This window comes from Streptomyces sp. NPDC052016, assembly GCF_044548445.1.
GTDB lineage: Bacteria > Actinomycetota > Actinomycetes > Streptomycetales > Streptomycetaceae > Streptomyces.
On the sequence record NZ_JBIUBX010000019.1, the window covers coordinates 56600 to 113519 of the forward strand.

The 56920-nt window shown below is 72.8% G+C and carries 50 protein-coding genes (1 of these 50 only partly in view); 32 read left to right on the forward strand and 18 right to left on the reverse strand.

Going from position 1 to position 56920, the window contains the following annotated elements; translation table 11 throughout:
• Positions 1 to 713: 713 nt before the first annotated feature.
• Together ACIHAR_RS23725 and ACIHAR_RS23730 are read left to right on the forward strand one after the other, a co-directional pair.
• A complete protein-coding gene (locus ACIHAR_RS23725) occupies positions 714 to 1682 on the forward strand; it encodes a hypothetical protein (protein WP_400021614.1) in 969 nt (322 codons plus the stop codon).
• Between the two features lie 42 nt (positions 1683 to 1724).
• The gene (locus ACIHAR_RS23730; protein ID WP_400021616.1) at positions 1725 to 2351 is read left to right on the forward strand and encodes an HAD family hydrolase; all 627 of its coding nucleotides are present in this window, start codon (positions 1725 to 1727) and stop codon (positions 2349 to 2351) included.
• Between the two features lie 7 nt (positions 2352 to 2358).
• On the opposite strand, the gene ACIHAR_RS23735 is transcribed toward ACIHAR_RS23730, so the two are convergent.
• Positions 2359 to 2610, reverse strand: a complete 252-nt coding sequence (locus tag ACIHAR_RS23735) for a hypothetical protein (RefSeq protein ID WP_400021618.1) — start codon at positions 2608 to 2610, stop codon at positions 2359 to 2361.
• A 165-nt stretch (positions 2611 to 2775) separates the two neighbouring features.
• On the opposite strand from ACIHAR_RS23735, the gene ACIHAR_RS23740 reads away from it, so the two are divergent.
• On the forward strand, positions 2776 to 3159 hold the full coding sequence (locus ACIHAR_RS23740; protein ID WP_189942254.1) for a cold-shock protein: 384 nt from the start codon (positions 2776 to 2778) through the stop codon (positions 3157 to 3159).
• A 31-nt stretch (positions 3160 to 3190) separates the two neighbouring features.
• On the opposite strand, the gene ACIHAR_RS23745 is transcribed toward ACIHAR_RS23740, so the two are convergent.
• From ACIHAR_RS23745 to ACIHAR_RS23760, 4 genes are all read right to left on the reverse strand, one after another.
• Complete coding sequence (locus ACIHAR_RS23745; RefSeq protein ID WP_365459911.1) at positions 3191 to 4051, reverse strand: 1,4-dihydroxy-6-naphthoate synthase; 861 nt, start codon at positions 4049 to 4051, stop codon at positions 3191 to 3193.
• On the reverse strand, positions 4038 to 4760 hold the full coding sequence (locus tag ACIHAR_RS23750; RefSeq protein WP_400021757.1) for a futalosine hydrolase: 723 nt from the start codon (positions 4758 to 4760) through the stop codon (positions 4038 to 4040). The genes ACIHAR_RS23745 and ACIHAR_RS23750 overlap by 14 nt, the downstream gene beginning before the upstream one ends.
• A 29-nt stretch (positions 4761 to 4789) precedes the next feature.
• The gene (locus tag ACIHAR_RS23755) at positions 4790 to 5278 is read right to left on the reverse strand and encodes a DUF2771 domain-containing protein (RefSeq protein ID WP_365459905.1); all 489 of its coding nucleotides are present in this window, start codon (positions 5276 to 5278) and stop codon (positions 4790 to 4792) included.
• Positions 5279 to 5446: 168 nt separating this feature from the next.
• Positions 5447 to 6880: an MFS transporter gene (locus ACIHAR_RS23760; protein ID WP_365459902.1), complete on the reverse strand. Its 1434-nt coding sequence runs from the start codon at positions 6878 to 6880 to the stop codon at positions 5447 to 5449.
• Positions 6881 to 7202: 322 nt separating this feature from the next.
• Between ACIHAR_RS23760 and ACIHAR_RS23765 the strand changes: the two genes are divergently transcribed.
• From ACIHAR_RS23765 to ACIHAR_RS23775, 3 genes are all read left to right on the forward strand, one after another.
• On the forward strand, positions 7203 to 8129 hold the full coding sequence (locus ACIHAR_RS23765) for a DUF3027 domain-containing protein (protein WP_365459899.1): 927 nt from the start codon (positions 7203 to 7205) through the stop codon (positions 8127 to 8129).
• Between the two features lie 222 nt (positions 8130 to 8351).
• The gene (locus tag ACIHAR_RS23770; protein ID WP_400021622.1) at positions 8352 to 11504 is read left to right on the forward strand and encodes a sacsin N-terminal ATP-binding-like domain-containing protein; all 3153 of its coding nucleotides are present in this window, start codon (positions 8352 to 8354) and stop codon (positions 11502 to 11504) included.
• Positions 11505 to 11866: 362 nt separating this feature from the next.
• On the forward strand, positions 11867 to 12790 hold the full coding sequence (locus ACIHAR_RS23775; protein WP_365459893.1) for a hypothetical protein: 924 nt from the start codon (positions 11867 to 11869) through the stop codon (positions 12788 to 12790).
• A 66-nt stretch (positions 12791 to 12856) separates the two neighbouring features.
• Here the strand turns inward: ACIHAR_RS23775 and ACIHAR_RS23780 are convergent, their stop codons facing one another.
• Both ACIHAR_RS23780 and ACIHAR_RS23785 read right to left on the reverse strand, forming a co-directional pair.
• Entirely contained in the window at positions 12857 to 15229 is a 2373-nt protein-coding gene (locus ACIHAR_RS23780; RefSeq protein WP_365459890.1) for an HAD-IC family P-type ATPase, read from the reverse strand.
• Positions 15230 to 15388: 159 nt separating this feature from the next.
• A complete protein-coding gene (locus ACIHAR_RS23785) occupies positions 15389 to 15679 on the reverse strand; it encodes a DUF2530 domain-containing protein (RefSeq protein ID WP_365459887.1) in 291 nt (96 codons plus the stop codon).
• A gap of 170 nt (positions 15680 to 15849) precedes the next feature.
• Between ACIHAR_RS23785 and ACIHAR_RS23790 the strand changes: the two genes are divergently transcribed.
• Positions 15850 to 17301, forward strand: a complete 1452-nt coding sequence (locus tag ACIHAR_RS23790; RefSeq protein WP_365459884.1) for an NCS2 family permease — start codon at positions 15850 to 15852, stop codon at positions 17299 to 17301.
• Between the two features lie 14 nt (positions 17302 to 17315).
• On the opposite strand, the gene ACIHAR_RS23795 is transcribed toward ACIHAR_RS23790, so the two are convergent.
• Complete coding sequence (locus ACIHAR_RS23795) at positions 17316 to 17498, reverse strand: ribbon-helix-helix protein, CopG family (protein WP_365459881.1); 183 nt, start codon at positions 17496 to 17498, stop codon at positions 17316 to 17318.
• 163 nt (positions 17499 to 17661) lie between these two features.
• Between ACIHAR_RS23795 and ACIHAR_RS23800 the strand changes: the two genes are divergently transcribed.
• From ACIHAR_RS23800 to thpR, 3 genes are all read left to right on the forward strand, one after another.
• Positions 17662 to 18099, forward strand: coding sequence for a MarR family transcriptional regulator (locus ACIHAR_RS23800; RefSeq protein WP_365459878.1), 438 nt, complete (start codon positions 17662 to 17664; stop codon positions 18097 to 18099).
• Between the two features lie 25 nt (positions 18100 to 18124).
• Positions 18125 to 19495 (forward strand): MFS transporter, encoded by a 1371-nt coding sequence (locus ACIHAR_RS23805; protein ID WP_400021626.1) that lies wholly within the window; start codon positions 18125 to 18127, stop codon positions 19493 to 19495.
• 645 nt (positions 19496 to 20140) lie between these two features.
• A complete protein-coding gene (gene thpR / locus ACIHAR_RS23810) occupies positions 20141 to 20713 on the forward strand; it encodes an RNA 2',3'-cyclic phosphodiesterase (RefSeq protein ID WP_365460090.1) in 573 nt (190 codons plus the stop codon).
• 234 nt (positions 20714 to 20947) lie between these two features.
• Here the strand turns inward: thpR and ACIHAR_RS23815 are convergent, their stop codons facing one another.
• The 3 genes from ACIHAR_RS23815 to ACIHAR_RS23825 form a co-directional block, all read right to left on the reverse strand.
• On the reverse strand, positions 20948 to 21937 hold the full coding sequence (locus ACIHAR_RS23815) for an aldo/keto reductase (protein WP_365459872.1): 990 nt from the start codon (positions 21935 to 21937) through the stop codon (positions 20948 to 20950).
• Between the two features lie 48 nt (positions 21938 to 21985).
• The gene (locus tag ACIHAR_RS23820) at positions 21986 to 22573 is read right to left on the reverse strand and encodes a Uma2 family endonuclease (protein ID WP_365459869.1); all 588 of its coding nucleotides are present in this window, start codon (positions 22571 to 22573) and stop codon (positions 21986 to 21988) included.
• Positions 22574 to 22696: 123 nt separating this feature from the next.
• The gene (locus tag ACIHAR_RS23825) at positions 22697 to 23374 is read right to left on the reverse strand and encodes an SGNH/GDSL hydrolase family protein (RefSeq protein WP_365459866.1); all 678 of its coding nucleotides are present in this window, start codon (positions 23372 to 23374) and stop codon (positions 22697 to 22699) included.
• 99 nt (positions 23375 to 23473) lie between these two features.
• On the opposite strand from ACIHAR_RS23825, the gene ACIHAR_RS23830 reads away from it, so the two are divergent.
• On the forward strand, positions 23474 to 24457 hold the full coding sequence (locus ACIHAR_RS23830; protein ID WP_400021629.1) for a WD40 repeat domain-containing protein: 984 nt from the start codon (positions 23474 to 23476) through the stop codon (positions 24455 to 24457).
• Here the strand turns inward: ACIHAR_RS23830 and ACIHAR_RS23835 are convergent.
• On the reverse strand, positions 24444 to 25232 hold the full coding sequence (locus tag ACIHAR_RS23835) for a TetR/AcrR family transcriptional regulator (protein ID WP_365459860.1): 789 nt from the start codon (positions 25230 to 25232) through the stop codon (positions 24444 to 24446). The genes ACIHAR_RS23830 and ACIHAR_RS23835 overlap by 14 nt on opposite strands.
• Positions 25233 to 25326: 94 nt before the next feature.
• On the opposite strand from ACIHAR_RS23835, the gene ACIHAR_RS23840 reads away from it, so the two are divergent.
• The 3 genes from ACIHAR_RS23840 (at position 25327) to ACIHAR_RS23850 (ending at position 28817) form a co-directional block, all read left to right on the forward strand.
• Positions 25327 to 26289: an ATP-binding cassette domain-containing protein gene (locus ACIHAR_RS23840; protein WP_365459857.1), complete on the forward strand. Its 963-nt coding sequence runs from the start codon at positions 25327 to 25329 to the stop codon at positions 26287 to 26289.
• Complete coding sequence (locus ACIHAR_RS23845) at positions 26286 to 27104, forward strand: ABC transporter permease (protein ID WP_400021633.1); 819 nt, start codon at positions 26286 to 26288, stop codon at positions 27102 to 27104. Before ACIHAR_RS23840 ends, ACIHAR_RS23845 begins: the two co-directional genes overlap by 4 nt.
• 162 nt (positions 27105 to 27266) lie before the next feature.
• Positions 27267 to 28817, forward strand: coding sequence for a cellulase family glycosylhydrolase (locus ACIHAR_RS23850; RefSeq protein ID WP_365459851.1), 1551 nt, complete (start codon positions 27267 to 27269; stop codon positions 28815 to 28817).
• A gap of 50 nt (positions 28818 to 28867) precedes the next feature.
• Here ACIHAR_RS23850 and ACIHAR_RS23855 read toward each other — a convergent pair whose 3' ends face one another.
• The 3 genes from ACIHAR_RS23855 to serC all read right to left on the reverse strand — a co-directional run bounded on the left by ACIHAR_RS23855 (position 28868) and on the right by serC (position 31580).
• A complete protein-coding gene (locus ACIHAR_RS23855; RefSeq protein WP_365459848.1) occupies positions 28868 to 29530 on the reverse strand; it encodes a class I SAM-dependent methyltransferase in 663 nt (220 codons plus the stop codon).
• A gap of 63 nt (positions 29531 to 29593) precedes the next feature.
• Positions 29594 to 30253, reverse strand: coding sequence for a hypothetical protein (locus ACIHAR_RS23860; RefSeq protein ID WP_365459845.1), 660 nt, complete (start codon positions 30251 to 30253; stop codon positions 29594 to 29596).
• Positions 30254 to 30461: 208 nt separating this feature from the next.
• Positions 30462 to 31580, reverse strand: coding sequence for a phosphoserine transaminase (gene serC / locus ACIHAR_RS23865; RefSeq protein WP_365459842.1), 1119 nt, complete (start codon positions 31578 to 31580; stop codon positions 30462 to 30464).
• Positions 31581 to 31745: 165 nt separating this feature from the next.
• Between serC and ACIHAR_RS23870 the strand changes: the two genes are divergently transcribed.
• From ACIHAR_RS23870 to ACIHAR_RS23935, 14 genes are all read left to right on the forward strand, one after another.
• On the forward strand, positions 31746 to 34790 hold the full coding sequence (locus ACIHAR_RS23870) for an FAD-linked oxidase C-terminal domain-containing protein (protein WP_400021637.1): 3045 nt from the start codon (positions 31746 to 31748) through the stop codon (positions 34788 to 34790).
• A gap of 73 nt (positions 34791 to 34863) precedes the next feature.
• Positions 34864 to 36711 (forward strand): hypothetical protein, encoded by a 1848-nt coding sequence (locus tag ACIHAR_RS23875; protein ID WP_400021639.1) that lies wholly within the window; start codon positions 34864 to 34866, stop codon positions 36709 to 36711.
• Positions 36708 to 37883: a serine/threonine-protein kinase gene (locus ACIHAR_RS23880; protein WP_400021641.1), complete on the forward strand. Its 1176-nt coding sequence runs from the start codon at positions 36708 to 36710 to the stop codon at positions 37881 to 37883. The genes ACIHAR_RS23875 and ACIHAR_RS23880 overlap by 4 nt, the downstream gene beginning before the upstream one ends.
• 11 nt (positions 37884 to 37894) lie before the next feature.
• A complete protein-coding gene (locus tag ACIHAR_RS23885; protein WP_400021643.1) occupies positions 37895 to 38662 on the forward strand; it encodes a metallophosphoesterase family protein in 768 nt (255 codons plus the stop codon).
• Positions 38663 to 38879: 217 nt separating this feature from the next.
• The gene (locus tag ACIHAR_RS23890; RefSeq protein WP_400021645.1) at positions 38880 to 39815 is read left to right on the forward strand and encodes an EamA family transporter; all 936 of its coding nucleotides are present in this window, start codon (positions 38880 to 38882) and stop codon (positions 39813 to 39815) included.
• A gap of 194 nt (positions 39816 to 40009) precedes the next feature.
• Positions 40010 to 40804 carry a TIGR03084 family metal-binding protein gene (locus ACIHAR_RS23895; protein ID WP_400021647.1) on the forward strand — a complete coding sequence of 265 codons (795 nt, stop codon included), beginning with the start codon at positions 40010 to 40012 and terminating at the stop codon, positions 40802 to 40804.
• Entirely contained in the window at positions 40801 to 42516 is a 1716-nt protein-coding gene (locus ACIHAR_RS23900) for an acyclic terpene utilization AtuA family protein (protein WP_400021650.1), read from the forward strand. The genes ACIHAR_RS23895 and ACIHAR_RS23900 overlap by 4 nt, the downstream gene beginning before the upstream one ends.
• Complete coding sequence (locus ACIHAR_RS23905) at positions 42513 to 44111, forward strand: carboxyl transferase domain-containing protein (protein WP_365459818.1); 1599 nt, start codon at positions 42513 to 42515, stop codon at positions 44109 to 44111. The genes ACIHAR_RS23900 and ACIHAR_RS23905 overlap by 4 nt, the downstream gene beginning before the upstream one ends.
• Positions 44112 to 44119: 8 nt before the next feature.
• Positions 44120 to 45967: a biotin carboxylase N-terminal domain-containing protein gene (locus ACIHAR_RS23910; RefSeq protein WP_400021652.1), complete on the forward strand. Its 1848-nt coding sequence runs from the start codon at positions 44120 to 44122 to the stop codon at positions 45965 to 45967.
• A gap of 80 nt (positions 45968 to 46047) precedes the next feature.
• Positions 46048 to 47178: an acyl-CoA dehydrogenase family protein gene (locus ACIHAR_RS23915; protein ID WP_400021654.1), complete on the forward strand. Its 1131-nt coding sequence runs from the start codon at positions 46048 to 46050 to the stop codon at positions 47176 to 47178.
• Positions 47179 to 47215: 37 nt separating this feature from the next.
• Positions 47216 to 48784: a 4-coumarate--CoA ligase family protein gene (locus tag ACIHAR_RS23920; protein ID WP_400021656.1), complete on the forward strand. Its 1569-nt coding sequence runs from the start codon at positions 47216 to 47218 to the stop codon at positions 48782 to 48784.
• A complete protein-coding gene (locus ACIHAR_RS23925) occupies positions 48781 to 49515 on the forward strand; it encodes an enoyl-CoA hydratase family protein (protein ID WP_400021658.1) in 735 nt (244 codons plus the stop codon). The genes ACIHAR_RS23920 and ACIHAR_RS23925 overlap by 4 nt, the downstream gene beginning before the upstream one ends.
• Positions 49503 to 50120: a TetR/AcrR family transcriptional regulator gene (locus ACIHAR_RS23930; protein ID WP_365459803.1), complete on the forward strand. Its 618-nt coding sequence runs from the start codon at positions 49503 to 49505 to the stop codon at positions 50118 to 50120. The genes ACIHAR_RS23925 and ACIHAR_RS23930 overlap by 13 nt, the downstream gene beginning before the upstream one ends.
• A gap of 55 nt (positions 50121 to 50175) precedes the next feature.
• On the forward strand, positions 50176 to 50742 hold the full coding sequence (locus ACIHAR_RS23935) for a hypothetical protein (protein ID WP_400021660.1): 567 nt from the start codon (positions 50176 to 50178) through the stop codon (positions 50740 to 50742).
• 20 nt (positions 50743 to 50762) lie between these two features.
• Here the strand turns inward: ACIHAR_RS23935 and pdxH are convergent, their stop codons facing one another.
• A complete protein-coding gene (pdxH, locus tag ACIHAR_RS23940) occupies positions 50763 to 51392 on the reverse strand; it encodes a pyridoxamine 5'-phosphate oxidase (RefSeq protein WP_365460087.1) in 630 nt (209 codons plus the stop codon).
• Positions 51393 to 51706: 314 nt separating this feature from the next.
• Between pdxH and ACIHAR_RS23945 the strand changes: the two genes are divergently transcribed.
• On the forward strand, positions 51707 to 52807 hold the full coding sequence (locus tag ACIHAR_RS23945) for a citrate synthase 2 (RefSeq protein ID WP_365459797.1): 1101 nt from the start codon (positions 51707 to 51709) through the stop codon (positions 52805 to 52807).
• 16 nt (positions 52808 to 52823) lie between these two features.
• Here ACIHAR_RS23945 and ACIHAR_RS23950 read toward each other — a convergent pair whose 3' ends face one another.
• Together ACIHAR_RS23950 and ACIHAR_RS23955 are read right to left on the reverse strand one after the other, a co-directional pair.
• Positions 52824 to 53840 (reverse strand): isopenicillin N synthase family dioxygenase, encoded by a 1017-nt coding sequence (locus ACIHAR_RS23950; protein ID WP_400021662.1) that lies wholly within the window; start codon positions 53838 to 53840, stop codon positions 52824 to 52826.
• Between the two features lie 665 nt (positions 53841 to 54505).
• Positions 54506 to 55414 carry a LysR family transcriptional regulator gene (locus tag ACIHAR_RS23955; protein ID WP_400021664.1) on the reverse strand — a complete coding sequence of 303 codons (909 nt, stop codon included), beginning with the start codon at positions 55412 to 55414 and terminating at the stop codon, positions 54506 to 54508.
• Positions 55415 to 55486: 72 nt separating this feature from the next.
• Here ACIHAR_RS23955 and ACIHAR_RS23960 point away from each other — a divergent pair, with 72 nt between their 5' ends.
• From ACIHAR_RS23960 to ACIHAR_RS23970, 3 genes are all read left to right on the forward strand, one after another.
• Positions 55487 to 55879: a RidA family protein gene (locus ACIHAR_RS23960; RefSeq protein WP_365459785.1), complete on the forward strand. Its 393-nt coding sequence runs from the start codon at positions 55487 to 55489 to the stop codon at positions 55877 to 55879.
• Between the two features lie 31 nt (positions 55880 to 55910).
• Complete coding sequence (locus ACIHAR_RS23965; RefSeq protein WP_365459782.1) at positions 55911 to 56357, forward strand: GNAT family N-acetyltransferase; 447 nt, start codon at positions 55911 to 55913, stop codon at positions 56355 to 56357.
• Positions 56358 to 56469: 112 nt separating this feature from the next.
• On the forward strand, positions 56470 to 56920 hold the 5' portion of the coding sequence (locus tag ACIHAR_RS23970; RefSeq protein WP_400021667.1) for a PAS domain-containing protein. Its footprint extends 965 nt past the window's final position; the window shows 451 of its 1416 coding nt (coding positions 1–451); the start codon lies at positions 56470 to 56472; its stop codon lies beyond the right edge, outside the window.

Genomic DNA, 56920 nt, shown 5'->3' on the forward strand with positions numbered 1-56920 from the left:
CGCTTCGGCCCTGAAGGGGCCTCGTCCTCAAACGCCGGACGGGCTGGGTTTCGCCGACCGGCGTGGGACCGCGCGCGTGGGACTGCGCGCCCAGGCTCGGTGGGTGGGTCGGGGGCGTGGCGGTGCGGCGAGCCCGCCGCGGGTCGCGCCCCTCTGCCCGCTGCCACAGTGCGCCGCCGGTACTGGGACCAGCTAGGCGGCGGGCTGCGCCGCACCGCCACGCCCCGCTCCCGGGAGCGCGCGAGTGCGGGAGTGGGTGGGGTGACCGCCGGTGCGGCGGGGGTGCTTCCGGGTGCGGCGGGTGCGGGAGTGGGTGGGCTGCGCCTCACTGCCACGCCCGCTTCCGAGGGGGCGGCGACTGCGGGAGGGGCTGAGGGAGGTGATTCCGGGTGCGGGAGCGTGTGGGCTGCGCCGCACCGCCACGCCCCGCTCCCGGGAGCGCGCGAGTGCGGGAGTGGGTGGGTTGACCGCCGGTGCGGCGGGGGTGCTTCCGGGTGCGGGAGTGGGTGGGCTGCGCCTCACTGCCACGCCCGCTTCCGAGGGGGCGGCGACTGCGGGAGGGGCTGCCGGAGGTGATTCCGGGTGCGGGAGCGTGTGGGCTGCGCCGCGCCGCCACGCCCCGCTCCCGGGAGCGCGCGACTGCGGGTGCGGGTGGCCGGTGCTGCCGGGGTTGCCGGGCTGGTTTGTCCGGCCGTGCGCGATAGCGTCTCCCCGTGGGGATCGAGAGCGACCAGGTCGTCTACGAGTATCTGAGCCGCGTCGGAGACGTGGCCCAGCAGCGGCAGTTGTCGTCGGCCACGCGCATGCGGCTCGTCTCGGATCTGCGGAACGAGATCGACCGGCGCAGGGCCAGGGCGCCCGTCGACAGTCCCGCCGCCGTCCGTCGCATCCTCTCCCGCCTCGGCAGCCCGGACGAGGTCGTCGCGGCCGCGGCCGGCGGAGGCCCTTCCGTGCCGGAGACGCAGGCGGCCTCCGTGCCCGTCCAGCGGGAGCCCGAGGGCGAGAAGGAGCGGCCGAAGGGGATACGGCGCGTTGTGCCGCGGCCCCGGCCGCGCTCGGACGCGGCTCCGCCCGGGCCCTCGGACGTGCCGTCCCCGCCGCACCGGGCCGGCGTGCACGAACTCGGCGACGCCACGGAGAACCCGGACTGGTGGCGGCGCGAGCCCGACGCCTTCGGGATCGGGGACGAGGTGCCGGGGTTCGTCGGCGGTATCGAGATCGCGGACATGCTGAAGCCTCCGCCTCCCGAGCGGACGCCGGAGAGGGACAAGGGAGAGGGGGACGGGGGAGGGGGCGGAGCGGAGGTCGTCGCTCGGCGTCGGCTTCTGCCGTTCCTGCGGGGCGGCCGCTGGAGCAATCCCCTGCTGCTGATCGCCGCCGGCTGCCTCGTCGTCGGCGCGGTGATCGGGAAGTGGCCCGTGATGATCGTGGGCTGGCTGATCGCCTACGCCTCGCGCCGGCTCACCGAGCGGGAGACGAAGTGGGCGGTCGTGGGGCTGCCGGGGCTGGCGGTCGCGACCGGGTTCGTGTGGTTGTGGGGGCGGAGCGACGGACGCTGGGGTGATCCCATCGCCGAGGGGCAGATGAACGACGCCGTCGGGGCGACCGTGCCGTGGGTGGTGCGGGGTGCGGCCGTGGCGTCGGCGCTGTTCCTGGTGTGGCGTTCGCAACGGCGGCGGTAGGCCCCGGACGAGGCGGTCCCGCGGCCCGGCACAATGGGGCGCATGGCCACCACCAGTCCTCCTCCGCTCACCGTGGGTTTCGACCTCGACATGACCCTGATCGACTCCCGCCCGGGCATCCACGCCGTGTACACGGCGCTGGCCGAGCGGACCGGGGCGGTCATCGACGCGGATCTGGTGGTCACGCGGCTGGGGCCGCCGCTGGAGGAGGAGATCGCCAACTGGTTCCCGGCGGAGCGGGTCGCGGCCATGGCCGACTTCTACCGCGAGCTGTACCCGTCGTACGCGATCACCCGGACGCTCGCGATGGCCGGTGCCCGGGAGGCGATCGAGGCCGTGCGGGCGGCGGGCGGCCGGGCGGTCGTCGTGACCGCGAAGTGGGAGCCCAACGCCAAGCTCCACCTGGAGCACCTCGGCATCGAGGCCGACGCGGTCATCGGCAACCTGTGGGCCGAGCAGAAGGCGGCGGCGCTGCGCGAGCACGGCGCCGGCGTCTACGTGGGCGACCACGTCGGAGACATACGCGGCGCGCGCTCCGCGGGCACGCTCGCGGTCTCCGTGGCGACCGGCCCGTGCAGCGTCGAGGAACTGGCCGGCGCCGGCGCCGACGTCGTGCTGGGTGATCTCACCGAGTTCCCGGGGTGGCTCGACGGCCACCTCGCCGCCTAGGGCGCCGTCACCTTCCGGCCGTGCGCGCCTGCCGGCGCCCCGCGGCGACGGACTGCAGGACCCCCGCGCCCGCGATGACGAAGCCGACGCCCATGAGCATGCTCAATCCGAACATGTACGTGGGAAATGGCGTCGTCCCGAGGAACAGCGGGGCGACCGTGACGAGCGTGGCCACGGCGCCGACGAAGAACACGATGGCACCGGCACGGATCAGTCGGTCACCGGGCGCGGCGGAATTCGTTTGGGTTTTGTCACGCACCCGACCAGGGTAGTTCCCAGCGCGAAGGAACAACCCGGCGACGTCTTGTCACCCGCCCGAAGACCATTAGCCTTGGTAGCGGCGGGTCATGGTCGACCCGCTGTAGTGCTATCAAGAGCCGTTTTCAGAAGCAGTTTTCCGACGAGTACGAGGACGAGGACAGACGTGCCTACCGGCAAGGTCAAGTGGTTCAACAGCGAGAAGGGCTTCGGCTTTCTCTCCCGCGACGACGGCGGTGACGTCTTCGTCCATTCCTCGGTCCTCCCCGCCGGAGTCGAGACACTGAAGCCGGGACAGCGCGTGGAGTTCGGCGTCGTGGCCGGACAGCGCGGCGACCAGGCCCTGTCCGTCGTCATCCTCGACCCGACGCCCTCGGTCGCGGCCGCCCAGCGCAAGAAGCCGGACGAACTGGCCTCCATCGTCCAGGACCTGACGACCCTCCTCGAGAACATCACCCCGATGCTCGAGAAGGGCCGTTACCCCGACAAGGCCTCCGGCAAGAAGATCGCGGGCCTGCTGCGGGCGGTCGCCGACCAGCTGGACGTGTAGCCGGAGATCCGGCCCACCGGGTGAACCCGGTCTACGGGAAGTCGAGCGCGTCCGGGCCGAGGGGCGGCAGCAGACCCTCGGCCGCCGCACGGGTGAGCAGGCCGCGCACGGCCGCGTAACCGTCCTCGCCCAGGTCCGCCGTGAAGTCGTTGACGTACAGACCGATGTGCTGGTCGGCGACGGACGGGTCCATCTCCTGGGCGTGCTCCATCACGTACGGGCGGGAGACCTCGGGGGCGTCCCAGGCCGCGCGGACGGACGTGCGGATGGCGTCCGCGAGCCGCCCGAGCCGGTCCGCGCCCAGGGACCGCTTGGCGATGATCGCGCCCAGCGGGATCGGCAGACCCGTCGTGGACTCCCAGTGCTCGCCCATGTCGGCGAGCTTGTGCAGGCCGTAGTTCCGGTAGGTGAAGCGGGCCTCGTGGATGACCAGGCCCGCGTCGACCTTCCCGTCCCGTACCGCCGGCATGATCTCGTGGAACGGCATCACCACGATCTCGCCCACCCCGCCGGGGACCGTGTCCGCCGCCCAGAGGCGGAAGAGGAGATAGGCCGTCGACCTCTCGCTCGGCACGGCGACCGTACGGCCGGCGAGGTCCGTGCCCGCCTCCCGCGTGAGCACCAGCGGGCCGCAGCCCCGGCCCAGCGCGCCCCCGCACGGCAGCAGCGCGTAGGTGTCGAGGACGTACGGCAGCACGGCGTACGACACCTTCAGCACGTCGTACTCGCCGCGCTCCGCCATGCCGTTGGTCACGTCGATGTCCGCGAAGGTCACGTCCAGCGCGGGCGCGCCCGGCACCCGGCCGTGGGCGAGGGCGTCGAAGACGAAGGTGTCGTTCGGGCAGGGCGAGTACGCGATGCGCAGCGGGTGCAGGGGGTCACTGGTCGTCATGTGGGGCCCAACTCTCCAGGACGGGGGCGAGCTTCCCGAAGGCCTCCGTCAGGGCGGTGAGCGCGTCGCCGATGCGCCAGGCGGCGCGGTCGCGCGGGCCGACGGGGTTGGAGACCGCGCGGATCTCCAGCACGGGGGTGCCGTGCGCGGCGGCCGCCTCGGCGACCCCGAAGCCCTCCATGGCCTCGGCGAGGGCCCGCGGGTGACGCTCGCGCAGGGCGGTGGCACGGGCCGCGGTGCCGGTGACGGTCGAGACGGTGAGGACCGTCCCGGTGCGCGCTCCGGTGACCGTCGAGGCCTGCCGTACCAGGGACGCGGGCGGGTGGTGGGTGACGGTGCCGAAGCCCAGGTCGGTGACCGGCAGGAAGCCGTCGGGGGTCTGCGCGCCCAGGTCGGCGGCGGTGATCTCGTCGGCGACGACCAGGGAGCCGAGGGGCGCGCCGGGGGCGAAACCGCCGGCGATGCCGGTCGAGACGACCAGGTCGTACGGGGCGCCGGTGACGGCGGCCGCGGTGAGGGCGGCCGCCACGGAGGCGGCGGCCAGGGCGGGGCCCACGCCTGCGGCCAGCAGGTCGTACGGGGAGGCCGCGCCGGTGGCGAGGGGGGTGCGGAACAGGGTCGCTCCGGGGAGGCGCACCTCACGGGCCGGGCCCGGGAACGCTCGTGCCACCGCGTCCCGTTCGGCCGGGACCGCGGTGGCCACGAGGATGCGTGGGGTGGGCTCCGCGGGGGACGTGGTCAGTCGTCCTTCTTGAGCTTGAACGACCACAGGCCGGTGACCGTCTGGCTGTCCTTCTTGCCGTCGCCCGCCTTGATGGAGACCAGGGTGGAGTCGCCCTGAGCGCCGTACTGGGCGTTGAAGAACACGCTGCCCGGGATCGTGCGGTACGTCTTGCTGCTGTCCTCGGTGAGCGGCTGACCGTTCATGAGGATCGTCCAGCGCTCCTTCGCGACGTCGGGGTCGACGCCGAAGCGGACGGTCTCGTCGGGGTCGACGCTGATCGTCTTGATGTCCTTGTCCTTCAGGCACGCGGTGAGCTCCGCGGGCTTGAGGGCGTCGCCCTCACCACCGCAGGTGGCCTCCGCGCTGACCGAGGAGGTGCCGACGGTGATGGTGGACATGGGCGTCGGCTTGTCGCAGGCCGACAGGACGAGCAGTCCGGCGGAAACGGCGCCGGCGGCGGCGACGGCGCGGCGGCGTCGCACAGCGGATTGCAGCGTGGTCATGCCCGAAGGCTATCGGGCACGTCCAGCGGTCTCTCTACGTGGGGGGCGACGTGGCTGTGTGTTACGCCACGCGGGACGCCAGGCCGGGTCGGCCCGTCGCGCCCCGCCCGGTCGCGGCGGTCGGTGAGCGGCCGCCCGGTGCCGTCCCGCGCGGCCGGTTCCGCCCGGTCATGCCACGTTCGTCCGTGGGTGGCCGCCGTGCCGGGCCGAGGCGAGCAGGCCGCGGGCGGTGGTGAGCCAGCCCGTCGCCACCACCACCGCGGCCACCGACAGGCCCACCGCGCCGTTCAGCGGCATCGCGATGCCGACCGCGCCGCCGAACACCCAGGACATCTGCAGCAGCGTCTCCGAGCGCGCGAACGCCGACGTGCGCACCAGCTCCGGCACGTCCCGCTGGATCAGCGCGTCCAGGGACAGTTTGGACAGCGCCTGCGAGAAGCCGGCCACCGCCGCGAGGCACGCGACCAGAAACGCCCCGAAGAACACCGCCGCCGTGACCGCCGTGCCCAGCACCACCGCCACCACCGTCACGATGATCAGCTCCGGTGCCCTGGAACGCAGCCCCGCTCCCACCGCCGTGCCGAGCGCGTTGCCCGCGCCCGCCGCCACCGCCACCGTGCCCAGCGACACCGCCGCGCTCTGGCCGGTCAGCGGGTGCTCGCGCAGCAGGAACGCCAGGAAGAACGTCAGGAACCCGGACAGCCAGCGCAGGGAGGCGTTCGCGCCCAGGGCGTGGGTGACGGCGATGCCGACCGTGCGCAGACCCGGGCGCTTCACGGGACGGCGGTGCGGGCCGTGCAGGTGCTGCTCGTCCGCCGCGAGCAGTGCGGTGTCCTCGCCCTTCGCCGAGTCGACCTTCCGGGGCAGGGAGAAGGACAGGAACGTACCCGCCACGAAGATCACGAAAGCGCCGTAGAGCGGATAGCGCGGGCCCAGGACCTGCAGCCCGGCGGCGACGGGCGCGGCGACGCCGGTGGCCAGCAGACCGCCCAGCGTGACGCGGGAGTTCGCCTTCACGAGGGAGAAACGCGGCGGCAGGAGGCGGGGCACCACGGCGCTTCTGACCACCCCGTAGGCCTTCGACGCCACGAGGACGCCGAGGGCCGCCGGGTACATCTCGATGCTGCCGGTGACGACCGCGCCGGAGAGGACGAGCGCGAGGAGGGCGCGGGCGAGCATCGCGCCCGCCATGGCGGCCCGGCGGCCGTGCGGCAGCTTGTCGAGGAGCGGGCCGATCACCGGCGCGAGGACCGTGAACGGCGCCATCGTGATCGCCAGGTACAGCGCCACGCGGCCGCGGGCCTCGTCGGTGGGGACGGAGAAGAAGACCGTGGACGCGAGGGCCACCGTGATCATCACGTCGCCCGCGCCGTTCACGCCGTGCAGCTCGATCAGCTTGCCGAGGCCGGACTCGCCGGCGCCGTGCGCGTGCGTGGCCTTGCGGATCCCGCGGGCGGTGCCCGTGAACGGCAGGTGCAGGGCACGGCCGATCGCGCGGACGGAACCGGTCACCCGGCCCGAACCGCTCACCCGGTTCCTCCCCTTGTACCCCTTCGCCCCACCGGTCCCGGTGGCGCCCTGGGGTGTCCTCGCGGTTGCCACCCCGTCATAGTGCCCCGAGAAAGTGGTGTGTAGTGCGGTTACCGCGCGTATGGCCGTGTGCCGTCCGGCCGGACGGCGGGGCTTCGGTGGTCTTCGCGCGCGGGGAAAGGCCGCGTGGATCGCGGCAGAAACACCGCCGGTGTGGGCTGGGAGCCCGCGAGCAGGTAGCGTGCGTATCTCAGCCATCCCTCACAATGGATGGCACAGGTGCGCCCGAGCGCGATCGGACGCGGACGTCGACGCGGCCCCCAGGTCCGCTCCGTCCGCGCCGCCGCCGGAGGCAACCGCACCCGAGAGACGGCGTAGGAGAGAAGCGATACCTGTGAGCGCAGCGACCACGCGAAGCCGCACCCCCGACCGCCTGTGCGCCGAGGCCGTCGACCTCGCCCGCACCGCGGCAGAGGAGGCCGCCGCGCCCGGCGTGGTCGGAGAGCACGTCGGCGTGGTCTCCGAGGGCGACCGCGTGGTGACGCACTTCTTCGAGTGCCGTGAGCTCGGCTACCGGGGCTGGCGCTGGGCGGTGACGGTGGCGCGGGCGTCGCGCGCGAAGATCGTGACGCTCGACGAGGTGGTGCTCCTGCCCGGCCCGGACGCGGTGCTGGCTCCCGAGTGGGTGCCGTGGAGCGAGCGGCTGCGTCCCGGCGACATGGGTCCCGGCGATCTGCTGCCGACCGACGCGGAGGACCTCCGTCTCGAGCCGGGGTACACGGGCGAGGACGAGCCGGCGTCGGACTCCGCCGTCTCGCACGAGATGGCGGAGCTGGTGGAGGCGGAGGACGCCGAGGTGACGGCGGGTCCGCCGGCCAGGCTGCCGACGGCTCCCTCGCGCGGGTCCATCGCGGCGGTCGCCGAGGAGCTCGGCATGCGCCGTGCCCGGGTCCTCTCCCGGTACGGGCTGCACACCGCGGCCGACCGCTGGGAGGAGGCCTTCGGAGCCAAGACGCCCATGGCCCAGGCGGCGCCGGCCTCGTGCGTCAGCTGCGGTTTCCTCACGCCGATCGGCGGTTCCCTCGGGCAGGCCTTCGGCGTCTGCGCCAACGAGTTCTCCCCGGCCGACGGGCGCGTGGTCTCCCTTGCGTACGGCTGCGGCGGCCACTCCGAGGCCGCGGTCATGCCGAAGCCGCCGCGGCCGGCTCCGCCGGTGATCGACGAGACCCGGGTGGATCCGTTCCCGCTGCGGCCGGCGGCGGACTCCGGGTCGGTGCCGGTGGTCACGGACGAGGAGTCGGCGGAGCTCGGGCACTCGTAGTCGCCTCCGGCCCGAGGGTCGCCGGCGACGCCGGGGGTGCCCGCCGCTCGAGCGGAGCCCGGAGAGGGGCGGCGCGCGGCAGCCGCCCGCGTCCACGGCGTGATCCGCCGGACGGGCCCCGGCCCGGCCACCGGCCGCGTCCGGTGCGCGGGTGGCCCGGCGGTCCGTGGCCGCCGGCGCGCGGTACCTTCGAGCTCACGCCGATGAGGAGAGTGAAGCGACGTGAGCAAGTTCGTGCGGCCGGCAGCTGAGGGCGCGGACCCCTTCGGTACGGCGCGTCTGCGTCGCGGAGTGCTGGACGCCTGGGCCACCAGTCCCGCCCGTTTCCGGGAGGACGCCAACGCCGAGGAGGATCTCGCCCTCGGCGGGTACCGCGACCGGCTGGTCGTCGAGCTCGCGCAGAACGCCGCCGACGCCGCGGCCAGGGCCGGGGTGCCGGGCCGGCTCCGGCTGACCCTGCGGGAGCAGGTCCTCGTCGCCGCGAACACCGGGGCGCCGCTGGACGCCGCAGGCGTCGAGTCGCTCGCCACCCTCCGGGCGTCCGCCAAGCGCGACGCGCAGCAGGTGTCCGTCGGCCGGTTCGGCGTCGGCTTCGCCGCCGTGCTCGCCGTCACCGACGAGCCCGCCGTCGTCGGCCGCCACGGAGGGGTCCGCTGGTCCCTGGCGGAGGCCCGCGTGCTGGCCTCCGAGACCGCGCGGCACAGCCCCGGCCTGGGCGACGAGATCCGGCGGCGGGACGGCCACGTGCCGCTGCTGCGGCTGCCCTTCGCCGCCGAGGGCACCGCCCCGGAGCCGTACGACACCGCCGTCATCCTGCCCCTGCGGGACGCCGCCGCGGCCGATCTCGCCGAGCGGCTCCTCGACGCCGTCGACGACGCCCTCCTGCTCGCCCTGCCCGGCCTTGCCGAGGTCGTGGTGGAGATCGGGGACGCCCCGGCCCGCACCCTGCGCCGGCACACCGACGGGGCCCTCACCGTCGTGGAGGACTCGCGGGACGGAACCACCCGGTGGCGGATCGCCGCCGGGCACGGGCCCCTCACCCCCGAGCTGCTCGCCGACCGGCCGGTGGAGGAGCGGCTGCGGCCCCACTGGTCCCTGACGTGGGCTGTGCCCGTCGACCCCGAGGGGGCGCCCGCCCGGCCGCGGACCAGCCCCGTCGTGCACGCGCCGACGCCCAGTGACGAGCCCCTCGGGGTGCCCGCCCTGCTCATCGCCTCCTTCCCCCTCGACACCACCCGGCGGCACGCCGCCCCCGGGCCGCTCACCGACTTCCTCGTGCAGCGGGCGGCCGACGCGTACGCCGAACTCCTCGCCGACTGGCGGCCGGTGACCGCCGGGAACATCGACCTCGTGCCGGGGCCGCTGGGCAAGGGGGAGCTGGACGGGGCCCTGCGGCAGGCGATCCTCGAGAGGCTTCCGCGGACCGCCTTCCTGCCGCCCGCCGTGCCGCCCGTCGAGGGCGACAGCGAGCTGCCGGAGGCCCTGCGGCCCCGCGACGCCGAGGTCGTCGAAGGCGCGGGCGCCGACACCGTACGGGTGCTGGCCGAGGTGCTGCCGACGCTGCTGCCGGCCGGGCTGGAGCGGCGCGCCGAGCTGCGGACGCTCCGGGTGGCCCGTGTCCCGCTCGCCGACGCGATCGACCGGCTGGCCGGCCTGGAGAAGGACCCGGACTGGTGGTACCGGCTGTACGACAGCCTCGCCGGCGTCGACCCGGACCGGCTGTCCGGGCTGCCGGTGCCGCTCGCTGGGGGTACCTCCCAGGCTTTCGGCACTGCGGGAGGGCGGACCACGATCGGGCCGCGGCAGGTGCTGCTGCCCACCCCGGAGATGGCGGGCGTCGACCCCGACGTCCTCGCCCGGCTCGGACTGAAGGTCGCCCACGAGGACGCCGCGCACCCGCTCCTGGAGAAGCTCGGGGCCCTGCCCGCGACCCCGCGTGCCGTCCTGACCACCCCGCAGGTGAGGGCCGCCGTCGCCGCGTCCCTGGACGACGACGGCGGGGCCTGGGACGAGGACGCGCCGGACGCCGAGGAGCTCGCCGACACCGTCCTCGCCCTCGTGCGGGACGCCGGTCTCGAGCCGGGCGACGAGCCCTGGCTCGGGGCACTCGCCCTTCCGGACGAGGACGGCGAGCCGGCGCCCGCCGGTGAACTGGTTCTCCCCGGCAGCCCGTTCGCGCGGGTGATCCGGGACGGCGAGCTGGCCGCCGTGGACGCCGATCTGGCCGCGAAGTGGGGCGAGCAGCCGCTCGCCGCCTGCGGGGTCCTCGCCGGCTTCGCGCTCGTCCGCGCCACCGACGTCGTGCTCGACCCGGACGAGCTGGAGCCCAGGGAGGGCGACTTCGCCGAGCCCGACGACGCCGGCCTGCTCGACGCCGTCGACGTGTGGTGCGAGGACATCCTCGACCGTTTCCCGGACAGCCCGGTGCCGCCCGTGGCGACCGAACTGGTCGCCGTCCGCGACCTCGACCTGGTCGACGACGACCGCTGGCCGCAGGCGCTGGCCATGCTCGCCCAGCCGCCCCTGCGCGACGCCCTCACCCAGCCGGTGCGCGTCCTGCTGCCCGACGGGACGCACGAGGTCGTACGGCCGTACACGGCCTGGTGGTTGCGCGGTCACCCCGTGCTCGACGGGCGGCGCCCGGCCGGGCTGCTCGCCGCCGGCGGCGACCCGCTGCTGCGCGGTCTGTACGACGAGGCCGACGCCACCGGCTTCGACGACGAGCAGGTGCTGCGGGCGCTGGGCGTGCGGACCTCCGTGGCCGCGCTGCTCGACGAGCCGGGCGGCGCCGCCGAGCTGCTGGACCGGCTCGCCGACCCGGAGCGTCGGGTCACCGCGGCCCAGCTGCACGGTCTGTACGGCGCGCTGGCCGAGCTGGACCCGGAGCAGGTGACCCTGCCGGACGAGGTGCGTGCCGTGGTCGACGGGCGGGTGGAGGTCGTGGACGCGGCCGACGCCGTCGTCGTGGACTCGCCCGACCTGCTGCCGTTCACGGAGGGCGTGCCCCTGCTGCCCGTACGGCCCTCCCGGGCCGCCGAGTTGGCCGAGCTGTTCCAGGTGCGCCGGCTGAGCGAGTCCGTGACGGGCGAGGTCGAATCCGAGGGCGCCGAGCACGACGTGCCGGAGCCGGTGCGCGCCCTGCTCGGGGCGCGGACGCCGGACACCTACGTGGAGCACGAGGAACTCGTCGTCGACGGTGTGGAGATCGACTGGCGCCTGACGGACGACGGTGTCCTGCACGCCGCCACCCTGGAGGGCGTCGCCGCCGGCCTGGCGTGGGCGGCCGGCCAGTGGCCACGTCGCTTCGAGGTGGCGGCACTGCTGGAGGACCCGTCGCGGACGGTGGAGCTGGCGCGGGACCGCTGGTTCGACTGACGGTCCTCCATGGACGGCTGACGGTGGTTCACGTGTTCCCCGCAATTCCCTCGCGGCATGTGCAACCGTCGGGCGGGGTCGCGAGTCTGAAGCGGTGAATCGGCCATCACGGCCGATCCACCGAGCACTCGGGCCCCGCAGGGACGTACACCGCGCGGCCCACCGACACGGGGGAAACACATGCGTACCCGCACCGCCGTCGCCGCCTCCCGCGGCGCCCGGGCCGTCACCGGCCGGAGCCGGTCCGCGTACCGACCTTCCCCCTCGTCGGGCAGCTGATCACGCGAGCCGGCAGGCTCGCGTCCACTCGGGCCCACCGGAGGCATCCGCCCGGAGGGCCCCACTCTCCACCTGGGACATTCATGCGCATACGTGCAACCGTGGCCGCCGTCACCGGCGCCCTGGCCCTGTCCGTCCTTGCCGTGCCGGCCGCGACCGCGGTGGACAGCACGCCGAGCAAGGCCGACCTGCTCAAGGCCACGCACCGGACGGCTGCCGGCAAGACCGCGTTCACCGGCGAGACCGCCGACGAGGGCCAGCCCTACGCCCTGCCCCTCACCTTCTCCGGCGTGAGGGTCAACAACGGCAAGCCGATCGTCGTCGGCACCAGCGGCAAGCTGTCCGTCCCGGTGACCTTCAAGGTCACGCACGCCGCGGACCTCGACATCACATCCGACGAGGTCCTCCTGGACGTGGAGCTCTACCGCGGCACCTCCTACCAGAACATCGCCAACCTGCTGTGGGGCGACGACTGGCCGACCTGCACGGCGACCTCCACGACCACCGCCACCTGCAAGGGCACCATCGACATCCGCCCGGCCGAGGAGCTGGGGAACGTCGACAACACCACCTGGAAGGCCGGCGGGTACGCGTACGACTTCAACGACCAGGACCCGCTCTCCGACGACATCGACTGGAGCAAGGTCGGCTACGTCGAGCAGGACAACCTGGCCACCACCAGGCTCCAGCGCCTGTCGAAGCTGACGGTCAACGCGGCGCCGGAGCCGGTGAAGAAGGGCGCCACCATCACCGTCACGGGCAAGCTGTCCCGCGCCAACTGGGACACCGGCCTGTACGGCGGCTACTCCACCCAGCCGGTGAAGCTGCAGTTCCGCAAGAAGGGCAGCACCACCTACAGCACCGTCAAGACCATCACGACCAGCACGACGGGTGGCCTGAAGACCACGGTCAAGGCGACCGTGGACGGCTACTACCGCTTCACCTTCGCGGGCACCACGACCACCCCGGCGGTCAACGCCGCGGGTGACTTCGTCGACGTGCGCTGAGGCGACTGACGGATTCCGTGAAGGGCCCGTTCCCCGCAGCCGGTGGGGAGCGGGCCCTTTCCCCTGTCAGGCGGGGAAGCGGCGGTCGACCCAGGACCACAGGAACTCCAGGACGGCCGCCGCCGCCACCGCGACGCCCACCGCGATCCACGGCATGGTCACGCCGACCAGCTTCAGCGCGAAGAAGTCCTGGAGCCACGGCACCACCAGCACGAGGAGGAAACCCGCGCCCATCGCCGCCACCAGCGCGATCCGCCACCAGGTGTAGGGGCGGGCGATGATCGCCAGCACCCACATCGAGATCAGGAACAGCGTGAGCGTCGCGGCGCTCGTCTCGGCGTCCAGCGCTCCCTCGCCGGAGTAGTGGTGGCGGGCGAGCAGATACGTGACGAAGGTGGCGAGGCCCGCCAGGACGCCGCCCGGGATCGAGTACCGCATCACCCGGCGGACGAAGTGGGGGCGGGCCCGTTCCTTGTTGGGGGCGAGGGCGAGGAAGAAGGCGGGGACGCCGATCGTCAGCGTCGACAGCAGGGTCAGGTGGCGGGGCAGGAAGGGGTACTCCACCTGCCAGCACACCACCAGCAGCGCCAGCAGCACCGAGTAGACCGTCTTCACCAGGAAGAGGGTCGCCACCCGGGTGATGTTGCCGATGACCCGGCGGCCCTCCGCCACCACCGAGGGCAGGGTGGCGAAGCTGTTGTTCAGGAGCACGATCTGGGCGACCGCGCGGGTCGCCTCCGAGCCGGAGCCCATCGCGACGCCGATGTCCGCGTCCTTCAGCGCGAGGACGTCGTTGACGCCGTCCCCGGTCATCGCGACCGTGTGTCCGCGGGACTGGAGGGCGCCGACCATGTCCCGCTTCTGCTGCGGGGTGACCCGGCCGAACACCGTGGCCTCGTCGAGGGCCCGGCCCATGCCGTCCCGCTCGGAGGGCAGCCGGCGCGCGTCGACCGTACGGGCGTCGAGGCCCAGTTTGGTGGCCACGGCGCCGACCGAGACGGCGTTGTCGCCGGAGATGACCTTGGCGTGGACGTTCTGCTCGGCGAAGTAGCGCAGGGTGTCGGCGGCGTCGGGGCGCAGTCGCTGTTCCAGGACGACCAGGGCGGTGGCGCGGGCGCCGCGGGCGACCTCGGGGTCGTCGAGCTCGCGGGCGGCGCGGGCGAGCAGCAGCACCCGCAGGCCCTGCTCGTTGAGCAGCTCGGTCTCGGCGAGGGCGGGGTCGTCGGCGGGCAGCAGGACGTCGGGGGCGCCGAGCAGCCAGGTACTGGTCTCGCCGTTGCCCTCGCTGAAGGTGGCGCCGCTGTACTTGCGGGCGGAGGAGAAGGGCAGCGACTCGGTGCAGCGCCAGTCGTCGGTGTCCGGGTAGGCGTCGATGATCGCCTGGAGGGAGGCGTTGGGGCGCGGGTCGGACTCGCCGAGCGCGCCGAGGACCTGCCGTACGTAGGCGTCGTCGCCGCCGTCGAGGCTGCGGACCTCGGTGACGTCCATGCCGCCCTCGGTGAGGGTGCCGGTCTTGTCCAGGCAGACGGTGTCGACGCGGGCGAGGCCCTCGATGGCCGGGAGTTCCTGGACCAGGCACTGCTTGCGGCCGAGGCGGATGACGCCGATGGCGAACGCGACGGAGGTGAGCAGGACCAGGCCCTCCGGGACCATCGGGACGATGCCGCCGACGGTGCGGGCGACGGAGTCCTTGAGGTCGTTCTCCTTGACGACGAGCTGGGTGATGACCAGGCCGATCGCCGCCGGCACCATCATCCAGGTCACGTACTTGAGGATCGTGGAGATGCCGGAGCGGAGCTCGGAGTGGACGAGGGTGAAGCGGGAGGCCTCCTCGGCGAGCTGGGCGGCGTAGGCCTCGCGGCCGACCTTGGTGGCCTGGAACGCGCCGCCGCCGGCGACGACGAAGCTGCCCGACATGACCTGGTCGCCGGGGCGCTTCACGACGGGATCGGCCTCGCCGGTCAGCAGCGACTCGTCGACCTCCAGGCCGTCGGTCTCGAGACAGACGCCGTCCACGACGATCTTGTCGCCGGGTCCGATCTCTATGAGGTCGTCCAGGACGAGGGCGGAGGTGCTGACCTCGACGGCGATCCCGTCGCGGCGGACGGTCGGCCGGGCCTCGCCGATCACGGCGAGGGAGTCGAGGGTCTTCTTCGCCCGCCACTCCTGGATGATGCCGATGCCGGTGTTGGCGAGGATCACGAACCCGAACAGGCTGTCCTGGATCGGCGCGACCACCAGCATGATCACCCAGAGCACGCCGATGATCGCGTTGAACCGGGTGAAGACGTTGGCCCGGACGATCTCGCCGACGGTACGGCTGCTGCGGACGGGGATGTCGTTGACCTGACCGCGAGCGACACGCTCCGCGACCTCGGCGGTGGTGAGCCCGGTCGACGTGAGGGCCGGGGCGGTGGCGGCGGCGTCGGTAGGGGACATGGGATCGACGGTACGTGCGGATCGGGGGGTTCACCCGCCGGATGCCCGGAAGATCCGACCTGGGGAGGACCGCGGTCGTGCCGCGGTACTACGCACCGCCCACCGGCCCCTGGTCTCGTCCCGTACGCCGCCCCGCACCGGCGGGTGCGCCACCGTCTCCTACTCGGCCGGTACGTGGCCGTCGGCGGACCCCCTGCGCTCGGGTTCCGCGGCCGCCCGCTTCAGCGCCGCGTCCCTCTTGCGGACGTACCAGACGCCGATGAGTCCGAGGCCCCCGCCCGCCAGGCAGGTCCACAGCCACCACAGACGGTCGTGGTCGTGGAACCAGCCGTAGAAGGGGAGCTGGGCGAGGAAGAGGACGAACCAGAGGATCGTGCCGCCGGTGATGGTGGCGACCACGGGGCCCTCCAGGGGCTCCGGCGCCTCGTGCTTGGGGGTCCACTTCGCCATGGGGCACAGCTTACGAGTCGCGCGGGACAGGCAGCGGCGCGCCGGGGTCTACGCGCGGAGATAGCGTTCCGGCCCTTATATGTTCATACTGAAACGGTTTGCATCTGACCACTTATGTTCGTAGGAAGCACCAATGCGGCTGGGGGAGTCCGCTGGTGATGAGGTCCCGCATGTCCACCTCGGCCCCCGCCAAGGTTCCCGCGCCCGAAGAGCCGGGCGGCACGTCCGCGTACGGCGCCCTCGACCGCTACTTCAAGATCTCGGAACGCGGCAGCACCCTGGCCCGTGAGGTCCGCGGCGGTTTCGCCACCTTCTTCGCGATGGCGTACATCATCGTGCTGAACCCGATCATCCTCGGCAGCGCGAAGGACATGTACGGGCACCAGCTCGACAACGGGCAGCTGGTCACCGCGACCTGCGTCACCGCGGCGTTCACGACGCTGTTGATGGGCGTCATCGGCAACGTGCCGATCGCGCTCGCCGCCGGTCTCGGCGTGAACTCCGTCGTCGCGCTCCAGCTCGCCCCCCGTATGTCCTGGGCGGACGCCATGGGCATGGTGGTGCTGGCGGGCTTCGTGGTCATGCTCCTGGTCGCCACCGGTCTGCGCGAGCGCGTCATGAACGCCGTGCCGTTCGGGCTGCGCAAGGCCATCTCCATCGGTATCGGCCTGTTCATCATGCTGATCGGGCTCGTGGACTCCGGCTTCGTCAGCCGCATCCCGGACGCCGCCCACACCACCGTCCCGCTCCAGCTCGGCACCGGCGGTCAGCTCACCGGCTGGCCGGTGCTCGTCTTCGTCCTGGGCGCCCTGCTCACCCTCGCGCTCATCGTCCGCAAGGTTCCCGGCGCCATCCTGATCTCGATCGTCGCCATGACGGTCCTTGCGCTGGTCGTCAACGCCGTCGCCACGGTGCCGACCTGGGGGCTCACCACCCCGAAGTGGCCCGGCAACCCGGTCGCCACGCCCGACTTCGGACTGATCGGCGAGGTCAGCCTCTTCGGCGGGTTCGACAAGGTCGGCGTGCTGACCGGAACCCTCTTCGTCTTCACGGTCCTGCTGTCGTGCTTCTTCGACGCGATGGGCACGATCATGGGCGTCAGCGACGAGGCGAAGCTGACCAACGCCAAGGGCGAGATGCCCGGCATCAACAAGGTCCTCTTCGTCGACGGTCTCGCCGTCGCCGCCGGCGGTGCCAGCTCCTCCTCCGCCACCACCGCCTTCGTGGAGTCCACGGCCGGCGTCGGCGAGGGCGCCCGCACCGGCTTCGCGAACCTCGTCACCGGCGGCCTCTTCACCGCCGCGCTCTTCCTGACCCCCGTCGCCACGATGGTCCCGTCCCAGGCCGCCACCCCGGCCCTGATCGCGGTGGGCTTCCTGATCCTGGCGAACTCGGTCAAGGAGATCGACTGGGCCGACTACACCATCGCCATCCCGGCCTTCGTCACGATGGTGATGATGCCGTTCACCTACTCCATCACCAACGGCATCGGCATGGGCTTCATCGCCTTCGCGGTCCTGCGCCTGGCGGCCGGCCGCGGCCGGGAGGTCCCGGTGCCGATGTACGTGGTCTCCGCCGTGTTCGCCTTCTACTACCTGATGCCGGCCCTCGGTCTCACCTGACCGGGCGAGGCGGCTCAGGTGAGCCCGTAGAACTTCTCCGTCTCCTCGACGGCGGTCTGGAACCGCTCGTCGAAGTCATCCCGAATGAGCGTCCGGACGACATAGTCCTGGACGCTCATTCCCCGTTTGGCGGCGTGGTGCCGGAGCCGTTCCAGCAGGTCGTGGTCTATTCGCAGGCTGAGCACGCTGGTCCCCATGCGTACGAGGGTCGCGGCCCGGTTCGGGGTGGTGGGTGACGTTCCGCGCCCCTGTCACCCGGACGAGTGACTCTGCGGGTCGACGCGGTTCAGTGGCGCGTGTCACGGGAAGACGGGCACCCATCAGTAGTCCTTAGCGAGGGTAATGAGTTACCCTAAAGACATGCCGGACTTCAACCATGGCGACGACGCTGCCGCCGTGAACTCCCTGCGCTCCGCTGTGATGCGGTTGTCCCGTCGGCTCAAGCACCAGCGGGTCGACGAGTCGCTGAGCCCGACCGAGATGTCGGTGCTCGGCACCCTCTCCCTCTGCGGCAGTGCCACCCCGGGTGAGCTCGCCCGCAAGGAGCATGTGCAGCCGCCCTCGATGACCCGGATCGTCGCGCTGCTCGAGGCCAAGGGCCTGGTCCGGCTGGAGCCGCACCCGGAGGACCGGCGCCAGAAGGTCGTCACCAGGACCGAGCAGGCCGAGGCCATGCTCGAGGAGAGCCGCCGCAAGCGGAACGCGTTCCTGGCCACCCTGGTCGACGGCCTCGACGAGGACGAGTGGGCCAAGCTGCGCGCCGCCGCCCCCGTGCTGGAGAAGCTCGCACACCTGTAGGCAGTTCCCGAGGAGGCGAACCCTTTTGAGTACGGGACCCGGAGCAGACTCCGCCCCCGCACCGACCACCCACGATTCCCCGCCCACCCCCGAAGCCGCGTCCGGCGGCGCTCGCAGGTCCTCGATGTTCAGCTCCCTGAAGGTCAGGAACTACCGCCTGTTCTTCGCCGGCCAGGTCGTCTCCAACATCGGCACCTGGATGCAGCGCATCGCCCAGGACTGGCTGGTGCTCAGCCTCACCGGCTCCGCCACCGCCGTCGGCGTCACGACGGCCCTGCAGTTCCTGCCGATGCTGCTGTTCGGCCTGTACGGCGGTGTCCTCGTCGACCGGCTGCCCAAGCGCCGCGCGCTGCTCTTCACCCAGACGTCGATGGCCGTCACCGGCGTCGCCCTCGCGCTGCTCACCCTGTCCGGACACGTCGAGGTCTGGCACGTCTACGTCGCCGCCTTCGCCGTCGGCCTCGCGACCGTGGTCGACAACCCGGCCCGCCAGTCCTTCGTCTCCGAGATGGTCGGCCCCGATCAGCTGCAGAACGCGGTCAGCCTGAACAGCGCGAACTTCCAGTCCGCCCGCCTGGTCGGCCCGGCCGTCGCCGGTCTGATGATCACCGGCGTGGGCACCGGATGGGCGTTCCTCGCCAACGGCCTGTCCTTCGTCGCGCCCATCGCCGGCCTGCTGCTGATGCGCGCCCGCGAGCTGCACGTCGTCGAGCGCGCCCCGCGCGGCAAGGGCCAGCTGCGGGAGGGGCTGCGGTACGTGGCCGGGCGCCCGGACCTGATCTGGCCGATCGTCCTGGTCGGCTTCATCGGCACCTTCGGCTTCAACTTCCCCGTCTACCTGTCCGCCTTCGCCGACGACGTCTTCCACGCGGGTGCCGGCTCCTACAGCCTGTTCAACACGCTCATGGCGGTCGGCTCGCTGGTCGGCGCGCTGCTGGCGGCCCGGCGCGGCACCTCCCGGATGCGGGTCCTGATCGCGGCGGCCGCGGTCTTCGGACTGGTCGAGCTGGTGGCGGCCGTCGCTCCCTCGCTGTGGCTGTTCGCCCTGCTCATGATCCCGATCGGCATGTTCGGCATGACGGTCAACGTCACCGCGAACACCAGCATCCAGATGGGCACCGACCCGGCCATGCGCGGCCGTGTCATGGCCCTCTACATGATGGTCTTCCTGGGCGGCTCCCCGGTGGGCGCGCCGATCGCGGGCTGGATCACGGACGCGTACGGCGTCCGGGCCGGCCTGGCGGTGGGCGGCGCGGTCTCCGCCGCCGCGGCCGTCACCATCGGCCTGCTCCTGGCCCGCGTCGGCGGCCTGCGGCTGGCGGTGGGCTGGCGGCGCGGGCACCCGACCGTGGGGTTCGTCCCTCGCGAGAGCCGGGAGCTCGCCCCCGCGGCGTGACGCGGCCGGGCGCGGCGGCCCCGCGAGCACGCCGTCGCCCGCCGCCGGTGGCGCGGCCCGGCGCCTGGCGGGCGCCGACCGCCGCCGACGCCGCGTGCCGGCGTGGAGCTGAGCGCCCGCGCTCCACCGCCGCCACCTCGCCGCCCGCGCGACGGCGACGGAGCGGCCGGTGCGTCCCCTGCCGCCCTGCGGGGCGGGTGCCCCACCCTCCGGGCCGGCACCTGCCCCGGCCACCGCCCGGCCTCCCCGACGGCGCACGTCCCCCTCGAGGTGAAGCCGTGGTGTACCGGGAGGCGGATGGAGCCCTCGGGCTCGCCGGGCGGGTCGAGGGGGGAGACGTACGCGCCGGGCGCGTCGATGAGCGTGAGCCTGGCGGCCGGCACCCCGTCGGCCTCGGCGATGCGGGGCTCGCCCTCGGTGACGTACCGGACGGCCGAGGCCACGGCCGACGGCTGCCGCGACCAGGGCCGCGTCCCCGACCGGCCCGTGCGGCCCCGGGCGACGAGCCGTTCCGGGGAACTGTCGAGCACGGCGAGGACGACGGGAACGACGGGGACGTCGTCGGGCCCGACTCTTCCGATGGTGATCTCCCTGGCGCCCACGGTGCCGAGCGGGCTCCGGCCCGGGCACGGGAAAATCGGCACCATGAGACTCTTCGCCGCCGTCCTGCCCCCTGAGGACGTCACCAACGAGCTCGCCGCCGAAGTCGCCCTGTTGAGGAGGCTGCCCGGTGCGGACGGGCTGCGCTGGACCAGCCGCCCCGGCTGGCACTTCACGCTCGCCTTCTACGGCGAGGTCGACGAGGACGTCGTACCGGAGCTGTCGGCGCGGCTGGAGCGGGCCGCGCACCGCAGCGCGCCCTTCGCGCTGGCACTGCGGGGCGGCGGCCAGTTCGGGCACGGCCGGGCGCTGTGGACCGGGGCCTCGGGCGAGGTGGCGGAGCTGCGGCTGCTGGCCGACCGGGCGGAGGCGGCGGCGCGCAAGGCCGGCCTGGACATGGGGGAGCACCGGCGCTACAAGGCCCACCTGACGCTGGCCCGCAGCCGGGACGCCGTGGACGCACGGCCCTATGTCGAGGCCCTGCACGCCTTCGCCGGCCGGACCTGGACGGTGGACGAGCTGGTGCTGGTGCGCAGCCACCTGCCCACGTCCGGGGTGCCGGGCGAGCAGCCCCGCTACGAGCCGGTCGCCCGCTGGCCGCTCGGCGGGGCCGGTTAGGCTCGATGCGTGGACCCGAAAACCCGTAACCGGATCATGGCCGTCGTGCTCGTGCTGATGTTCGTCGTCGTGGCGGTGGCGGCCGCGCTCGGAAAGTAGCGGGGCCGCTCCGCCCGGAGAGCGGAGGGCCGGGGGCGGAGGGCCGGGGGACCGTCCGCGGCCGGTCGGCCGCGGGCCGGCCACGGCGCGTCGCGCGGTCCCCGCGTCCCCCAGGCTCCCGTCGGTGGACAGGTGCTACCAGGCGAAGGCCTCCGGGGACGGACCCGGGCCCGGGAAGACCTCGTCGAGCCCGGCCAGCAGTTCCTCGCTCAGCTCCAGGTCGACCGCGCGCAGCGCCGAGTCGAGCTGCTCGGCGGTGCGCGGCCCGACGATCGGGCCGGTCACGCCGGGCCGGGTGAGCAGCCAGGCCAGGGCGACCTCGCCGGGCTCCAGGCCGTGCTTGTCGAGGAGGTCCTCGTAGGACTGGATCTGCGCGCGGATGGCCGTGTTCGCGAGGGAGTCGGCGGCCCGTCCGGAGGCGCGGCGCCCGCCCTCGGTCTCCTTGCGGATGACCCCGCCGAGCAGCCCGCCGTGCAGCGGCGACCAGGGGATCACGCCGAGGCCGTAGTCCTGCGCGGCCGGGATGACCTCCATCTCGGCGCGCCGCTCGGCCAGGTTGTACAGGCACTGCTCGCTGACCAGGCCGTACGAGCCGCGCCGGGCGGCGGCCTCGTTGGCCTGGGCGATCTTGTAGCCGGGGAAGTTTGACGAGCCGGCGTAGAGGATCTTGCCCTGCTGGACCAGGACGTCGACGGCCTGCCAGATCTCCTCGAACGGGGTGTTCCGGTCGATGTGGTGGAACTGGTAGAGGTCGATGTGATCGGTCCGCAGCCGCTTGAGCGACGCGTCGACGGCCCGCCGGATGTTGACGGCGGACAGCTTGTCGTGGTTGGGCCAGGCGTCGCCGTCCGCGCCCATGTTGCCGTACACCTTGGTGGCGAGGACCACCTTGTCGCGGCGGTCGCCGCCCTTCGCGAGCCAGTTGCCGATGATCGTTTCGGTACGGCCCTTGTTCTCGCCCCAGCCGTACACGTTGGCGGTGTCGAAGAAGTTGATGCCGGCGTCGAGCGCCGCGTCCATGATCTTGTGGCTGTCGGCTTCGTCCGTCTGCGGTCCGAAGTTCATGGTCCCGAGGACCAGTCGGCTGACCTTGAGTCCGGTGCGTCCGAGCTGCGTGTACTTCATGAAGTGTCAGCCAACGCCTTCGAGTCCACTCCAGGCAAGCGGGGTCGGTCAGCCGCGGGGGAACTCGCCGGTGGTGAGGGTGAGGCCGACGACGGTGCCGGTGAGGTCCAGGTCCTTGCCGAAGGGAACCGTCGTCTCGATCTGGTAGTCGCCTTCCTTGGGGTCCGTGTAGACGTGGCAGCGCCCCTGGTAGGGGTCGGCGATGACGTACACGGGGACCTCGGCGGTGGCGTACGCGGTCTTCTTCGGCCCGTAGTCGTTGGCGGCGGTCCCCTTGGAGATCACCTCGGCGACGAACTCGACGTCCTCGTGGCGCCAGCGCCCGTCCTCCGTCTTGGCGGCGCCCTCGGCCATCACGGTCACATCGGTCGCGAACCCGTTGAGGCGCCCGGGGTAGTCGATGCGCACGTCGGACTTCACGCGCGTGCGCGGGTACTTGGTCCGCAGCTGCTCGACGAAGTCCAGGATGATCTCCCAGTGGGTGTCCCGCTGCGGCGCCATGTAGACGGTCCCCTCGACGATCTCGACCTTGTATCCCTCGGGGACGGGCATCTTCTCGAGCCGGTCGAACATCTCGTCGAGCGTGCTCGTGTTGTCGCTCTCGGCCATCGCGATCCTGTCTTCAAGGACGGTCATCGTGGCGCTCCTCCCCGGCTGCCTCACGGACGAGCACAGCCGCGCGGTACAACGATACGCACGGTGACCACGTCGCGCGGCGCACTCACGCGTGCGCGCCCCCGTCGTGCGCCCGCGGTCCGCTCAGGCCGGCTCGTACGGCCCGCCCACGCCCCACCCCTGGTGCATCGCCTCCGCGAACGCGGCGGCCAGTTTGTGCTCGCCGCTCGCGTTCGGGTGGGTGCCGTCGTAGGTGTCGGTGTGGATGTCGTACGACTCCGGCACCGAGGCCAGCAGCAGCGGGGAGGCCGGTTCGTCGAGGTCGGCGGCCGTCTTCGCCAGGAGCTCGTTGAAACGGGCGACCTGGGCGGCGAAGGGCGCGTCGGCCGCGGCGCGGATGTTGGGGATGACGGGCAGGAGCACCATGGCCACCCGCGGGTTCGCCGTCCGGGCCCCGCTGATGAAGGCGCGGACGTTGTCCGCGGTCTGCTCGGCGTCGGTGTAGAAGCCGAGGTCGATCAGGCCCAGGGAGGCCAGCACGACGTCCGCCCGGCTCTCCCGCACCGCCCCGCCGATCAGCGGCGCCATGTGCAGCCAGCCCTCGCCCCAGCCGGCCAGGTGATGGCGGGGGAAGCCGGGATCGGCGTACTCGTACGACGTGGGGGCGTCCGCCGCCTTGTCGTACAGCGTCTCGCGGGGGCCGACGAGCGTGAACGGGCCGCCGTACGTGGAGCACAGGTGTCGCCACAGGCGGTACCGCCATGTGTGCTCACCGGCGCTGCCGATCGTCATCGAGTCGCCGACGGGCATCAACCTGAGCATTCGCTCATCATGGTGGATCACGGTGGATCACGGTGACGCTCGGGGTGTGAGGCCCGCCACGACACCCGTGGGGCCGGGGCGGGATGGCAGGCTGGGGGCATGCGCCGACCGTTCGCCCTCCTCGCCGGGGCCCTGCTCGTGGCCGCCCTCGCGGTGCCCGCATCCGCCGCCGACGGCGACAAGAGCTTCACGATCGAGGACCCCCGCATCACCGAGTCCAGCGGGCTGGCCGCCTCCCGTCAGCACCCCGGCATCTACTGGACCCACAACGACCAGGACACCGGCGCGTACCTCTACGCCGTGGACAGCGGCACCGGCAGGACCGTCGCGACGATCACCCTGACCGGCGTGGGCACCCCCCGTGACGTCGAGGCCGTCGCCATCGGCCCGGACGACCAGATCTACGTCGGCGACATCGGCGACAACGACGGCGTCCAGTGGGACCACGTCTGGGTCTACCGGCTGCCCGAGCCCAGGACGCTCGAGGACCGGACGGTGCGCGCCACCCAGTACGTCGTGACGTACTCGGACGGCTCCCGCGACGCCGAGTCGCTCGTCGTCCATCCGAAGACCGGGCGCGTCTACGTCATCGACAAGCAGGAGGACGGCGGGCACCTGTACGAGGGCCCGGCCACCCTTTCCGCGTCCGGCACGAACGTCTTCCGTCCCGTCGCCCCCATCGACCTGTGGGCCACCGACGCCGCCTTCTCCCCGGACGGCCGGCGGCTCGCCGTCCGCGGCTACTTCGGCGGCATCCTCTACGACTGGAACGACGGCAGGCCGAAGCGGCTGGAGCGGCTCGACGTGCCGCTCCAGCAACAGGGCGAGTCCGTGACGTACTCGGCCGACGGCTCGAAGCTGATGTACGGCACCGAGGGCGTCGGCAGCGGGGTGCGGGCGGAGGACGCGCCCGGGGCGTCGAAGGACTCCGGCGCCCCGTCGGGCGGCGGGAGTCCGGCGGCCTCGGGCGAGGACGGCGGGGGCGGCGACGGGGCGGACGGGAACGTGCGGATGGGCGCCCTCGCGGTGGCCGTCGCGTGCGCCGCCCTCTTCGGTCTGCGGCGGGTGTTCAGGCGCCGCTGAGGCCGGCCCGGTCGCCCTCCTCGCCGCGCCGCCGCTCCACGAGCACCTCCAGCCCGTCCAGGATGCGCTGGAGCCCGAACTCGAAGTGGTCGAAGGCGGGGCTGAAGGTGTCCTCGGAGAGGGAGGCCATGACGGGGTAGCGGCCGGAGGCCATGACCTGCTCCAGGACCGGTGCCTGCGCCGCCCAGAACTGCGCGTCCGTCATGCCCGACTTCCGCTCGGCCTCCTCCTGGTAGACCTGCGTGCGCGCGGCGCCGACGACGTACCCGTCGACCATGATGATCGCCGACACCAGTTCGGGGTCGGCGAGGCCCATGGGCCTGATCCGGGTGAGCACCTTCTCCATGCCGTCCAGGGCGCTGGGGCCGAGGATCGGGCGGGACTGGTTGACCTGGAGCAGCCAGGGGTGACGCCGGTAGAGGGCGAGGGTGGCGCGGGCCAGGGCCTCCAGGGCGGAGCGCCAGCCGCCGTCGCCGAGGTCGGCCGGGTTGTCCGAGGGGCGCTGGACGCGGTCGAGCATCAGGTCGAGCAGCTCGGCCTTGCCGGGGACGTAGCGGTAGAGGGACATCGCGCCCGTTCCCAGCTCCGTGGCGATCCGGCGCATCGAGACCGCGTCGAGCCCGTCCCGGTCGGCCACTCCGACGGCGGTCTCCACGATCCGCTCCAGCGTCAGGCCCGGCTTGGGGCCGCGGCTGGGGCGCCTGCCGGTGTCCCACAGCAGCTCGAGGGTGCGGACGATGTCGCCGCTGCCGCTGGTCTCCGTACTGCTCGTCATGGGTGCAGCTTAGTTCCGCGGGAAAAAACTGAGTACGGTGTACGCGCAATCGGGTACGGTGTACTCAGTTAATCCGTCACCGGAAGGGGGACTCATGGCCGACGGATACGCCGTACACGCCGAGGGGCTGGAGAAGCGGTACGGCGAGAAGCGCGCCCTCGACGGCTTCGACCTGGCCGTCCGCGAGGGCACCGTGCACGGCCTGCTCGGGCCGAACGGCGCGGGCAAGACCACCGCCGTGCGCATCCTGTCCACGCTGATCCGCCTGGACGGCGGCCGGGCGACCGTGGCCGGCCTGGACGTGGCCCGGCAGCCGCGCGAGGTGCGGGCGCGCATCGGGCTCACCGGGCAGTACGCGGCCGTGGACGAGGTGCTCACCGGACGGCAGAACCTGGAGATGTTCGGCCGGCTGTTCCACCTGGGCGGCCGGCGGGCGCGGCTGCGGGCCGCCGAGCTGCTGGAGCAGTTCGACCTGACCGACGCGGCCGACCGGGGCGTCGGCAAGTACAGCGGCGGCATGCGGCGCCGGCTCGACCTCGCCGCGTCGATGGTCCTCACCCCGGCCGTGCTGTTCCTCGACGAACCGACCACGGGACTGGACCCCCGCAGCCGGGGGGAGGTGTGGGAGTCCGTCCGCGCGCTGGTGGCGGGCGGCACGACCGTGCTGCTGACCACGCAGTACCTGGAGGAGGCCGACAAGCTCGCGTCCCGTATCACCGTCATCGACCAGGGGCGGGCCATCGCCGACGACACCCCGGACGGGCTGAAGAACCGGGTCGGGGGCGACCGCATCGAGGTCGTGGTCGCCGAGCGGTCCGACCTCCCGCGGGTGGCGAAGGCCGTCGCCCGGGTCTCGGACGGCGAGCCCGAGACCGACGAGGCCGAGTCGCGGGTGCACGCGGCCGTGACCGACCGGGTCGCCGCCCTCACCGAGGTGGCACGCACCCTCCAGGACGAGGGTGTGTCCGTCGAGGACATCGGACTGCGCAGGCCGAGCCTCGACGACGTGTTCCTGCGCCTGACCGGACACCGCACCGAGAAGGAGGCCGCCGGATGAGCGCCGTCGACCTGACCGGCCAGGACGCCCACGGCCGCACGTACTGGCTGCTCGCGGACGTCTGGAACCTCGTCCGCCGGGGCCTGACCCACTACCAGCGCCAGCCCGTCAACATCGCCTGGCAGCTCGGCTTCCCGATCCTGTCCGTCCTGCTGTACGGCTATGTCTTCGGCAGCGCGATGAAGGTGCCCGGCGGCGGGGACTACAAGGACTTCCTCATGCCGGGGATGTTCGTGATGACGATGGCGTTCGGCTTCATCAACACCGCCACGCTCGTCGTCTACGACTCCACCAAGGGCGTCATCGACCGGTTCCGCTCCATGCCGATGGCGCCGTCCGCGGTGGTCGCCGGGCGCGGGATCACCGATCTGCTCGCCGCCTGCGCGGAGTTGGCCATCATGATGCTGACGGCGTTCGCGATGGGCTGGCGCCCGGACGCCGGCCTCGGCTTCCTCGGCGCCTTCGGCCTGCTGCTGTGGCTGCGGTTCGCGCTGATCTGGATCGGCGTCTGGCTGGGTCTCCTCGTGCCCAACCCGGAGGCCGCGGGCGGGCTGTTCGCCGTGGCCTTCCCCCTCACGATGATCTCCAGCATCTACGTGGCGCCCGAACTCATGCCGGACTGGCTGGGTGCCGTGGCCGCCTGGAACCCGATCTCGTCCACGGCGGCGGCCGCGCGCGAGCTGTTCGGGACGCCGGTCGAGGGAGACTCGTGGGTCGAGCAGCACGCGCTGCTGATGGCGGGAGTGTGGCCGGTGGTCCTGACGCTGGTCTTCCTGCCGCTGGCCGTGCGGAGGTTCCAGAAGCTGAGCCGGTGAAGGACCGTGGGAGCGGCGGTCCGGGCGGCGGCACCCTTCCCGGGGTGCCGCCGCCGACTTCTTGACGTGGTCATGGTGTGTCGGTTTGCTGGGGAGTGCGCGGTGTATGGGAGCGCTCCCATATGTTCCGGGCCCGCGCCTCCCCCGAGAGGAAGCAACGACATGTTCCGCAACATGCGCAGAGCGGTGTGCGCCGTCGTCGCGGCCCTGCTGTTACCGCTGGCGGCGGGCGCACAGGCCGCCGGGGCGGCGGGTGCGCCCGCCGCGGAGGCCCGGGCCACGGCCGACGCGGGAGCCGGCTACTGGCACACCAGCGGCCGGCGGATCCTCGACGCGGCCGGGCAGCCGGTCCGGATCGCCGGCATCAACTGGTTCGGCTTCGAGACCGCCAACCACGTCGTCCACGGCCTGTGGGCCCGTGACTACAAGAGCATGATCGATCAGATGAGGTCGCTGGGCTACAACACCATCCGGCTGCCGTTCAGCGACGACATCCTCAAGAGCGGCACCATGCCGGACAGCATCAGCTTCGCCGACGGCAAGAACGCCGATCTGCAGGGCCTGACGTCCCTGCAGGTCCTCGACCGGATCGTGGCGTACGCCGGCCAGAGCGGCCTGAAGATCGTCCTGGACCGCCACCGCCCGGACGCGGCCGGCCAGTCGGCGCTCTGGTACACGTCGGCGGTCCCCGAGTCGACGTGGATCGCCAACCTCAGGACCCTCGCGGGGCGTTACGCCGGCAATCCCACCGTCGTCGGCATCGACCTGCACAACGAGCCCCACGACCCCGCCTGCTGGGGCTGCGGCGACACCACGAGGGACTGGCGCCTGGCCGCCGAACGGGCGGGCAACGCCGTCCTCTCCGTCAACCCGGACCTGCTGGTCTTCGTGGAGGGGGTGCAGAGCTTCGACGGCGTCTCGGGATGGTGGGGCGGCAACCTGATGGGTGTCGCCCGGTACCCCGTCCGACTGGACGTGCCCGACCGGCTCGTCTACTCCGCCCACGACTACGCGACCAGCGTCGCCCAGCAGAGCTGGTTCAGCGACCCGTCGTTCCCCGCGAACATGCCCGGCATCTGGGACAGGTACTGGGGCTACATCTTCAAGCAGGACATCGCCCCCGTCTGGCTCGGCGAGTTCGGCACGACCCTCCAGTCGACGGTCGACCAGCGGTGGCTGTCCGCCCTGGTGAGCTACCTGCGCTCGACCTCGGCGTACGGCGCCGACTCCTTCCACTGGACCTTCTGGTCGTGGAACCCCAACTCCGGCGACACCGGCGGCATCCTCAAGGACGACTGGAGCACCGTGGACACGGTGAAGGACGGCTACCTGACGAGCATCAAGGCGCCGGGCTTCACGCCGGGCACCGGGAGCGGCGATCCCGGAGACCCGGGCGACCCCGGTGACGGCACGGCCGCCTGCACCGCCGCGTACACCGTCGGCAGCGACTGGGGGAGCGGCTTCAACGCCGAGGTGAAGGTCACCAACACCGGCACCAGGGCGATCGGTTCGTGGAAGGTGACCTGGACCTGGAGCGGGTCCCAGCGGGTGACGAACATGTGGAACGCGTCGTACACCCAGAGCGGGTCGACGGTGACGGCGGTGAACGCCGCGCACAACGGCGCGGTACCGGCCGGCGGCTCGGCGAGCTTCGGATTCGGGGGCGCGCCCGGGGGCGGGGGTGTGCCGACGCTGAGCTGTACGGCGGCGTAGACGCCGGCGAGGCACCGCGGAGGGCGCCCGGTGCGATCACCGGGCGCCTCTCAGCCGGGCACCCTCTGCGTGACGCGCCACAGACGCCGGGGCAACTCCCCCTCCTCGAAGGGGAACACCTCCTCCACATGCCATCCGCCGGCGAGCTCGTCGACCAGGTGGCGGGGGAAGAAGTGCACGGCGAAACCCCCGTGCTCGTAGATGTCGTCGCCGTGGGCGAGGCCGGCACCGTAGTGGGCGTCACCGGTGTGGCGCACGGTGTAGACGAACACCCCGCCCGGTCGCAGGACACGGCGGACCTCGCCGACGAGCCCGTGGATCGCCGGAGTCGACAGCGCCATGCACAGCAGCATGTGCGCGAACACCGCGTCCACCGAGTCGTCCGGCAGCGGCAGGGGGTCACGGACGTCGTGGACGAGGGTGGTGACCCGCTCGGTGACGTTCCGGGCCCGGGCCGCGTCACGCAGTTGGTCCAGGCCGGTGTCACTGAAGTCGGTGGCCCGCACGGTGAAGCCCTCGCGCGCGAAGAAGAGGGCGTCGCGGCCGTGCCCGGCACCGAGCTCCAGGACGTCGTGCGCCCCGGCCGCGCGGAACACGGCAGCGGCGTGCACCGCGGGTCCGGAGGGCCGTTCCCCGTACATCCCGGGGTGCGCGGTGTACGTGTCCTGCCAGTGCGCGCGCTGGGTCTCGGCCAGCTCCTTCTCGTCCGCCACGGCTCCAGCCTCCCACCCCGCGGGTACGCCCGTGCCCGCACCCCGGCGGCGGCGCTCGCTCGCCTATCTCCACGAGCGGGCCTCGACGAGCGACCGCCCCATGAGCCAGAGCCCCACCGCGGTGAGCAGGCCGGAGACGCTCCAGCCCGTCACCCCCATCGGGTTGATCCCCAGGTGGTTGGTCGCCACCAGGACATATGGCACGGTCAGCAGGAGCCAGCCGCCCAGCAGCGGATACAGCCACAGCCCGAAGAGGGCCAGCCACGACGCCGCCAGCAGCAGCCACCCGAAGAGCAGCCACCCTCCGAGCGCGAACTCGGAGGACGTCAGGAACGTCTCGGTGTGACCCTCGGTCACCATCCGCACCACCTCACCCTGCCAGATCCGCAGTTCGGCCCGGTCTCCGCGGTCCGCCGTGCGGTAGGTGCGGTAGGCGACGCCCAGCTCCTGGCTGCGCTCACCGAAACGGACCGTGACGCTGTAGTGCTTGGTGCACGAGCTGTGCCCGTTGCTGTCCGTGGTGCACGACTCGCTCCAGTCCCTGCCGGCGATTTCGCCGGTGGTCTGCGCGACGCAGTCGTCGGCCGTCTCCCACGGCGTCCCGGCGGGACACAGGGAGGCGTTCCTGTACGTGACGACAGCCGGCTGGTGATGGTCGACACGGTCCACGCACAGGACGATCCCCGGCACCGCGAGCCCGAACATCAGGATCCGCAGGAGCACGAGAAGTACCACGTCGTTCCGCCTGGCCCAGTACCTGACGTCACGTAACACGATCGGACGCCTCCCCCGGCTCGCCTCGCTCGCCCCGACCAGCCTCGGTCATCCCCGGAAGAGGAGGCAATGCCCTGAACGGAGGGGACGGGGCCGCGCCGACGACAAAGGGGCGCCCGGTGTGCACCGGGCGCCCCTCAGAGCCGTACGGACGTGATCAGAGCTTGTCGATCACGTAGTCGACGCACTTCGTCAGCGCCTCGACGTCCGCCGGGTCGATCGCCGGGAACATCGCGACGCGCAGCTGGTTGCGGCCGAGCTTGCGGTAGGGCTCGGTGTCGACGATGCCGTTGGCACGCAGGACCTTGGCGACGGCGGACGCGTCGACCTCGTCGGTGAAGTCGATCGTGCCGATGACCTGGGAGCGCTTGGCGGGGTCGGCGACGAAGGGGTTGGCGTACTTGACGTCCTCGGCCCAGCCGTACAGGGTGCGGGCGGAGGTGGCGGTGCGGCGGACCGACCAGTCGAGGCCGCCCTGGCCGTTGATCCACTCCAGCTGCTGGTTCAGCAGGAAGAGGGTGGCCAGCGCCGGGGTGTTGTACGTCTGGTTCTTGCGGGAGTTGTCGATCGCCGTGGGCAGGCTGAAGAACTCCGGGACGTGGCGGCCGGAGGCGTGGACACGCTCGGCGCGCTCGATGGCGGCCGGCGAGAAGACGCCGATCCAGAGGCCGCCGTCGGAGGCGAAGGACTTCTGCGGGGCGAAGTAGTAGACGTCGGTCTCGGCGATGTCGACCGGGAGACCGCCGGCGCCCGAGGTGGCGTCCACCAGGACCAGCGCGCCCTCGTCGGCGCCCGCGACCCGCTTGATCGGGGCGGCGACGCCGGTGGAGGTCTCGTTGTGCGTGAAGGCGTAGACGTCGACGCCGGCCTCGGCCTCGGGCTCGGGGTGCGTGCCCGGGTCGGAGGAGATCACGGTGGGCTCGGCGAGCCAGGGGGCCAGCTTGGCGGCCTTGGCGAACTTGGAGGAGAACTCGCCGAAGCTGAGGTGCTGCGACTTGTTCTCGATCAGACCGTGGGTCGCGATGTCCCAGAAGGCGGTGGAGCCGCCGTTGCCCAGGATCACCTCGTAGCCGTCCGGGACCTGGAACAGCTCGGCGATGCCCTCGCGCACCTGGCCGACCAGGTTCTTCACCGGGGCCTGGCGGTGGGAGGTCCCGAGGAGGGACGTACCGGTGGCGGCCAGGGCGTCCAGCGCCTCCACCCGCACCTTGGAGGGGCCCGCGCCGAATCGACCGTCGGCGGGCTTGATGTCAGCAGGAATCTGGATCTCAGCCACGAGGCGGAGCGTATCCCCTGGGGGAAACGGGGCGGAAACGTGTCCGTTCGATGAGACGAGATCTCCGCCCGATGGACCTGTGGATATCTACGAGGGGAAGGCGGGCGGCGGACGGCCGACCACCGGGATTCCGTCACTGTCAGTGACCGGGTGCATCCTGGACGCATGACAGATCTCGAGGGGGAGCTGCGCAGGGCCGTCCGGGGCGACGTGGGGTTCGACGTGACCTCGCGGGCGTTGGCGACCATGGACGCCTCGAACTACCGCCGGGTGCCGCTGGGGGTCGTCGCGCCGCGGGACGCGGACGACGTGGCGGCGGTGCTGGAGGTGTGCCGGGCCCATGGCGTGCCGGTGGTGGCGCGCGGCGGCGGCACGTCGATCGCGGGACAGGCCACGGGCGTCGGCGTGGTGCTCGACTTCACGCGTCACCTGAACCGCCTGGTCTCCCTCGATCCGGTCGCGCGGACCGCCGTCGTGCAGCCCGGGCTGGTCCTCGACCGGCTCCAGGAGGCCGCCGCCGCGCACGGGCTCCGCTTCGGCCCCGACCCCGCCACGCACAGCCGGTGCACCCTCGGCGGCATGATCGGCAACAACTCCTGCGGGTCGCACTCGGTGGCATGGGGGACGACCGCGGACAACGTGCGGGAGCTGGCCGTCGTCACCGCGGGAGGCGACCGGCGAAGGCTGGGCTCCGGGTGGGCCGGCGCCCCGGACGGCCTGCGCACCCTCGTCGAGGGCGAGCTGGCGCGACTGCGCACCGGATTCCCCGAGCTGCCCCGCCGGATCTCCGGGTACGCGCTGGACGCGCTCCTGCCCGAGAGGGGCGCCGACGTCGCCCGGTCCTTCTGCGGCTCGGAGGGCACGCTGGGCGTGCTCACGGAGGCGGTCGTCGACCTCGTCGAGGCGCCCCGCGCGCGTGCCCTCGCGGTGCTGGGGTACGCCGACGAGGCCGCCGCCGCGGAGGCCGCGGCCGGGCTGCTTCCGTACGGGCCGCTGACGGTCGAGGGGATGGCCGCCGACCTGGTGCCGTCGGCGACGGGGCTGCCGCGCGGCGCGGCCTGGCTGTTCGTGGAGACGGGAGGCGCCGCGCAGGCGGAGGCACGCGCGCGTGCGGAGGCGATCGTGCGTGCGGCGGACGTCGTCGACGCGGCCGTGGTGACCGACCCGGCCGGTCGGCGCGCCCTGTGGCGCGTCCGCGAGGACGCCGCCGGCACGGCGACCCGGATGCCGGACGGCTCCGAGGCCTGGCCCGGCTGGGAGGACTGCGCCGTACCGCCGGCCAGGCTCGGCGCCTACCTGCGGGACTTCCGGGCCCTGCTGACCGCCCACGGCCTGCGCGGCACGCCGTACGGCCACTTCGGAGAGGGCTGCATCCACGTCCGCATCGACTTCGACCTGCTCACCGAGTCGGGCATCGCCCGCTTCCGCCGCTTCTCGGAGGACCTCGCCGACCTGGTCACCGCCCACGGCGGCTCACTGTCCGGGGAGCACGGCGACGGACAGGCCCGCGCGGAGCTCCTGCCGAGGATGTACGGCGCGGAACTGGTCCGCCTCTTCGAGCGCGCGAAGGGCATCTGGGACCCGGACGACCTGCTCAACCCGGGCATGCTGGTCCGCCCCGCCCCCCTCGACAGCAACCTCCGCTTCGCCGTCCTCCCCCGCGAACCCGTCGACGTGACCTTCGGCTACCCCGGCGACCACGGCGACTTCTCCGCGGCCGTCCGCCGCTGCGTCGGCGTCGCCAAGTGCCGTACGACGACGGCGACGGGGCCGGCGGTGATGTGCCCCTCCTACCGGGTCACCGGCGAGGAACAGCACTCCACGCGCGGACGCGCCCGCCTGCTCCACGAGATGCTCGCCGGCGACCTGGTCACCGACGGCTGGCGCTCGACCGAGGTCCGCGACGCCCTCGACCTGTGCCTGTCCTGCAAGGGCTGCCGCTCGGACTGCCCGGTCGAGGTCGACATGGCCACGTACAAGGCGGAGTTCCTGCACCACCACTACGCCGGCCGCCGTCGCCCGGCCGCCCACTACAGCATGGGCCGCCTCCCGGTCTGGCTCCGCTGGGCCGCCCGCACCCACACGGCGCCCCTGCTCAACGCGCTCGCGTCGATCGGCCCGATGGCGAGCGCCGGAAAGCGACTGGGCGGGATCGCCCCTGAGCGGGCGATCCCCCGGCTGGCGCGGGAGACGTTCAGCGCGTGGTGGCGCAGACGGGGAACGGAGCCCTCCGGAAGCCGGCGACCCGGCGCCGGCGGACCCGCACCGCAATCCGGCGCCGGCGGACCTGCGCCGGCACAAGGTGGCGTTTCGGGGGCCGGCGCGCCGGGTCGGGGGCCAGGGCAGGGGTCGGCGGCCGACGGTGGTCGGGTGTCGGCGTCCGGGGCGGAGGCCGTGGCGTCGGGGGGCGGTGCGCTGGTGGTCCTGTGGCCCGACACCTTCACGGAACACCTCTCGCCGTCCGTCGGCCGGGCGGCCGTACGCGTCCTGGAGGCGGCCGGGCTGCGGGTGGCGCTCCCGCCGACGCTGCTCATGCGCGGCCGGCCGGTCGGTGACGGCCGGTCGAGGTCCGCGGTCGCCCTGCTGACGGCCCGCCGCGGCCGCGTCTGCTGCGGGCTGACGTACGTCTCCACGGGCCAGCTCGACCACGCGCGCGCGGTGCTGCGCCGCACGCTCGACCTGATGGAGCCGGTGCTGGAGACGGACGTCCCGGTGGTCGTGCTGGAGCCGAGCTGCGCGGCCGCCCTGCGCGGTGACCTGCCCGAGCTGCTGCACGACGACCCGCGCGCCGCGCGCCTCGCCGCCCGCGTCCTGAGCTTCGCGGAGGTCCTGGAGCGGCACGCCCCAGACTGGCGCCCGCCCCGCCTGGACCGCCCGGCGGTCGGCCAGACCCACTGCCACCAGCACGCGGTCCTCGGCGACACCGCCGACCGCCGCCTGCGGGAGGCCGCCGGCCTCACCGGCGACCTCAGCGGCGGCTGCTGCGGTCTCGCCGGCAACTTCGGTTTCGAGAAGGGCCACTACGAGGTGTCGGCGGCGTGCGCGGAGGAGCAGCTCCTGCCGGCCGTGCGGGAGGCGTCGACGGACGCGGTGGTCCTTGCGGACGGCTTCTCGTGCCGGACGCAGCTGGAGCAGCTGGCGGGGGTGCGGGGGCGGCATCTCGCGGAGGTGCTGGCGGAGGCGCTGGACGGTGACGCACGGGGCGAGTGACGAGGCGGCCTTGTGCGGCTCCGGCCGGTGCCGCATCGTACGCACCACGCAGGTGGACTCCTCGGGGGGTGGAGTGGACGGCAACCGGAAGGACAGGCCGAACGGCCAGGACCGGGACGACCGGGACGACCGGGACGAGGACCAGGAACTGGGCCGGGTGCTCGGTGAGTTGACCGAGCGCATCCGCAGGGTCGACGGCAGACAGGAGACCCAGGCCGGTGAACTGCGGGGCGTGCAGGACACCGTGGGGCTGCTGCGCGGGCAGGTCGGCGGCCTGGAGGGCAAGGTGACCGGAGTCAGCGGGGAAGTGGCCGCGCTGCGCACGGACATGACCCAGGTGAAGGAGGACGTCGCCAAGCACTACGCACTGTTGGAGGGCATCAGGGAGGACCTGCGCCGCAAGGAGGCAAAGGACGACGCGCGGGCGCGGATCGACTGGCTGACGGCGGATCGGCAGCGGAGGTTCGGGCAGCGTGCCGAGATCCGTTCGCTGGCCCGTGGCCTGGTGGACACGCTCACCAAGGAGAGCGTGGATCGCGGCATGGTCAACACCTCGCTGATCAGGAAGTGCGTGGAGGAGCACTTCCTGCACGAGCCCCGGTTCTGGCTGGCGCCGGCCCTGCTGCACGTCGCGGCCACGTACTGCGAGCTGCCCGAGCTCAGCCAGGAGGCCCGCGGGCACGCCATGCAGCTCGACAAGTCCAAGGCACACCTGTTCTTCGCCCTGACCTCCGCCCGACTGGAGAACTACCGGCTCGCCGGCAGTTCCATGGACAACTACCTGCAGTCCCTCGTCCCGGCACGGCTGACCCAGGACTTCCTGGTGGTGCTGGAGGCCGTGGCCAACCGGGAGCTCGGGCCGCAGGCGGAGAAGTTCGTCGTCCGCACGATGGAACGCTGGTTCGCCGAGGCGCCGGCCGCGCCCGACGGGGAGCGCCGCGCGCGGGAGCGGCGCGAGCTGTGGCGGCAGCGGATGTGGAATCTGCGCGTACGGCTGCCCGAGGGTGAGTTCGCGGCATTCCGCAGCGTGTACGCCGGGGACTGGGACGCGCTGGTCGAGGGGTTCGAGCAGGCGGCGGTTGCCCAGGGCACCCTCGACTATCTCAGCCGGGAGTTCCCGGAGCGGCCCGCCGCACGTTCGGACCTCCGGCACATGGACAGCGCGCTCGAGCACCTGATCGACCGGCTGGAGCCCGACGAGGCGGAACTGCACGCGAAGATCGAGTGGCAGCAGCGGATCTACGACATGGACGGGGACCGTGACGCGGCCCGACGTGAGCACGAGCAGCGCCAGTCGGTCGACGTGGAGGTCATGACCTTCGAACAGCTGCTGGACAACGCGGTGTTCAAGCCCAGCCAGGTGGAGCTCGGTCTGGCGGCCCGCCGACTCGCCCTGATGTGCGTGTGGCCGCAGATTCGGACGGTGGCGACGGCTTTCGTCGAGACGTCCCTGCAGCGGCGGCCCCGGCACCTGCCCATAGCGATCGACGAGTGGAAGGGCACCCTGCCCGCCGATCCCACCGAGCCCGTCCAGGAGCAGCCGTTGCAGACGGCCCTCGCCCTGCATGTCGAGGAGGTGACCCGCCGCCGGGTGGAGGGGGTCCGCCTGCGACGGCCCCGACTGGTGGCGGGTGTGCTGGGCGTGATCGTCGGGGCGGTCGCCGCTGTGGTGTGGCAGCAGGCGGCGCTGGTGCTGCTCGTCGTCGCCGGACTGGCCCTGTGCGGGTACGAGTACCGGTGGGTGCCCGCGGAGCAGCGCAGGCTGCGGGCCGTGGGCCAGGCGCGTCGGCAGGAGGCCGCGGATCTGCTCGGGAAGGCACTGGTGCAGCGCAGGACGCTGATCAGTCGCTGGGACCGGTACGCCGACGGGCTCACCGAACTCACGGGCTGGCTGCCGCCGAGGGATCGGCGGTCACCGTGAACGAGGGGCATCTGCTCGGCGGCCGGTACCGGCTGAGAGGCCGCATCGGCAGCGGCGGCATGGGCGAAGTGTGGCAGGGCCACGACACCACGCTGGACCGGCGGGTCGCGGTGAAGATGCTGCCGCTGGACCGCATCGCCCTCGGCGAGAGCGACGACGAGCGGCGTGAGCGGATCCGGCTGTTCGAGCGCGAGGCGCGGACCATGGCCCGGATCGTCAACGCGCATGTGGCGATCGTGCACGACCAGGGCCGCGAGGGCGACGTCCTCTACCTCGTCATGGAGTACATCGACGGCGTCTCGCTGGCCGGGTGGATCGGCGAGGGCGCCCAGCTGACCCTGGAGCAGGTCGTGCGCTGGACGGTGCACATCTGCCAAGGCCTGGCCGCCGCCCATGCCGAGGGCGTGATCCACCGGGACATCAAGCCCGCCAACATCATGATCACGCATGCCGGGGACGCCAAGGTCGTCGACTTCGGGATCGCCTGCTTCCAGGACGCCACCCGTTCCCGCAGCGGCCATGCCACCCCGCTCTACACCGCCCCCGAGCGGTTCGCGCGGGACGGGGACGAGAATCCGGGGGTGGACCTGTACTCGCTGGGCTGTGTCATGTACGAGATGCTCACCGGGAAGCCTCCCTTCGGCACCGCCCGTTCCTCTGTTCCCTTCCTCATCAGCGAGCACCTCCACCGGCCGCCCCCCGCCCCGGGCGATGTCCGCAGGGGGGTGCCACCGGAGCTCGACCGGCTCGTCGTGCGGCTGCTGGACAAGGACCCGGCCGGGCGGCCCGCGGGCGCCGACGAGGTGGAGAAGACGATCCAGCAGGTCGTGGTGCACGACCCCCGGGTGGCCGCGTGGCCGGCCGTCGCATCCGGGACGGGCGGACGCCCGCACGTGAACACCGGCTACGTCGAGGAGATCCGGCGCAACGAACGCCGCATCCGTGAACTCACCGATCAGGGGGACCGTATGGCGGACGCCGTACTCGACGCGCGGGCCCGGCAGGCCGAGCTGACCGGCCTGTCCGGCGACGCCCGTGGCGCGGCCGCCCTCTACCAGCGCCTCGGCGACGACTGCGCCGCCGAACTCGGCTGGCAGCATCGGCGGGTGAGGGACGCGTACGTGGCGGTGGCCCGCTGGACGGACATGGTGGACGTCCCGGACACGACCTAGTCTGGTCAGCCATGCCGACTTCGAGGGAATTGACCCGCGTCGCCGTCCTCTCCGACATCCACGGCGTCCTGCCCGCCCTGGAGGCGGTGCTCGCCGAGCCCGAGGTCGCGGCGGCCGACCGTGTCGTGCTGACCGGTGACATCACGGCGGGGCCGCAGCCGGCCGAGGTGCTCGACCTGCTGCGGGCGCAGGGCGAGCGAGTGCTGTGGGTCGCGGGGAACGCCGACCGGGAGCTGGTGGAGTACCGGCGCGGCAGGCGGAGCGAGATCCCCGACCCGATCGGCCCGTTCGCGGCCGCCGCGCTCCGCGACGACCAGGTCGAGTTCCTGGAGACCCTGCCCACCACCCTCACCCTGACCGTCCGCGGCCTCGGCCCCGTCCTCTTCTGCCACGCCACACCGCGCGACGACGAGGAGGTCGTCCTCGTCGACTCCCGCCCGGCCCGCTGGGCGGAGGTCTTCGAGGGCCTGGACGAGGAGGTGCGCACGGTGGTGTGCGGCCACACGCACATGCCGTACGTCCGTCTCGCGCACGGCCGGCTGGTGGTCAACCCGGGCAGCGTCGGGATGCCGTACGGCCGCCCGGGCGCGCACTGGTGCCTGCTGGGGCCGGGGACCGACCTGCGAGTGACGCCGTACGACGTTCCGGCGGCCGTCGCCCGGCTCGTCGCTGAGTGCGCCTACCCGGGCATCGCCGAGTGGGCGGACCTCCATCTGCACGCGCGCGTGACGGACTCACAGGCACTGGAGGCTTTCGGCCCCCGCGACGGCCGAGCCTGACCTCCTGGGCCCAGTCGGCGGAACGGGGCCCCTGATCCGGCGGACGTGGCCACGAGTGCCGTCGTGCCACCGGCCGCGCTGTCCGGTATCCGAGACGTGGGTGGGACAGTGGTGTTATGGCTTCACACGCCTGACAGGGTCCATTACCCTGAACTCGGTAGTGCAGCGTGATGAACGCAGACTGTCGCCCCCGTCGCTCTGAGCACCAGGAACGCCCGTGAGTACCTCACCCTCCGCCACCACATCCGCCCGGTCGGCCGCAGCAGTCGAGGCGGTGCGCGGCCCGGGCCGCCGGGGGGCGCTCGGTCCCGTCGGGCTGGTGCTCGCCGGGGGCGTCTCCGTCCAGTTCGGCGGCGCGCTCGCGGTGATGCTGATGCCGAGGGCGGGTGCGCTGGGCGTCGTGGCGCTGCGGCTGCTGGTGGCGGCCGTCGTGCTCCTCGTCGTCTGCCGGCCCCGGTTGCGCGGGCACTCCCGGGCCGACTGGGGCACCGTCGTGGTCTTCGGCGTCACGATGGCCGCCATGAACGGCCTCTTCTACCAGGCCGTCGCCCGCATCCCGCTCGGCCCGGCGGTCACCCTGGAGGTCCTCGGCCCCCTCGCCCTGTCCGTCCTGGCCTCCCGGCGTGCGATCAACCTGGTCTGGGCGGGACTGGCCCTGGCCGGCGTCTTCCTGCTCGGTGGCGGGGGGTTCGGCGACCTCGATCCGATGGGGGTCGCGTTCGCGCTGGGCGCGGGCGCGATGTGGGCCGCGTACATCGTCTTCAGTGCCCGTACGGGCCGCCGTTTCCCGCAGGCCGACGGGCTCGCCCTCGCGATGGGGGTGGGCGCGCTGCTCTTCCTGCCGCTGGGCATCGCCGAGTCGGGCATGAAGCTGGCCGACCCGGTGACGCTGGGCCTCGGCGCGGCGGTGGCGCTCCTGTCGTCCGTCCTGCCCTACACCCTCGAGCTCCTCGCCCTGCGCCGTCTGCCCGCCTCCACCTTCGCCATCCTCATGAGCCTGGAGCCCGCCATCGCGGCCACCGCCGGCTTCCTCCTCCTCGACCAGGCTCTGTCCGCCATGGAGGCGGCCGCGATCGCGCTTGTCATCGCGGCGAGCATGGGGGCGGTGCGGACGCAGGTGGGGCGGGGAAGGGCGGCCGTGCCGGAGGCCTGACGGGGCGGCCGCCGACCTGGCGGCGGGCCGAGCCCGCGAGGACCATTTGAGCCTCCGCGACGCCAGTCGCGTCGTGAACCGCGCCCAAGACATCGCCGGAGCAGTGCGGTTCACGGCAGGCGGCACCGACCCCGTCACGGAAATTCATGCAAGCATGCTTGCTTGTTTCTGGGCCCGCTGCCATGCTCCTCCCCATGGCCGACCCGACGCCCGTGCTCGACGACCTGCGTGCCGAAAGCGACGAACTGGACCGTCTCGTCGCGGAGTTGGAGCCGGAGCGGTGGACGCTTCCGACCCCCGCCCCCGGCTGGACGATCGCCCACCAGATCGCCCACCTCGCCTGGACCGACCGCTCGGCCCTCCTCGCCGTCACCGACGAGGACGGCTTCCGCGAACTGGTCGAACAGGCCCTGGCCGCCCCCGACACCTTCGTCGACCGGGGCGCCGAGGAGATCGCCGGACTGCCGCCCACCGACCTCCTCTCGCGCTGGCGCGCGGACCGCGCCGCCCTCGACGAGGCACTCCGCAAGGCGCCCGAGGCCGCCCGCTTCCCCTGGTACGGCCCGCCGATGTCCGCCGCCTCCCTCGCCACCGCCCGCCTCATGGAGACCTGGGCCCACGGCCTGGACGTGGCGGACGCCCTCGGCGTCACCCACGCTCCCACCGACCGCATCCGGCACATCGCCTGGCTCGGCGTCCGCACCCGGGACTTCGCCTTCGGCGTGCACGGACTGCCGGCCCCGGCCGAGCCGGTCCGCGTCGAACTGACCGGTCCGGCCGGCGACCTGTGGGGCTACGGCCCCGAGGACGCCCCGCAACGCGTCACCGGCCCGGCCCTCGACTTCTGCCTCCTGGTCACCCAGCGCGCCCACCGCGCGGACATCGCCCTGCACGCCGACGGTCCCGACGCCGACCGCTGGCTGGACATCGCCCAGGCCTTCGCCGGGCCGCCCGGCAGCGGTCGCCCGCCGAAGGGCGACGCCGGATGACCCACCCCGCCCCCCGCGCCCTCCGCATCGGCAACGCCTCCGGCTTCTACGGCGACCGCTTCGACGCCTTCCGCGAGATGCTCACCGGCGGCGAACTCGACGTCCTCACCGGCGACTACCTCGCCGAACTGACCATGCTGATCCTCGGGCGGGACCGCCTGAAGGACCCCTCCGCCGGCTACGCCCGCACCTTCCTCCGCCAGATGGAGGAGTGCCTCGGCCTCGCCCACGACCGCAGGGTCCGCGTCGTCACGAACGCCGGCGGCCTCAACCCGGCCGGACTGGCCGACGCCGTGCGGGAGGTGGCCGGCCGGCTCGGCATTCCCGTACGGGTCGCGCACGTCGAGGGCGACGACCTCGGCCCTCGCTACCCCGACAGTCTCACCGCCCACGCCTACCTCGGCGGTTTCGGCATCACCGCCTGCCTGAAGGAGGGCGCCGGCATCGTGGTCACCGGCCGGGTCACCGACGCGGCCCTCGTCACCGGTCCCGCCGCCGCCCACTTCGGCTGGGGGCCCACGGAGTACGACCGGCTCGCGGGGGCCGTCGTCGCCGGGCACGTCCTGGAGTGCGGCACGCAGGCCACCGGCGGCAACTACGCCTTCTTCCGCGACGGCGACGTCCGCCGCCCCGGCTTCCCGCTCGTCGAACTCCACGCCGACGGCACCGGTGTCATCACCAAGCACCCCGGCACGGGCGGCTTCGTCGACGTCGGCACGGTGACCGCCCAGCTGCTGTACGAGACGGGCGGCGCCCGGTACGCGGGACCGGACGTCACCGCCCGCCTGGACACCGTACGGCTCACCCAGGACGGGCCCGACCGCGTACGGATCGACGGCGTGCGCGGCGAGGCGCCGCCCCCGACCCTCAAGGTGGGCCGCAGCCGCCTCGGCGGGTTCCGCAACGAGGTCGTCTTCGTGCTCACCGGACTCGACGTCGAGGCGAAGGCCGCGCTGGTGCGGGAGCAGATGGGGGAGGCGCTCGCCAAGTCCCGCCCGAAGGACGTCACGTGGGAACTCGTCCGCACCGACCGGCCCGACGCCGGCACCGAGGAGACCGCGAGCGCGCTGCTGCGCCTCGTCGTGCGGGACCCCGACGAGGCGGTCGTCGGACGCGCGCTGAGCGGCGCGGCCGTGGAGCTCGCACTGGCCAGCTACCCCGGCTTCCACGTCCTCGCCCCGCCCGGTAAGGGGTCCCCGTACGGGGTCTTCGAGGCCGCGTACGTCCCCCGGGGCGACGTCGAGCAGGTCGCCGTCCTCGACGACGGACGCCGCATCCCCGTGCCGCCGCTCGCCGAGATCCCCGTACGCGATGGGATCGACGACGGACCCGAGCCCCCGCTTCCCGAGCCCCCGCTCCCCGACCCCCTGCCGGTCGGGCCCGTGCGGCGTGCGCCGCTCGGGCTCGTCGCGGGCGCGCGCAGCGGCGACAAGGGCGGGGACGCCAACGTCGGGGTGTGGGTGCACACGGACGAGGCCTGGCGGTGGCTCGCCCACACGCTGACCGTCGAGCGCTTCCGCGCGCTGGTCCCGGAGAGCCGCGAGCTGACGGTCACCCGGCACGTCCTGCCCCGCCTCCGCGCCCTGAACTTCGTCGTCGAGGGCATCCTCGGCGCCGGCGTCGCCTCCCGGCACCGCTTCGACCCGCAGGCCAAGGCCCTCGGCGAATGGCTGCGCTCCCGCCACCTGGACATCCCGGAGGACCTGCTGTGACCGTCCTGCCGTCGGCCCTGGACACCAACGGCCCCGACTACCGGGCCAACCGTGAGGCGATGCTCGCCAAGCTCGCCGACCTCGACGCCGAACACGCCAAGGCGCTGGCCGGCGGCGGGGAGAAGTACGTGGCCCGGCATCGCGCGCGCGGCAAGCTGCTCGCCCGTGAGCGCATCGAACTGCTCCTCGACCCGGACACGCCCTTCCTGGAGCTGTCGCCGCTGGCCGCCTGGGGCAGCGAGTACGCGGTCGGCGCCTCGCTCGTCACCGGGATCGGGGTCGTCGAGGGAGTGGAGTGCCTGATCACCGCCAACGACCCCACCGTGCGCGGCGGCGCCAGCAATCCCTGGTCGCTGAAGAAGGCCCTGCGGGCCAACGACATCGCGCTCGCCAACCGGCTGCCCTGCATCAGCCTGGTGGAGTCGGGCGGGGCCGACCTGCCGTCGCAGAAGGAGATCTTCATCCCGGGCGGAGCCGTCTTCCGGGACCTCACCCGGCTCTCCGCCGCCGGCATCCCGACCGTCGCGGTCGTCTTCGGCAACTCCACCGCCGGGGGCGCGTACATCCCCGGCATGTCCGACCACGTGATCATGGTCAAGGAGCGGGCGAAGGTGTTCCTCGGCGGGCCGCCCCTGGTGAAGATGGCCACCGGGGAGGAGAGCGACGACGAGTCGCTGGGCGGGGCGGAGATGCACGCGCGCGTGTCGGGCCTCGCCGACTACTTCGCCGTCGACGAAAGGGACGCCCTGCGGCAGGCCCGCCGGGTGGTCGCCCGCCTCAACCACCGCAAGGCGTACGAGGACCCGGGACCGGCCGCGCCGCCGAAGTACGACCCGGAGGAGCTCCTGGGGGTCGTCCCCGGCGACCTGAAGGTCCCCTTCGACCCGCGCGAGGTGATCGCCCGCGTCGTCGACGCCTCCGACTTCGACGAGTTCAAGCCGCTGTACGGGACGAGCCTGGCCACCGGCTGGGCGACCCTGCACGGCTACCCGGTCGGCATCCTGGCGAACGCCCAGGGCGTCCTCTTCAGCGAGGAGTCCCAGAAGGCCGCCCAGTTCATCCAGCTCGCCAACCAGCGCGACATCCCGCTGCTCTTCCTGCACAACACCACCGGCTACATGGTCGGCAAGGAGTACGAGCAGGGCGGCATCATCAAGCACGGCGCCATGATGATCAACGCGGTGTCCAACTCCCGCGTGCCCCACCTGTCCGTCCTGATGGGCGCCTCCTACGGCGCCGGGCACTACGGCATGTGCGGGCGCGCCTACGACCCCCGTTTCCTGTTCGCCTGGCCCGGCGCCAAGTCCGCCGTCATGGGCCCGCAGCAGCTCGCCGGCGTGCTGTCGATCGTCGCCCGGCAGTCGGCCACCGCCAAGGGACAGCCCTACGACGAGGACGCCGACGCCGCCCTGCGCGCCATGGTCGAGCAGCAGATCGAGTCCGAGTCGCTGCCGATGTTCCTGTCCGGGCGGCTGTACGACGACGGGGTCATCGACCCGCGCGACACCCGCACCGTCCTCGGCCTGTGCCTGTCGGCCGTCCACACCGCGCCCTACGAGGGTGCGCGGGGCGGCTTCGGCGTCTTCCGGATGTGAGGGATCACGTGATTGCAACAGTCCTCGTCGCCAACCGGGGCGAGATCGCCTGCCGCATCTTCCGCACCTGCCGGGCGTTGGGTGTCCGGACGGTCGCCGTGCACTCGGACGCCGACGAGAGCGCCCTCCACGCGCGCGTGGCAGACACGGCGGTACGGCTGCCGGGAGCGGCGCCCGCCGACACGTACCTGCGTGCCGACCTGATCGTGAAGGCGGCCGTGACGGCGGGCGCGGACGCCGTGCACCCGGGGTACGGCTTCCTCTCCGAGAACGCCGACTTCGCGCGCGCCGTCCTGGACGCGGGCCTGGTGTGGATCGGCCCGCCCCCGGACGCCATCGAGGCGATGGCCTCCAAGACGCGCGCCAAGCAGCTCATGGGGCTCGCGCCGCTGCGCGAGGACGAGCTGACCGAGGCCGACCTGCCGGTGCTGGTGAAGGCGGCCGCGGGCGGCGGCGGGCGCGGAATGCGCGTCGTGCGCCGCCTGGAGGAGCTGAGCGCCGCGATGGAGGGCGCCCGCGCCGAGGCCGCGAGCGCCTTCGGCGACGGGGAGGTCTTCGTCGAGCCCTACGTCGAGAACGGGCGCCACGTGGAGGTGCAGGTGCTCGCCGACACCCACGGCACGGTGTGGGCGCTCGGCACCCGTGACTGCTCCCTCCAGCGCCGCCACCAGAAGGTGATCGAGGAGGCGCCGGCGCCCGCGCTCCCCGGGGACCTCACGGAGGAGGTGTGCGCGCTGGCCGTGCGCGCCGCACGCGCCGTCGACTACGTCGGCGCCGGAACCGTCGAGTTCCTCGTCGCCGACGGCAGGGCCCACTTCCTGGAGATGAACACCCGCCTCCAGGTCGAGCACCCCGTCACGGAAGCCGTGTTCGGCCTCGACCTGGTCGCGGAGCAGATCCGGATCGCCGAGGGCCACGCCCTCGGCGACGAGCCCCCGCGCGCACGGGGCCACGCGATCGAGGCCCGCCTCTACGCGGAGGACCCGGCGAACGACTGGACCCCGCAGACCGGGACCCTCCACCGCCTGACCGTCCCGGAAGGCGTCCGCCTGGACACCGGCTACGGCGACGGCGACGAGGTCGGCGTCCACTACGACCCCCTGCTCGCCAAGGTCGTCGCGCACGCCCCGACCCGCGCGGAAGCCCTCCGCAGACTGGCGGGCGCACTGGAGCGGGCCACGGTCCACGGCCCCGTGACCAACCGCGACCTCCTGGTCCGGTCCCTGCGCCACGAGGAGTTCACCTCCGCCCGCATGACCACCGGCTTCTACGACCGCCACCTCGCCTCCCTCACCGCACCGGCCCCCGACCCGTACGCCCCCCTGGCGGCGGCCCTCGCGGAGGCACACGGCCGCTCCCGCTTCGGCGGCTGGCGCAACCTGCCGTCGCAGCCGCAGACGAAGCGGTACGAGATGGCGGGGGAGGAGCACGAGGTCCGCTACCACCACACGCGCACCGGGCCCGCCGCCGACGGAGTCCGGGTCGTGCACGCCGACGCGGGTCTCGTGGTCCTGGAGGCGGACGGCGTCCGGCGCAGGTACGAGGTGGCGGGCTACGGCGACCGGGTCCACGTCAACGGCACGACGCTCACGGCCCTGCCCCGTTTCCCCGCCCCGGCCGCCGAGCGCGCCCCGGGCTCCCTGCTGGCTCCCATGCCCGGCACGGTCGTCAAGATCGCGGACGGTCTCCTCACCGGATCGAGTGTCCAGGCGGGCGAACCGATCGTCTGGCTCGAAGCGATGAAGATGCAGCACGCCATCTCGGCCCCGGTGACGGGGACGGTGACGGAACTGCCGGTGACGGAAGGACAGCAGGTGCAGGTCGGCACCCTGCTGGCGGTGGTGCAAGCGACGTAAGGGCGCGGGACCGCATCGGCATGCGGCTCCGCCGCGTGCGCGCGACCGGCCACGACGAACCCGCACACGAAGGAGCCACATTGACCACCCTCATCGAATCCGAAGAGCACAAGGCCCTCCGCAAGGCGGTCTCGTCCTTCGCCGGGAGCCACCACGACGTGGGCAACAGGGCCCTCTGGCGGGAGGCGGCCAGGCTCGGCTACATCGGCGTCAACCTGCCGGAGGCGTACGGCGGCGGAGGCGGCGGCATCACCGAGCTCTCCCTGGTCCTCGAGGAGCTGGGCGCCGCGGGCAACCCCCTCCTGATGATGATCGTCTCCCCGGCGATCTGCGGCACGGTGATCGCCCGCTTCGGCACGGAGGCCCAGAAGCGGGAGTGGCTCCCCGCGCTGGCGGACGGCTCCCGCCTGATGGCCTTCGGCATCACGGAGCCCGACGCCGGCTCCAACAGTCACCGCATCACCACCACCGCCCGCCGCGACGGCGCCGACTGGCTCCTCACCGGCCGCAAGGTCTTCGTCTCCGGCGTCGACATCGCCGACGCGACACTGATCGTCGGCCGCACCGAGGACGCCCGCACCGGCCGCCTCAAGCCCTGCCTGTTCATCGTCCCGCGCGACGCGGAAGGGTTCTCGCGGCGCCGCATCGAGATGGAACTGCACGGCGAGGAGAAGCAGTTCGAGCTGGTCCTGGAGGACGTGCGGCTCCCCGCGGACGCGCTCGTCGGGGATGAGGACGCCGGCCTCCTCCAGCTCTTCGCCGGCCTGAACCCCGAGCGCATCATGACGGCCGCCTTCGCGATCGGCATGGGCCGGCACGCCCTCGCGAAAGCCGTCGAATACGCTCGCGACCGCACCGTCTGGAAGACCCCCATCGGCGCCCACCAGGCCATCGCCCACCCCCTCGCACAGGCGCACATCGACCTCGAACTGGCCCGCCTGATGATGCAGAAGGCGGCCCACCTGTACGACGCGGGCGACGACGCCGGCGCGGGCGAGGCCGCCAACATGGCGAAGTACGCGGCCGGGGAGGCCTGCGTGAAGGCCGTCGACCAGGCCGTGCACACCCTCGGCGGAAACGGCCTCACCCGCGAGTTCGGTCTCGCCCGGCTGATAACGGCGGCGCGCGTGGCTCGTATTGCCCCGGTGAGCCGGGAGATGATTCTCAACTACGTCTCCCACCAGACCCTGGGCCTGCCCAAGTCGTACTGAACGGCACCCGGTCGTGCCCGTGGCGCGAGGAGGAACCATGTTCCGCAGCGAGTACGCAGACGTCCCGCCCGTAGAACTCCCCATCCACGACGCTGTGCTGGGCCGCGCCGCGGAGTTCGGCGACCAGCCGGCCCTCGTCGACGGCACCGACGGAACCACCCTCACCTACGAACAGCTGGACCGGTTCCACCGCCGGATCGCCGCCGCCCTCGCCGAGGCCGGCCTCCGCAAGGGCGACGTCCTCGCCCTGCACAGCCCCAACACCATCGCCTTCCCGACCGCTTTCTACGCCGCCACGCGCGCGGGAGCCACCGTCACCACCGTGCACCCGCTCGCCACGCCCGAGGAGTTCGCCAAGCAGCTCGGCGACTCGGCCGCCCGTTGGATCGTCACCGTCTCGCCCCTGCTGGAGACCGCCCGCCGCGCCGCCGAACTCGCGGGCGGCATCCAGGAGATCCTGGTCTGCGACAGCGCCCCCGGCCACCGCTCCCTGATCGACATGCTCGCCTCGGCCGCCCCCGAGCCGGACATCACCATCGACGCCGCCGAGGACGTCGCGGCCCTGCCGTACTCCTCCGGCACCACCGGCATGCCCAAGGGCGTGATGCTCACGCACCGGCAGATCGCCACCAACCTCGCCCAGCTCGAACCGGCGATCCCGGCCGGCCCCGGCGACCGCATCCTCGCCGTGCTGCCCTTCTTCCACATCTACGGCCTCACCGCTCTGATGAACGCGCCCCTGCGCAAGGGGGCCACCGTCGTCGTCCTGCCCCGCTTCGACCTGGAGACGTTCCTCGCCGCCATCCAGACCCACCGCATCACCGGCCTGTACGTCGCCCCGCCGATCGTCCTCGCCCTCGCCAAGCACCCGGCCGTCGCCCAGTACGACCTCTCCTCCCTCCAGTACGTCATCAGCGCCGCCGCGCCCCTCGACGCCGACCTCGCCGCCGCCTGCTCCCGGCGCCTGAACCTGCCCCCCGTCGGCCAGGCCTACGGCATGACGGAACTGTCCCCGGGCACCCACGTCGTCCCCCTCGACGCCATGCGCGACGCCCCCGCCGGCACCGTCGGCAAACTCATCGCCGGCACCGAGATGCGCATCGTCTCCCTCGACGACCCCGGCAGGGACCTCGGCGTCGGCGAACCGGGCGAGATCCTCATCCGGGGCCCGCAGATCATGAAGGGCTACCTGAACCGCCCCGACGCCACCGCCGGCATGATCGACACCGAGGGCTGGCTGCACACCGGCGACATCGGCCGCGTCGACGAGGACGGCTGGCTCTTCGTCGTCGACCGCGTCAAGGAACTCATCAAGTACAAGGGCTTCCAGGTCGCCCCCGCGGAGCTGGAAGCCCTGCTCCTCACCCACCCCGGCATAGCGGACGCCGCCGTCATCGGCGTCTACAACGACGACGGCAACGAAGTCCCCCACGCCTACGTCGTCCGCCAGCCCACCGCCCCCGACCTCTCCGAAGGAGAGATCGCCATGTTCGTCGCCGAACGGGTCGCCCCCTACAAACGCGTCCGCCACGTCACCTTCATCGACGCCGTACCGAGGGCGGTCTCGGGCAAGATCCTGCGCCGCCGCCTCAGGGAGACCACGTGACATCGATCGGCCGCGCCCACGCGCGGGGCGTCGAGACACTCAGCCTCGACGCCACCGGCACCCGCAACGCCCTGTCGGCGGCCCTCGTCGGCGAGCTCGCCGACGCCCTCACCGACTGCGCCGAGGATCCCGGCGTCCGCGCGGCCGTCCTCACCCATACCGGCACCACCTTCTGCGCGGGCGCCGACCTGCGCGACCCGCCCGACCCGGACGCCTTCGTCGGCCTGCTGCGGCAGATCGTCGAGCTGCCCAAGCCGGTCGTCGCCCGCGTCACCGGCCACGTCCGCGCGGGCGGCCTGGGCCTCCTGGCCGCCTGCGACATCACGGCCGCCTCCACCGAGTCGACCTTCGCGTTCACGGAGGTGCGCATAGGGGTGGCGCCGGCGGTGATCTCCCTGCCGCTGTTGCCCCGCACCGACCCCCGCGCCCTGTCCCGCTACTACCTCACCGGTGAGCGCTTCGACGCCCCCGAGGCCGCCCGCATCGGCCTGCTCACCGCGACCGGCGACGACGTCGACGCCGTGCTCGCCCCCGTCCTCGACGGACTGCGCAGGTCCGCCCCCCAGGGCCTGGCCGAGACGAAACGGCTGCTCACGACTAGGGTGCTGGAGACATTCGACCGGGAGGCGGCCGACCTCACCGCGCTCTCGGCCCGGCTGTTCTCCTCCCCGCAGGCCCGCGAGGGGATGACGGCCTTCCTCGAACGACGGGATCCCGCATGGGTGCTGTGACCTCGGTCGACCGTGTCCCGGGCGACCGCGCCCCCAAACAGGACCGCAGCCGGGCCACCCGGCAGCGGCTCCTGGAAGCCGCCGTGGCCTGCCTCGCCGAACACGGCTGGGCGGGCTCCACGGTCTCCGTCGTCGCCGAACGCGCGGGCGTCTCCCGCGGCGCCGCCCAGCACCACTTCCCCACCCGCGAGGACCTCTTCACCGCGGCCGTCGAGTACGTCGCCGAGGAACGCTCCCTCGCCCTGCGCGCCCTCTTCCCCGAAGGCGCCGCGGACGACCGGCGCGCCGTCGTCTCCGCCCTCGTCGACCTCTACACCGGCCCGCTGTTCCGCGCCGCACTCCACCTCTGGGTCGCCGCCTCCAACGAGGAGCAGCTCCGCCCCCGCGTCACCGAACTCGAGGCCCGCGTCGGCCGCGAGACCCACCGCATAGCCGTCGACCTCCTCGGCGCCGACGAGTCCCGCCCCGGCGTCCGCGAGACCGTCCAGGGCCTGCTGGACATGGCCCGCGGCCTGGGCCTGGCCAACCTCCTCACGGACGACGCGGGGCGCCGCGAGCGGGTGGTGGCGCAGTGGGCGGACCTGCTGGACGAGACGCTGGGCTAAGGGCGTCGCCGGCCGGGCCGCGGGCGTTGTCAGTGGCGGGCTCTACGGTGCGGCCATGGGAGACACCTACCAGACGATCGTCGACCGCGACGCGAGCCCCCAGGACGCGGCACGCCTCGCGCGGCCCGTGGTGGACTGGCTCGTCGCCGAGGGCATCGTCCTCGCCGAGGCGAAGCCCGGCTGGGCGCTGGGAGACCATCCGGCCCACCCGCCCGGCCCGAACTGGCGGAAGGCCGTCACCGACGCCCGCTGGGGATCGCCGGAAGGCCTCGCCGTGTACACCGAACGCCACGTCTTCTACGGCACCTACTCCATCACGCCCGACTCGACGGCGACCTGCCCGCGCTGCGGTACGGCCGCCGATCCCTGTGACGAGGCCTGGTCGTCGCGTCTGTCCATGGCGACCGACGCCTGGTACGAGACGGGCATCGCCGACGTCGCCTGCACGGCCTGCGCCGAGACGGTCCCCCTCCCCGCCTGGAACTGGACCGACGACCACCTGGCCTTCGTCCACCTCGGCTTCGAGTTCTGGAACTGGCCCTGGCTCAGCGACGGGTTCCGCGCCCGGGTGGCGGAACTCCTGCCGGGGCACCGCACCGGATTCCTCTCGGGAAAAATCTGACCCGCCCCGGGGCGTGCGCCTCACGGGCTGAGCCGCTCCACCCGCCAGCTCCCGTCCGCCTCCGCCACGTACCGCAGCCGGTCGTGCAGCCGGTTCTCCCGCCCCTGCCAGAACTCCACCACCTCCGGCGCCACCCGGAAGCCGCCCCAGTGCGGCGGGACCGGCACCTGCTCGCCCTCCGGGTAGCGGGCCTCCAGCTCGGCGTAGGACGCGTCGAGACCCACGCGGCTCGGGATGACCGACGACTGCCTGCTGGCCCACGCGCCCAGCTGCGAGCCGTGCGGCCGGCTCCGGAAGTACGCGGCCGTCTCGTCCCGCCCGGTCCGCCGGGCCACCCCCTGCACGATGACCTGCCGGGCCATCGGATGCCACGGGAAGAGCAGGGAGACGTAAGGATTCTCCGCGAGGTCGCGGGCCTTGCGGGAGTCGTAGTTGGTGTAGAAGACGAAGCCCCGCTGGTCGAAGTGCTTGAGCAGCACCGTACGGGAGCTGGGCCGGCCCTCGGCGTCCGCCGTGGAGACCACCATGGCGTTCGGCTCGAACAGGTGGGCCTCGGCCGCGGCCTGCCTGAACCAGCGCGCGAACTGCTCGACGGGCGTCGCGGCCAGGTCGGACTCGGCGAGACCCTCGGCCCGGTAGTGCTTGCGCATGGAGGCGGGATCGGGAGATGCGGCGTCTGCGGCGTTCACGCGGTCATCTTGCCGTATGGAACATCACCCACCGGAAGCCCTCCCGTCGCATCCCACCCCCCGCGGATGGCACTCAGTGCCGCAAGGACTCCCCAAAGGTGACACTCGGGGATATGGTGCTGATGCCGTCCCGGTCGGATGACCGCCGACCGGGCGGGGCATCACAGGGGTGACCGCCCAGGACCGCGAGTCCCGCACGGACCGCGGAACCACCGGCGCCACCCCTCGCACAGCTTGTCGAAACATCTGTCGCACACACCTCGAGGAGCCGCCTGATGTCCGACTTCGTACCCGGGCTCGAAGGAGTCGTCGCGTTCGAGACGGAGATCGCCGAACCGGACAAGGAGGGCGGCGCACTCCGGTACCGGGGCGTCGACATCGAGGACCTGGTCGGCCACGTCTCCTTCGGCAACGTCTGGGGCCTGCTCGTCGACGGCGCCTTCAACCCCGGCCTGCCGCCCGCCGAACCCTTCCCCATCCCCGTCCACTCCGGCGACATCCGCGTCGACGTCCAGTCCGCCCTCGCCATGCTGGCGCCCGTCTGGGGCCTGAAACCGCTCCTCGACATCGATGCCGAACAGGCCCGCGAGGACCTCGCCCGCGCCGCCGTCATGGCCCTCTCCTACGTCGCCCAGTCCGCCCGCGGACAAGGCCGCCCCATGGTCCCCCAGCGCGAGATCGACAAGGCTCAGTCCGTCGTCGAACGCTTCATGATCCGCTGGCGCGGCGAACCCGACCCCAAGCACGTGGCAGCCGTCGACGCCTACTGGACCAGCGCCGCCGAACACGGCATGAACGCCTCCACCTTCACCGCCCGCGTGATCGCCTCCACCGGCGCCGACGTGGCCGCCGCCCTCTCCGGCGCCGTGGGAGCCATGTCCGGGCCGCTCCACGGCGGCGCCCCCTCCCGCGTCCTCGGCATGATCGAGGAGATCGAACGCACCGGCGACGCCGAGGCCTACGTCAAGCAGGCCCTCGACCGCGGCGAACGCCTGATGGGCTTCGGCCACCGCGTCTACCGCGCCGAGGACCCCCGCGCCCGCGTCCTGCGCCGTACGGCCCGCGACCTCGGCGCCCCCCGCTTCGAGGTCGCCGAAGCCCTGGAGAAGGCCGCCCTGGCGGAACTCCACGCCCGCCGCCCGGACCGCGTCCTCGCCACGAACGTCGAGTTCTGGGCGGCCATCGTCCTGGACTTCGCCGAGGTCCCGGCGCACATGTTCACGTCCATGTTCACCTGCGCGCGCACGGCCGGCTGGTCCGCCCACATCCTCGAGCAGAAGCGCACCGGCCGCCTCGTCCGCCCCTCCGCCCGCTACATCGGCCCGGGCCCCCGCGACCCCCGTGCCATCCCGGGCCACGAGGACATCGCACGCTAGGCGACGCCGACGGTGGTCACGCGGGGCTGAGCAGCTCCGCGTGATGCCGTCGAGCCACCAGCGGATGCGCCCGCAGCTTGCCCTTCAGCTCGTTGAACCCGTACTCCGCGAACAGCGGATTCCCCGGATCGTCGGTCACACCCGGCGCCACGGAGGCGTGCGGGAAGGGCAGCGGCTCCACACGCGCGTCCAGCCGCGGGTTGTAGAAGAACGGGACGGAGAACCGCTCGACGGCGCTCGGCGGCGAGACGACCCGGTGGTTCGTGGCGAGCAGATACCCGTTCGTCGCCACCTCCAGCAGCTCCCCGAGATTGACCACGAAGGCACCGGGCAGCGGCGGCACATCGTGGAACAGCCCGTCCTCCCGCTGCACCTGAAGCCCACCCACCCGGTCCTGGAGCAGCAGGGTCAGGAACCCGTAGTCCTTGTGCGCCCCGACCCCCTGACCGGCACCGTCCCCCGCACTCCCCGGATACCGCACCAGCTTCAGATGCGGATGCGCCCGCTCCCCGAAGACCGGGTCGTAGAAGCCGGCGGGCGCCCCGATCGAGGCGAGCAGCTCGTGCAACAGCTTCTCGGCCACCCCACTGAGCCGCTCGATCCACCCCAGCGCGGCCGCCCGCAGCTCGGGCAGCCGTTCGGGCCACTGGTTGGGCCCTTGCAGCCACCAGTACGCGGGTTCACCGGGCCCCGGCACCGGGGCCGGTCGCTCCGCCCCGATGTCGAGCTGATCCCGCCAGTCCTGCCGCCCGCCGGTGCGCTCGTCACCGGTCCTGGTGTAGCCGCGGAAGTGCGGCGAGTTCACGTTGTCGATCGCGAGCCGCTCGGCCTCCGGCAGGGCGAAGAACCTCCGCATGGCCGACAGCAGTTCCTCGGTCTCCCGCTCGGTGACTCCGTGCCCCACGAGCTGGAAGAACCCCACGTCATGGGCCGCGCTGTGCAACCGCGCGTGCAACAGGGCGCGGGCGTCCGGCCCCTGGTCGGCGGCGGAGAGATCGATGATCGGCAGCTGCTGGTACGACGTTTTCGTCATGATGCGTCCGTAGGGTGTACGGGTCCCGCGCGAGCGCCATGGGTGGGCGGGCGCACGGGTGCCGGGTGGGCGAAAAGGGGGAAAGCGCGCGGGCGGTCCGACGGGACCGCGCGGGAAAGGCCGGACAGCTCAGACGGAGCGTCGACAGCCCATGCTCGTGACGCGGACGTAGTCCACGTGGCGGCGTCGAACGAGCGAAAGCATGGCCTCAGCGTACTGCGCGACAGGAAATCCGTACGTGACGCGGATCACGCACCGCACGATGTGCGGCGACCGGAACGAACTGCCGAACCCCGGAAACGCAGACGACCCGCGAGTCTGGTCCTCCAGAGGAGGGGGCCGGCCGGACGTACCGGCGACTCGCGGGTCGGGTGACTGCGTTGGATTGGCCGGCTGCGTGCGTCTCGCACACGCTGGTCCGGCGCCGAACCGAGTTTGACGACGGGCCGCTAGCCCGCAGTCACCTCTTCCGTCCGGTATTCATACATCTGCCGAACCACCTCCCTTCCGAAGTGCTAACCACCCTAAGAAACGGTTCGCCGTTCGCTCAACTGTTTTTCCGAGATGTTGACCGCCCCGGCTCGGGGTCACATGTCGTCGACTTCTCGTTCGGGCAGGAAGAGTATTCGTAGGCGTCGGCGGCGGCGTTCATGGCGGTGACTGTGTCAGGCGGGTCCGGCATCGGGGCGTGTGACCGTGGTCAGCAGGTGCTTGACCAGGGGATTCGCGTCCCCCGTCCGCCATGCCGCCGCCACCGTCGTGCGGGCCGTCGGCGGCGCGATCGGGCGGTGGGCGACGCCCTCCAGGCCGATGCGGCGGATTCCCGCGGGGGCCAGGGAGACGCCTAGGCCGGCTTCCACCAGGGCGCAGACCGTCACCCATTCCACGGCCTCCTGGGTCACGTGCGGAGTGAAGCCGGCGGTGGCGCAGAGGGCGGTGATGCGGTCGTGGAGGCCGGGGCCGGCCTCGCGGGGGAGGAGGACGAAGGGGGCGTCCCTGAGGTCCGCGAGACGCACGGTCGGATGGGCGGTCAGGCGGTGGGCGGCCGGGAGGACCGCGACGAAGGGTTCGGTCAGGAGGGTCGTGAAGGACAGGCCGGGGTCGTGGGACGGCGGTTCGCGGAGGAGGCCCACGTCGATGGTGCCGTCGCGCAGGGCGGCGAGTTGGGGCGCGGTCGTCATCTCCCGGAGGTCGAGGTGGACGTCGGGGAAGCGGTCGCGGTGGGTGCGCAGGAGGCCCGGCAGGACGGTGAGCGCGAGGGAGGCGGCGAAGGCGACGCGGAGGCGGCCGGCGCGGCCGTCGCCGGCGGCGCGGGCCGCGGCCAGTCCGTCGGCGAGGCCGGTGAGGGCGCGGCGGGCGGCGGGCAGGAGTCCGCGTCCGGCGGGGGTGAGCGCGACCGCGCCGGGGGCGCGGGTGAACAGGGGGTGGCCGACCTTGTCCTCCAGGCGCCGGATCTGCTGGCTCAGGGGCGGCTGGGCGATGCCGAGGCGGGCGGCGGCCCGACCGAAGTGGAGTTCCTCGGCCAGGACGACGAAGGCGTGCAGCTGGGCGAGGGGGAGTTCGGGACGCTCCATATCTCCAGAGGTATCACAGGCCATACGAATGCGTATTGGACGTATTACTGCCGCTCACCTAGCGTTCCGGCCATGAGCGAGCGACGCGCCATTCTCAGCGGCTCCGTGTTCGAGGAGCAGATCGGCTACGCCCGGGCCGTCGTCGACGGTGACTGGGTGCACGTGTCGGGGACGACGGGCTACGACTACGCGACGATGACCATTTCGGACGACGTGGTCGAGCAGGCCGAGCAGTGTCTGCGCAACGTCGGTGCCGCCCTCGCGGAAGCGGGGTGCGGCTTCGGTGACGTCGTGCGGGTGCGTTATCTGCTGCCGGACCGGGCCGACTTCGAGCCCTGCTGGCCGGTGCTGCGCCGCTGCTTCGGTGAGGTGCGGCCCGCGGCGACGATGATGGTGTGCGGGCTGGCCGACCCCCGGATGAGATTCGAGATCGAGGTGTACGCACGGCGTCCGCGAACGCGTTGACGCGCGCCTGGGGGCACGCTTGCCTGCTCCCATGACTGATCTCCGTATCGAGCCCGTCGCCGGCGAGGCGATGCTCGAGCAGTGGCGCCACGTCCACAACGCGATCGTGCCGCCGGCCGCCATGTCCCTCGACGAGGTACGAACGCGTGCGGCGCGGTACCACCTGGAGAACGCCTACGCCGGTGACGTCCTGGTCGGCTGTTCGACCGTGCGGCCGCCGGAGGGTGAGGAGGCGGTCGCGACGGTCATCGCGCGCGTGCTGCCCGAGTTCCGCCGTCGCGGTCACGGCGCCGCGCTGTACGACCGCGGTCTCACGCACGCGCGCGTGCTCGGTGCCCGGGTCGTCGAGACGTGTGTGCTGGCCGTGAACGAGGACGGACTGCGGTTCGCGGCGGCGCGCGGGTTCGTGGAGACCGAGCGGTACGTGCTGGACGGCGAGAGCGATCTCTGGGTCGACCTGCGGCTGACCGGCACGTGACGTGCCCGGCCTGCGGCGCAACGATTCGTCTGCAATCTTGCGGGAACCATATGTGGGCTGCGTCACGTTCAAGTTGAATGAGGGCAAGTGAGCGAACCTGCAGGGGGTCCAGGTGAGTGCTTCCCGGCGTAGTGGGACCACCGACGAGTTGGGGCCCGAGGAGCCCGAGCGGGCCGGGCCGGTCGGCCCGGACGGCTCGGATCTGCTCGCCGCGCTGCTCGACGGGATGGACGCGGCCCTGTGCGCGTTCGACGCGGACGGGGTCGTCACCCACTGGAACCGGGAGGCCGAGCGCATCCTCGGCTGGACCGCGGAGGAGGCCGTGGGCCGCCGTGGCTTCACGGGGTGGGCGGTGCGCGAGGCGGACGCCGAGGAGGTCGAGGGCCGTCTGATGTCCGCGACGCGGGCGCCCGGCCGGCAGGTACACGAGTTCGCCCTGGTGACGAAGGACGGCGGGCGGGTCCTCGTGCGCACCCAGTCCGCCGCGGTCCGCGGCCCGGACGGCGAACCGGCCGGCCTGTACTGCGCGTTCAGCGAGGTGCACGCCCAGATCGATCTGGAGC

Bases quoted from the DNA above. Each gene is read 5' to 3' on its own strand.
- ACIHAR_RS23730 (WP_400021616.1), top strand. From the start codon at position 1,725: ATGGCCACCACCAGTCCTCCTCCGCTCACCGTGGGTTTCGACCTCGAC.
- ACIHAR_RS23745 (WP_365459911.1), bottom strand. From the start codon at position 4,051: ATGACGACCAGTGACCCCCTGCACCCGCTGCGCATCGCGTACTCGCCC.
- ACIHAR_RS23755 (WP_365459905.1), bottom strand. From the start codon at position 5,278: ATGACCACGCTGCAATCCGCTGTGCGACGCCGCCGCGCCGTCGCCGCC.
- ACIHAR_RS23775 (WP_365459893.1), top strand. From the start codon at position 11,867: ATGCGCATACGTGCAACCGTGGCCGCCGTCACCGGCGCCCTGGCCCTG.
- ACIHAR_RS23780 (WP_365459890.1), bottom strand. From the start codon at position 15,229: ATGTCCCCTACCGACGCCGCCGCCACCGCCCCGGCCCTCACGTCGACC.
- ACIHAR_RS23785 (WP_365459887.1), bottom strand. From the start codon at position 15,679: ATGGCGAAGTGGACCCCCAAGCACGAGGCGCCGGAGCCCCTGGAGGGC.
- ACIHAR_RS23790 (WP_365459884.1), top strand. From the start codon at position 15,850: ATGTCCACCTCGGCCCCCGCCAAGGTTCCCGCGCCCGAAGAGCCGGGC.
- ACIHAR_RS23795 (WP_365459881.1), bottom strand. From the start codon at position 17,498: ATGGGGACCAGCGTGCTCAGCCTGCGAATAGACCACGACCTGCTGGAA.
- ACIHAR_RS23800 (WP_365459878.1), top strand. From the start codon at position 17,662: ATGCCGGACTTCAACCATGGCGACGACGCTGCCGCCGTGAACTCCCTG.
- thpR (WP_365460090.1), top strand. From the start codon at position 20,141: ATGAGACTCTTCGCCGCCGTCCTGCCCCCTGAGGACGTCACCAACGAG.
- ACIHAR_RS23815 (WP_365459872.1), bottom strand. From the start codon at position 21,937: ATGAAGTACACGCAGCTCGGACGCACCGGACTCAAGGTCAGCCGACTG.
- ACIHAR_RS23820 (WP_365459869.1), bottom strand. From the start codon at position 22,573: ATGACCGTCCTTGAAGACAGGATCGCGATGGCCGAGAGCGACAACACG.
- ACIHAR_RS23825 (WP_365459866.1), bottom strand. From the start codon at position 23,374: ATGCTCAGGTTGATGCCCGTCGGCGACTCGATGACGATCGGCAGCGCC.
- ACIHAR_RS23830 (WP_400021629.1), top strand. From the start codon at position 23,474: ATGCGCCGACCGTTCGCCCTCCTCGCCGGGGCCCTGCTCGTGGCCGCC.
- ACIHAR_RS23835 (WP_365459860.1), bottom strand. From the start codon at position 25,232: ATGACGAGCAGTACGGAGACCAGCGGCAGCGGCGACATCGTCCGCACC.
- ACIHAR_RS23840 (WP_365459857.1), top strand. From the start codon at position 25,327: ATGGCCGACGGATACGCCGTACACGCCGAGGGGCTGGAGAAGCGGTAC.
- ACIHAR_RS23845 (WP_400021633.1), top strand. From the start codon at position 26,286: ATGAGCGCCGTCGACCTGACCGGCCAGGACGCCCACGGCCGCACGTAC.
- ACIHAR_RS23850 (WP_365459851.1), top strand. From the start codon at position 27,267: ATGTTCCGCAACATGCGCAGAGCGGTGTGCGCCGTCGTCGCGGCCCTG.
- ACIHAR_RS23870 (WP_400021637.1), top strand. From the start codon at position 31,746: ATGACAGATCTCGAGGGGGAGCTGCGCAGGGCCGTCCGGGGCGACGTG.
- ACIHAR_RS23885 (WP_400021643.1), top strand. From the start codon at position 37,895: ATGCCGACTTCGAGGGAATTGACCCGCGTCGCCGTCCTCTCCGACATC.
- ACIHAR_RS23895 (WP_400021647.1), top strand. From the start codon at position 40,010: ATGGCCGACCCGACGCCCGTGCTCGACGACCTGCGTGCCGAAAGCGAC.
- ACIHAR_RS23900 (WP_400021650.1), top strand. From the start codon at position 40,801: ATGACCCACCCCGCCCCCCGCGCCCTCCGCATCGGCAACGCCTCCGGC.
- ACIHAR_RS23920 (WP_400021656.1), top strand. From the start codon at position 47,216: ATGTTCCGCAGCGAGTACGCAGACGTCCCGCCCGTAGAACTCCCCATC.
- ACIHAR_RS23930 (WP_365459803.1), top strand. From the start codon at position 49,503: ATGGGTGCTGTGACCTCGGTCGACCGTGTCCCGGGCGACCGCGCCCCC.
- ACIHAR_RS23935 (WP_400021660.1), top strand. From the start codon at position 50,176: ATGGGAGACACCTACCAGACGATCGTCGACCGCGACGCGAGCCCCCAG.
- pdxH (WP_365460087.1), bottom strand. From the start codon at position 51,392: ATGCGCAAGCACTACCGGGCCGAGGGTCTCGCCGAGTCCGACCTGGCC.
- ACIHAR_RS23945 (WP_365459797.1), top strand. From the start codon at position 51,707: ATGTCCGACTTCGTACCCGGGCTCGAAGGAGTCGTCGCGTTCGAGACG.
- ACIHAR_RS23950 (WP_400021662.1), bottom strand. From the start codon at position 53,840: ATGACGAAAACGTCGTACCAGCAGCTGCCGATCATCGATCTCTCCGCC.
- ACIHAR_RS23955 (WP_400021664.1), bottom strand. From the start codon at position 55,414: ATGGAGCGTCCCGAACTCCCCCTCGCCCAGCTGCACGCCTTCGTCGTC.
- ACIHAR_RS23960 (WP_365459785.1), top strand. From the start codon at position 55,487: ATGAGCGAGCGACGCGCCATTCTCAGCGGCTCCGTGTTCGAGGAGCAG.
- ACIHAR_RS23965 (WP_365459782.1), top strand. From the start codon at position 55,911: ATGACTGATCTCCGTATCGAGCCCGTCGCCGGCGAGGCGATGCTCGAG.